Below are 47679 nucleotides of genomic sequence, written 5' to 3' on the forward strand. Positions count from 1 at the left end.
CAGAACATATCCAGAAGGTTCTACAAGAGTAAGGTCAACTTATAAAAGAATGGGAGCAGTGGAGTCAGGAAGTTCAACTAAGGCGTCTGGATGTCCAAATGTATTAGGTATAGGGAAACTTGTGGCCATGTTAGAAATGGGAGCTATAGGAGGTTATGATAACACTTGGATTGTTGGTACAATAGATTATGCAATTGAACATATAAACTCTTTAGGTTGTTTAAGTAATACTTACTTAAAAGGGCTTAGACCTCGTATTTTGAGTACCACAGATAACAAACAATTTTATAATGAAATACATAGTTATTCACTTTCTTTAGATAGCGAAGTAATGAAGTGTTTTTAAAGTAAATCTCTTTTATAAAGCCTAGAAAGGGAACATAATCATGATTTGAATATAAAAAAAGTAGTTTGGAACTTCTTAAAACCTTGAAAAATGGAAATTAGGAGAGCAAATAAGGAAGACATAAAGGCTATTATAGAAATGTGGGTTTCTGATAAAAACTCTATTGGATTAGAAAAACACACGCCTGAATTATCACCAAAATATCTGGAAGCATATAACATTATTTCTAAAGATGAAAATCAATATTTGATGGTTATGGCGAATAATGGAGAAGTGGTAGGCAGCTTGCATCTTACTATCATTCAATACCTTTTTAGGCATGCAAGAATAGTGGCATTGTTAGAAGCTGTAATTGTTAAAGAAGAAAGGAGAGGAGAAGGAATAGGAGCAAAACTTATTCAATGGGCAGTGGCTCAATCAAAGGAAAGAGGAGCTTATTTAATAGAACTAACCTCTAATAAAAACAGAGACCAAGCCCATTCATTTTATAAAAAATTGGGTTTTGCCCAATCACACGAAGGCTTTAAGCTAAAATTGACGTAGATTAGAAATATGCCAAATACAAAACCTGCTGTAAAATCTGAACTACACCCCAGAAACAAGCATAACGAAGGATATAATTTTACAGTTTTAATAGACGTTCTCCCAGAATTAAGGAAGCATGTTTTTGTAAATAAATACGGTACAGAAACCATAGACTTCTCTAATCCTGAGGCTGTAAAACTACTCAATAAGGCTTTACTTAATACGCATTATCATGTTGATTACTGGGACATACCAGAAGGCTACTTATGCCCTCCTGTGCCTGGAAGAGCAGATTACATACATTATATAGCAGATTTAATCGGAGCTAATGATGAGAAGCAAATCAAATGTCTTGATATAGGAACAGGAGCAAATTGCATCTACCCTATTATTGGCGTAGCCGAATATAAATGGCATTTTGTGGCAACAGATATTGACGAAAATGCTCTGGAGGTTGCCTTTAAAATTGTCAATAATAATGACATACTCCGAGGTCAAATAGAACTTAGACGTCAGATAAATCCAAGGTTTATATTTAGAGAGATACTGAGTGTTGATGAATACTTTGATGTAACTATCTGCAACCCTCCTTTTCATGCATCAGAAAAAGAAGCTAGACTGGGGAGTTTGAGAAAGACTAAAAATCTTGGGAATAAAAATCCTTTACTCAACTTTGGCGGACAAAGCAATGAACTTTGGTGTGAAGGTGGCGAAAAAGCTTTCTTGACCAACATGATTTATGAAAGCAGACATTTCACTAGACAATGTGGTTGGTTCACTTCTTTGGTTTCTAAAAAAGACAAAATCAGGCCATTAAAAAAGCTTTTAACAAAGTTAGAAGCTAAAGAAATTAAGGTCATAGAAATGGCAACTGGCAATAAAATAAGCAGAATTTTAGCTTGGCGATATTGACAACTTAGTCACCTTCATAAATTTAAATATGTACTTTAGTAGGTAATACCCTTAAAAAAAGAGAATTACCTATTGAATTATGATTTCAAGACTAGGAGAAAAGTTCACGGATATTTTCCGTAAGAACATGCCAGATGCTTTTGTCTTTGCATTGGTTTTAACACTAATAACTTCAATCACAGCCTTTTTCTGGGTGGGAGCCACACCTTTAAAAATCATTCAATCTTGGTATGAAGGTTTCTGGACGATGCTTGCCTTTGGAATGCAAATGGTTTTATTAATCATAACAGGTTACAGTATTGCCCTGTCACCTTTTTCTTCTAAAATAATAGATAAAATAGCCAAATACATCTCAACACCCAATCAGGTTTACTTTATCACAGTACTTTTTGGAATGTTGGCCGCCCTAATAAGTTGGGGCTGGGTGGTTCTAGCAGCTCTACTGGGAAGGGAATTGGCTTTGAGGGTGAAGGGCGTAAATTTTGCCTATTTAATAGCATGCGTCTACTTTTCCTCTATTTCGTGGGTATCGGGATTATCTAGCTCCATCCCACTACTTCTAAACACAGAAAAAAACTTTTTAATAGAAGCTGGAATATTGAACAACATACTGCCAACTTCATTAACACTAGGCTCCACTATTAATATGTGTATGTTAGGATTATTTATAATTCTAGGTCCATTTTTAATGCTTTGGCTCGCACCAAAACGAGATAAGGGTATAGACTTAATTGATGAATTAGGTAAAGAAAACCTAACAGCCAGCAAAACCATTACAGAAGAGGCAGAAGACCTAAAATTGCCAGAAAAGTCCTTATCGGACTTCATGAACAATACCTATATCTTTCAATATCTCATTGTTTTTATGGGACTCTCCTATGTTGGCTATCATTTTTATTCAAAAGGCTTAGACCTCAATCTGAACATCATGATATTCTTCTTCATAATGTTGGGCATGTTATTACATAAAACACCTATGCGATATACCATCTCCATGAAAAGGTCATCCACTAATATTTCAGGTATTTTGTATCAATACCCTTTTTATGCTGGTATAATGGGCATTATGACCTATTCTGGATTAGGAAATGCTTTGGGACAGGCCATTGCAGATGTCGCAACGATAGATAGCTACCCATTTTACGCATATGCATTGGGAGGCATTGTCAATTTTGCTATACCTTCTGGAGGTGGTGAATTTGCTGTGATAGGACCATCCATCATAGAGGCCGTTAATCAACTTGGGGTTGGATTACCAGATACTCAATTGTCAGAAATGACCGCAAGAGCTTCTTTATCTTTGGCCTATGGCGAAGCTTTAACTAATCTACTACAGCCATTTTTCTTATTGATAGTGCTACCTGTTATGGGTTCAGGATTAAAGATTCAGGCCAGAGATGTGATGGGATATTTAGTATTTCCTTTTTTGATATACTTTGTTCTTCAAATCCTAATGGTACTTTATCTTCCTATTTAAAGTGAGTTCGACATAAGAATCAACAGTTGTCAATGCTTCATAAAGTGCTTGTTGACCTCTTTAATTATTTGTCACAATTTTGGCTTTTATAGGCCAAAATTCCGCCAAATGCTTTACCGCGATTTTTAAATTAAGACGGGTTTCACCCGTCTCTACCAATGTTATACCCCTGGGGTATTTATGACAAACTCTCTATATTTTAGCTAGACAGTTTTAAGCTTGCTTCTTACGCTCGATATCGCTTAAGTTTTCCATTTTCTTATTTCTTAAGAAGCCATTAATGTCTTCAAAGTGTTCTTTGATGCGTTTGTTACCAAACTCAAACACCTTCGTGGCCAGTCCGACTAAGAAATCTCTATCGTGAGAAATAAGGATAACCGTACCCTCAAAAGCCAAAAGAGCATCTTTTAGAATGTCTTTAGTACGTAAATCTAGGTGGTTGGTAGGCTCATCGAGAATTAGAAGATTGACAGGTTCTAAAAGCAATTTTATCATGGCAAGCCTTGTTCGCTCTCCACCAGATAGAGCTTTAACTTTCTTGTTCAAATCATCTCCACTAAACAAAAATGCTCCTAAAAGGTCTTTGATTTTTGAGCGAATCTCCCCTACTGCTACATTATCTACGGTATCAAAAACAGACAAATCTCCATCTAGCATGGAAGCTTGATTTTGTGCAAAATATCCTATTTGGCAATTATGACCTACTTTCAATTCTCCATCATATTCTATTTCCCCCATAATGGCTTTCACCATGGTGGATTTACCTTCACCATTCTTACCAACAAAAGCCAATTTCTGACCTCTTTCAATAGTAATATTGGCATCCTTGAAAATCAAATTATCACCGTAAGACTTGCTCACTCGGTCCGTAATAACAGGATAGTTTCCTGATCGAGGTGCCGCTGGGAACTTGATACTTATGCCAGAAGTGTCAATCTCATCGACTTCAACAATATCCATTTTCTCCAACATCTTCACCCTAGACTGTACTTGAAGCGTTTTAGAGTATGTTCCCTTAAAACGATCAATAAAACCTTGTATATCCGCTATCTCCTTTTGCTGGTCACTAAACTGCTTTTGCTGCTGCTCTAGTCGTTCTTTTCTTAACTGTAAGTAATGGCTATAATTCACTTTATAATCGTAAATTTTACCCATGGTTACCTCTATAGTTCTGTTGGTAATGTTATCTACAAAAGCTCTATCGTGAGAAATAACGATAACCCCTTTAGCACTGTTAACCAAGAAATCTTCTAACCATTGGATAGATTCAATGTCCATGTGGTTAGTAGGCTCATCTAAAAGTATCAAGTCTGGTTTTTGAAGCAATATTTTGGCCAATTCTATTCGCATTCTCCAACCCCCACTAAACTCGCTTGTTGGTCTGGTAAAGTCTGATCGTAAAAAACCTAAGCCTTGAAGCGTCTTCTCTATTTCTGCATCGTAGTTAACTTCTTCAATAGAATAATACTTCTCACTTATATCAGAAACTTTTTCGATGATGGTCATGTATTCATCCGACTCATAATCTGTTCTAGTTTCTAGCTGATGATTCAGCTCATCCATTTCCGTTTTTAGCTTTAACACCGCCGAAAAAGCCTTAGCTGTTTCTTCAAAAACGGTGCTGGTATCATCTGTTAGAAGATGCTGCGGCAGGTACGCTATTACGGCATCATTTGGCGTAGAAATTTTACCACGAGTTGGTTTATCAACGCCTGCTATTATTTTGAGTAGCGTTGATTTTCCAGCTCCATTTTTACCCATAAGGGCTATTCTGTCTGTTTCATTGACATTAAATGTGACATCACTAAAAAGTGTTCTTCCACTGAATTCTACCGCTACGTTATCTACCGAAATCATATATTTTGCTTTTGAAGCCGCAAAGGTAGATAGACAAACGCCAAATAAATAGGGTCTAGGGATAAATATAAGATGTTCCGGGTAGTTGATTGGTGGCTTTTAGAGGCTTCTAATTACAATTTTACAAGATATCGAATTTAATTCCTCAATCTGGCTTCTGTCTTGCCACCTGCCTGTCGGCAGACAGAGACCGCACTACTTTTTGTTAAGGCAAAAAGTAGCCGCAGCGGCGGACCGCCAAAAAACAAATAAACTTGTACAATTGAAATTTATAATAATGAAAATATTATAACATAAGCCACCAATTTCCAATTGTCCCTCGAACAGTAATTGGTTGATATGGAATTAATATATTTTAGATTTCCTTTTTAGCTCCAGAGGATCTTTATGTTAATAGGAAAAAGCTATTATGGAATTTCGTTTGGCGGGATTTTGGCCTTTCGCCAAAATCATGACAAACATACCCTAAACGGCCACCTTGCCTTTAATTAATGGATAAGGGTCGTAATCCTCTATTTTGATATCGTCGGCTGTATAATCAAAAATAGATTTAACATCGGGATTAAGCACCAATTTAGGTAATGCTTTTGGTGTTCTTTCCAATTGCTCGTTTACTTGCTCAAAATGATTGGTGTAAATATGTGTGTCGCCACTGGTCCATACAAAATCACCGACCTGCAAATTACATTCTTGGGCTATCATATGAGTTAAAAGTGCGTATGACGCTATATTGAAAGGTACCCCCAAAAACACATCCGAGCTACGTTGATAAAGCTGGCAAGACAATTTACCATCCGCCACATAAAACTGAAATAAAGCATGGCATGGCATAAGTGCCATTTCAGAAAGCTCACCGACATTCCAAGCCGAAACAATGATTCTTCTGGAGTCTGGCGTAGTTTTAATTTGATCTATAACCGTCTTTAATTGATCTATAGATTCGCCTGTTGATTTAGGCCAAGAACGCCATTGTTTTCCATAAACTGGCCCCAAATCTCCGTTTTCATCTGCCCATTCATTCCAAATCCTGACTTTATTATCATTCAGGTATTTGATATTGGTGTCGCCATCTATAAACCAAAGTAATTCATGCACCACAGACGGAATATGAATCTTTTTAGTCGTTACCAAAGGAAACCCTTCCTGCAAATTGAAACGCATCTGATAACCAAAAACACTTTTAGTACCCGTACCTGTACGGTCGGTTTTCATGGTGCCTTCGGCCAAAATATGTTTTAGAAGGTTTTGGTATTGTATCATTTCTTATGCTAGAATTTAAAATTGATTTAAGGCTTAATTCAAATATAAGACGTTAGATTTTAGGCTTTGAAAATGTCTGACCGACCTCCAACACGCAACAACTAGGATCTAACACCAGACAACCGACATCAAACTACTAAGCTCTCAAAATCTCAAAACTATGTGTTATTTCCGCTGAACCTTGAAATTGAGCAGTAGCTGAGCAATACTTTTCCATAGACATGGTAATGGCTCTCTTCATTTTTTTCGCGTCAATTTGCCCTTTTACCTCAAAGTGTACATTGATACTTCTAAAAGGAGACATTTGAGTTCCTTCTATGGTTTCTCTTTCGCCAGAGATAATCACGTTAAAGTCTTCTATAACTTGTTTTTGCTTCTTTAAAATGATTACCACATCTATAGAGGCACAACCGCCTAAACCCATCAAAAGCAGCTCCATTGGTCTGCTACCGGCATTATGGCCACCTACTTTTTCAGAGGCATCTATATGAACTAAACTATCTGAAGAACCTTTTCCAGTTAAGTGGAAGGCGTCGTCTACTCTTGTTAATTGTACTTTCATTTTTCGTGCTATTTACTTCCAGCTATAGCCTGCTTAAAGTCAGCTATTAAATCGTCAATATCTTCTAAACCAACCGAAATTCTCATCAAACCTTCTGTTATGCCCAACTCATCCTTTATATCCTGTGCTACTTTAGAGTGCGTCGTGGTATTCGGATTGGTGATGGTTGTTCTTGTGTCACCCAAATTTGATGTCTTGCTCGGTATGGTTAACAACTTGGTAAAACGAATAATTCGTTCAAAACCGCCGTCCAAATCTATGGTTACCAAAGCACCTCCACTTTTCATTTGTTTCTTAGCCAATGCAGACTGGGGATGAGAACCTAAAAAAGGATAATTAACCTTGGTTACACCTTCCAAGCCTTGGAGTGCTTCTGCCAGTTTGGCTGCATTATCACAATGCTTTTCTACTCTTAAATGTAAGGTTTCTAAACTTTTTGAAAGTACCCAAGCATTAAATGGCGATAATGCTGGCCCAGTATGTCTACAGAAAAAGACTACTTTTTCCATGCGTTCTGGGGTTCCTACTATAATTCCGCCCATTACTCTTCCTTGCCCATCCATAAACTTGGTGGCCGAATGCACTATCAAATCTGCCCCAAAATCTGCTGGCTTTTGAATGACTGGCGTAGCAAAACAATTATCAACATAATAAATCAAATCGTGCTTTTTAGCCACATTGCCTAACATTTCTAAATCCACAAGGTCTAAACCCGGATTAGAAGGTGTTTCGCAGTAAAGCATTTTAGTGTTTTCTTGAACGGCATTATTCCAGTCTTCTTCTGTAGCACTCACTTCCAAATAAGTATGACTGATACCCCATTTCGGGAGTATTTGCGTGATAATCTGGTGAGCAGAACCAAAAAGTGCCTTACTAGAAACGATGTGATCACCAGATTCTAAATGAGCAGCAAATCCTGCAAAAACCGCTGCCATTCCTGATGCGGTAGCAAAACCTTCCTCTAATCCCTCCAGCATACAAACCTTATCAATAAACTCTTGAACCGAAGGGTTAGAGTATCTTGAATAAATGTTTCCTGCTACTTCGTTACTAAAAAGTGCTTTGCCATGCCCAGCATCTTCAAAAGTAAAACTTGAAGTCAAAAACATTGGCGTAGAGTGCTCTCCATGCTGTGTTCTTTCTGTTTGAATCCGGATTGATTTGGTTACGTCTTTCATTAAAGTAGAAAAAAGACTCAAGGAAATTTTACCTCAAGACTTCCTTAAAATTGTTCAATTATTAATTATTTGGCAAATATGCCATTTTCATAATTTGTAAGCCAGTCTTTTTTAACATTATGCATCGTTTTAAAGAATGGCACAAAATACATTTGCATATCCTTTTCAAAATCACCAGAAGGCATAAAAGGCTCACTTATTATCACCTCTTTCTTCTTAAAATCAAAACCTACAGGAAGAATTGGTATTTCGCCTCCTACGGCCATATAATAAAAGCCTGTCCTGAGTTTGCTTACATTTTTTCTAGTTCCTTCCGGTGCTATCGCAAAAAGCATGTCCTCGGCACTCTTGATGGTCATGGCATAACTTTCTACCATATTAAGCTTCTTAGTTCTTATTACGGGCGTTCCTCCAAGCCATTTAAACAGAAACCCAAACGGCGAATCAAACAATTCTGCTTTTCCTAAGTAACCTATTTTGCGTTTCATGGCTCCTCTGGCCATTATGCCCACAGGGAAGTCGAGCCATGTGTTATGAGGGCATACAGCTAAAACCCCCTTTTTAAGGTCTTTAGGAATTTCGCCTATTAGCTTCCAACCAAATAAATAGAACAAAAATCTAGCTATCAAATTATTTCAATAAAATGGGTAAGGACTAAAACATAGAATAAAGATAATAATACTTATCCAACCCAATAGCACTCTACCATTATTCAAGGGCTTATCATACATAACAGGCGGATGATAGACACCCAAAAACCTTCCTAAAAGTACTGCAAATGCCAAAAATCCTGAATAGCCTTCTACATCTGGTAATAGATAAGAAACAACAAACTGAAGTAAAATAACAGATAGAGCGATGATCCAATTGGTTTGATTATTCTTAGTTATTCTGCTAAAACAAAGAAAAATAGCAAACAAATAAAAAAGGAAATTTAGTAAAGCCCTAAAGCCTTCCTTAAAAAAGAGTTCTTGAAGTTCTTCTACTTTATAAAACCCTAAACCTGCATAAAACACAAACCCGGTAAAGAGCAATGGAGATACTTTATTGAAATTCTTTTCTCCAATGAGTGAAAACAAAATATGACCACCGTCTAGTTGCCCGATGGGCATTAAATTTAAAGCCGTAAAAAATAGACCAAGAAAACCCGCCAGTATAAACGGATAATGTGGTAATTCGTTTGGATGTGGCAGCAATTTCTTCTCTGCAAAGTTCTCTTTTATCCAATGGCTCAAAATACTATCACCTAACCTAAAAGCACTCACCACTTCTACCTGACTACTATCTATACTTCCAAATGCATTTTTACTATAGACAGGTTCATAGGCAAAATCACCATAGTTTTCACCGTATTGTTCGTATTCTGGATGAATCTCAAAAACGAAGTCTTGGCTAGGCAAATTGGAATACCCATAAGCCAAAAAGCCAAATGCTACCACAAATCCCGCTAAAGGTCCAGCTATACCAATATCGAAATAATTTACCCTCGTTTTTATTTCTTCCTTGATTCTTATGAAGGCACCCATGGTACCAAAAGAAATCCCAGGAATCCATAAAGGGATATAATAGGGTAAAGTCACATTGACTTTACGCCATTTAGCCACAAAATAATGGCCAAATTCATGGAAGGTAAGAAAAGCCAAAAATGGAAAAGCATACCAGATAAAACCCTTTTTTAGCAATTCTAAATCAACTCCTTCAAAGAGAATAGATTTACCCGTGACCCATTCCATTCCAGCAAAAGTGGTAACAAGAACAGTTACTAAAAATAAACTGATTTGAATAATAAGCGTTTTATGCTTCATTAAATTTTGAAGTGATTGATGACATCGTCGTTAATCGGATCCATTAATATAGTCTGGAATCCCATTTCCGCTGCTGACGCAATATTGGCAGCGTTGTCATCAATAAACAGTACATCCTCTGCTTTTTGTTCAATATCCTCCAAAACAGTTCGATAAATTTCCTTATCAGGTTTCCATAGACCCATTTCGTAAGAATAGAAAGCCTTCGTAAAAAGTGCTTTCACGTCTGGAATTCCAAACTGATCTCTAAAAATGCCATTACATTTTGTAATGTGAATATTGTTGGTATTGCTTAATAAATACACGGGGTATTTATCTTTCAATTCTAAAATCAGGCTAATTCTGTAAGGAGGTAAATCTAGCAAAAGAGCATTCCATGCCAAATCCACCTCTCTGTCGCTAAAAGGATAACCGATGGTTTGCCTTATTATTTCTCTAAATTCTTCATCAGAGAACATACCGCTTTCATATCTGCGATTCACCTGACTGGTTTCCATTTTCTCTTTAATCTGAGGAATGGACTTCCCAGAAAACTCAGCAAATGCTTTTATGGTCAATTCAGGGTTAATGTTGATAATAACATTGCCGAAGTCAAAAAGAACAGCCTTATAGTCGCCCATGTCTTACTCTACCACTACACCCATGGAACAAAACTTATCAATTCTTTTGGTTATTCTTTCTTCAGGTTTCATTTTACTTAAAGTCCTGATTTCTGAAAGAATAGCCTTTTTAAGATTTTTAGCCATAGCTTCAAAATCTAAATGAGCTCCACCTCTTGGCTCTTTGATGATATCGTCTACCAAACCAAACCCTTTCATATCTTCTGCGGTCAGCTTTAAAGCGTCTGCAGCTTGCTCCTTAAAGTCCCATGTTTTCCAAAGAATAGTAGAGCAGTTTTCTGGAGAAATTACAGAGTACCATGAGTTTTCCAACATCAGCACACGATCTCCAATTCCTATCCCTAAAGCCCCACCAGAAGCACCCTCACCTATTACAATACAGATTACGGGCACCTTCAAAGTCATCATTTCCTTCAAGTTTCTGGCAATAGCCTCACCTTGACCTCTCTCTTCTGCTTCTAAACCAGGGAAAGCACCAGGGGTATCTATAAGCGTAACTATCGGAATGTTAAACTTCTCTGCCATCTTCATCATTCTAAGAGCTTTTCTATAGCCCTCTGGATTCGGCATACCAAAATTCCTATGCTGTCTTTCTTTAGTTTTACGTCCCTTCTGCTGACCAATAATCATAACAGCCTTACCCTCAATATTACCTAATCCACTAACAATAGCCGGATCGTCTCTTACATTTCTATCTCCATGAAGCTCATGAAATTCTTCACATAAAAGTTCTATATAATCTAAGGAATATGGTCTGTCAGGATGGCGTGAAAGCTGTACTCGCTGCCATCTTGTCAAATTGCTAAAAGTATCTTTTCTTAGCTCTTCTATACTGTTAGAAAGGTTTCTAACAGCCGAGCTTACATCAACATTATTTTTGGAGGCCAAATTTTTCATGTCCTCTAGTTTAGACTCTAGCTCTGCAATAGGCTTTTCAAACTCTAACAATGTTCTCATTCTTAATATAAATTCACTTTAGTTTCTAAACGTAATTTCAATAACGAAAGGTTGCTTTACAGCTTTTCGAATTCAAAATTATATCAAATTTCAAATTCTTCACCTTTTTCTGGGATTTCAATATTTTTGAAGCCCTCTTCTTCCAAAACATTTTTAAAGTTAAGCATGGAATCCAATTCACCGTGAACTAGAAACACCTTTTTTAATTTTTCTGGGTCTTGTTGCTTTGCAAAAAGCTTTAAATCATCCAAATCACCATGACCACTAAACACATCGGTGCTCATAATTTTGGCATTTACCTCCTTCTTTGCCCCTTTTATGGTCAATTCAGAAATTTCTTTATTTCTCAACCGATGTCCCAAAGTTCCTTCAGTGGCGTAACCAATAAAAAGCACGGTCGCATAAGGATTTTCAATATTCTCAGCAATATGATGCTCTATCCTCCCCCCATTAATCATTCCTGAAGACGAAATAATAATACAAGCTTCATTATGATAGGCTACACTTTGAGACTCTTGTGCTGTTTTGAGATAATGTAAATTCTCAAAATCAAAGAGCATATCGTCCAGTTCCTTTATTCCTTTAGCTTCCGTATTTAAATACCTGCTATATTTTTCATGGATTTCAGTGCTCTTTCTTGCCAGTGGGCTATCGGTAAAAACCTTAATAGGCTCTATCTCATGCTTATCATAAAGCTTATTTAGCGTATAAAGTAAAGCTTGCGTTCTTCCAACGCTAAAAGTAGGAATTATTAACCTACCAGGCACATCAATACAGCATTCCTGAATAATACCCTTGAGCCTTTCTTCTGCTGCCATTTCGTCTTCATGCTGCCTATTTCCATAAGTGGTTTCACAGACTAAATAGTCCACCTCGGGTACTAGTTGTGGATCTGGTAGAAGTGGATAACCTACCCTACCGATGTCCCCAGAAAAACAAATGCTTTCTATTTTTCCATTATTTTCTACTTCTAAAAGTATATGAGCTGCACCTAATAAATGCCCCGCCGGGATAAAAGTCACCCAGCCGTTATCCTTAAACTTAAATCTCATATTATAAGTTAAGGGCACAAAGTTATCGACCGCATAATTTACTTGGCTCGATAAATAAAAAGGTCCAGATGCTATAGATTTTCTTTTCTTTGAAAATTTCTTATTCTTTTCAATGGCCTTCAATTTTCTTTGATATAAAGAAGCCGCATCATACAACAGTATCTCTGCCAACTCTAAAGTAGGCTCTGTGCAAAGCACTTGACCCTCATACCCTTCTCTATAAAGATTAGGTATCTGTCCACTATGATCTATATGAGCGTGCGTTAATAAAACCAGATTCACCATGCTAGCATCAAATGGAAATAATCCAAATGACTCTTCTGAATCATCATCAGAATAACTATTATTACTTAGGTCTGTTCCACAATCTATCAAAATGCGATAGTCGTCTTGCAGCTCCAATAAAAACATACTTCCGGTTACCTGTCTGGCCGCTCCAAAAAAGGAAAGTTTCATTAAATATATTGTCTCTATAAGAGAGATTATTCCAAATAAAAGCCGCAAAGTTATTCAATTAACCCATATCAAATGGGTAAAACCTGCAAGTATTATCAACATCATCCACTAAAACCTATTCTATTTGTTACGTTTATACATTATAAGTTTCCTGTTTTGTATCTTTAAAATTCCTTCAAAACATGCGTTTGCTTCACCTAAAATTCTAACTTTCTAATATGAATCTAATCGCTCTTATTATCCTTCAGTTCTCCGCTATTCAGAGTGAATTACTCAACGACCTTAATCGTTTTCAAAATTCGAATGGCATTAAGCATGGAACTGTGGCGGCGTCCATTCATCGTGTATCAGACCATAAAACCGTACTGGATTTTAATGGTAACAAAGCGGTTAATTCCGCTAGCACGTTAAAGTTAATTACCACTGCCACCGCTTTGAGTAAACTTGGTTCGGCCTTTAGATATAAAACAGATCTACTTTATTCTGGAGCAATCAAAAATGGCATTTTAGAAGGGAATCTAGTTATTGATGGAAACGGTGACCCTAGTTTTGGCTCGGAACGAGGTAGGAATCCTTTCAATGTAGTATTGGAAGACATTTATGAAACCCTTAGAACACTAGGAATAGGAAAAATAGATGGCAATGTTATCGTCAATGATCCATCCGTCTTTGAGTTTGACACGCCAGATTCTTGGATATGGGGTGATATGGGCAATTATTATGGTGCCATTCCTCATCAGTTTAACATCAATGAAAACCTATACACCATTTATTTTGAGCCAGGGAATTCTGTGGGCTCAGAAGCTGCTATAAACTATATAAAGCCCTTTGACGCCGACTGGCAAATTATAAACTTGGTAAAAACGGGTACCTCAACCAGTGGCGATCAAGTTTACATATATGGCGGAGCCAACTCCGACGTCTTGGTTTTAAAAGGAACCGTTCCTCTAGGAAAAAGTAATTTCTCTGTAAAAGGATCGATTCCTAACCCCGCGAAGGTCTTTAGAGCCGAATTAATTAAATTTTTAGCAACGAAAGGTATTTCAATTTCACAAAAAGAGTTGTTGCCATTGGCAAAAGACCTTCCGCCAACATTAGTAAACCATCATCTCATCAAAAGATTTCAATCACAAACCCTGGGAGAGTTAACTGAGGACTGCAATTTTTCAAGTATTAACATCTACGCGGATGCATTTCTGCACTCCTTATCATTAAATGATACTGGCTTTGAAAGCTTTAATCAAGGATTAGAAACGCTTAAAACTCATTGGAAAAACAGAACTATAGACCTGTCCGGTTTTAATCCAAAAGATGGCAGTGGTCTCTCTCCCTCTGGTTTCATCACTGCCCAGAACATGACCAATATCCTAGGGGCTATGAGTAAAGATGAGTACTATCCGTACTTTTTAAACAGCATTCCCGTTTTAGGCCAAGAAGGAAGTGTTAAATATAAAGATAGGCAGCATAAAACCGGAGGAAGAGTGAGAGCCAAAAGTGGCTCAATAGAAGGCACCAGAGCTTATGCTGGATACTTTACGGACAAAACTGGCGAAAACTTTTCTTTCATGGTGGTCGTAAATAAATATGAGCCAGATATGACCACGGAGGTTAAAAGTTTTTTAGACAGCTTTCTTGTCAAAATGGGTTCCAGGTAGAAAACAATTTAAGTCATAATTTTCTCCTAATAGCCTGTTTATAAATCTCGAAGATTTAATCTAGCTTTGCAATTTATTACACTATCATCAATTTACGTCTTTAAAAAGATGTAGTCTTTTACCTAAAATGCTGACTCACAAAGAAATGGAAGAAGTTATCAGCCTTGCTGAAGAGCTTCAAAATGGTTCTATCTCGCAAGGGAAAACTGACTTCGCGGACAGAATGGAACCTATTATTAAGACTCCGACTTCAAAACACTTTTTAATTAGACTCATGGATGTGGCCTTTAGGTCAAAGAACAACAGCCGTGTATCTCATTATGTCTTAAACCTTTTCAATTCTAGCAGTGAATACAAAGGCCTTTTCAACTCCTTCGAAAGCCTTTTAGTAAAACTTTACCGGAGTATAGGGCATTATTTCCCTTCTATAAGTATTCCGCTTATGCTGAGTCAAGTTCAAAAAGTAACGGATTCTATTGTGTTTTTTGTTGGTAGCCATAAATTTAAAGCCCAAGCGGCAAAACGTAAAAGTGAAGGAATAGCCCTCAATGTCAATCTTATTGGCGAAGCATTAATTGGTGAAGTGGAAGCGTCGGAAAGGATCCAACAGTATAAAGACTTGCTACGCCAGAGCGATGTGGATTACATCTCCATCAAAATCTCCACCATCTATTCTCAAATCACATCATTGGCATATGAGCATTCAATTCATGTTTTGGTAGAGAAATTGTCTGAAATTTATGATGAACTTATCTCCATACACCAAGAAACAGGTATTTGGAAGTTTGTAAACCTAGATATGGAGGAGTATAGAGACCTTCACATGACGTTAGACACTTTTACCCAAACACTTTCTTTAGAAAAATATAAAAACCTAAGAGCAGGTATAGTATTACAAGCCTACCTCCCCGACACCTTTGATGAACTCGTAAAGCTCCAAGAATGGGCTAAAGTAAGGGTAGAAAATGGAGGAGCACCCATTAAAGTAAGACTGGTAAAAGGGGCTAACATGGAAATGGAAAAAACCGAATCTTCGCTTGAAGATTGGGAAGTGGCTTCCTACACTCAGAAAGTACATACCGATGCTAACTTCAAAAAACTTATTCTCCAAGCCATTACGCCGGACAGGTCAAAATATCTGAATCTAGGAGTGGCTTCACATAATATTTTTGACATCGCATTTGCACTATATTTGGTTAAAAGGGACAATTTATACGACCAAATAGATTTTGAAATGCTAGAAGGCATGGCCAATGACACCGTAAGAAGCCTAGCCAAACAAAACGCCAATATTCTACTTTACACCCCTATTGTAGAAAGAGAAAACTATAACTCTGCCATGGCATATCTAGTAAGAAGACTGGATGAGGGCACCCAAGACGGCAATTTCCTAAAAGAAGGGTTTGAACTGACCACCGGTTCTGAAAAATGGAATGAAATCAAAAGACAATTCTTGAGTTCAGTAGAAATTATTGATACGGTTTCTATAACTCCGAAAAGACAACAAAACAGAAACACCGAGACTTTTATTCCCCAAACGAAGTTTTATAATGTGGCGAATACCGATTGGACTTTAGAGTCAAACAGAGCTTGGATTAACACTTATAAAGCAAAATGGGCATCCGCAGAAATGCCTCTACCCAATATCATCCCTATTCTACCAAAACTGGAAGATAGAGACAGCATTCAAATAGAAGGTTGGAATGGGGTGCCTACATGGTCTTATGAATTGGCCATACTTCCCGATTTTGAAAGCTTTTTAGGAAAGCAAACGAATTGGCACCAAGAAAGTGTAGAAAAAAGAGCTGAGCTATTGAGATTAGTAGCCGTAGAAATTGAAAAAAACAGAGGCGATTTAATCTCCGTGGCGGTGAGTGAACTAGGAAAAACCATAGCAGAAGTAGATGTAGAAGTATCGGAGGCTATAGACTTTGCCAATTACTACGCACATTCCATCTTGAAATTGAGAGATGAAGTTCAAATTGAAGAGAAGGAAGGTATAAATCTTATCCTGTCACCTTGGAACTTCCCTGTTGCCATACCTATTGGAGGCGTTTTAGCTTCCTTAGCTGCAGGAAAAAGAGCCATTTTAAAACCCTCTACTAATGCCGCTGCCACAGCCTACCTTACCAGCAAATGTTTATGGGATGCCGGTATTTCCTCAGATGTATTTGCCTTTTTTCCAACAGAAGAAAGCAATCTAGATGACTATCTTTCAGATGGAAATGTTTTTGATGCCGTTATTTTGACGGGTGGTACAGATACTGCTAAGTTCTTATTGAATAGAAATCCTAAGCTGAATTTATTTGCGGAGACTGGCGGTAAAAACTGTACCATAATAACCGCTTTGGCAGATAGAGAACAAGCCATTAAAAATGTGGTTCAAAGTGCCTTTGGCAACGCAGGTCAAAAATGCTCCGCTACTTCTATATTAATTCTGGAGGAAGAAATTTTTAACGACTCACATTTTAAGACCTTGCTAAAAGATGCCGTTAAAAGTAAAACTCAAGGCAACCCGTGGCAATTGGAAACCCAGATAGGTCCCTTAGCCGTACCCGTTTCCGATAAGATTCAGCATGTCTTGGACAACACTGCGGATAATGAATGGCTTTTAAAACCAACTTTAGACGGCCAATTCTTTTTAAGCCCTGGCATAAAATGGGGTGTGACGCAGGCAGATTACGAATACAATAATGAGTTATTCGGCCCGATTTTATCCGTTATGAAAGCTCAAGACCTAAACCACGCCATTGACCTTGTAAATGGTGTAGCTTATGGTTTGACCAGCGGTTTAGAATCTTTAGATGTTAATGAAGTGGCTTTATGGAAAAGTAAGATCAAAGCAGGTAATCTTTACGCCAATAGACCCACTACGGGTGCTATTGTAGAAAGACAGCCATTCGGAGGAATGAAAGCGTCAAACTTTGGTTTTGGGATGAAAGCAGGAGGTAGAAACTATGTTTTACAGTTTATGACCACCAAGGCTATTTTAGACCATACCCAAACCAGTTACATAAAATGGGCTAACGAGCTTTTTGAAAAGGAAATAGACTACTCCAAACTTCGTGGACAACATAACTTTAACAGATATCTTAAAGCATCTAAAGTCTTCGTCCTGATAGACCACCAAACGAAAATTACGGATATCGCTATGGTATTAGAAGCCTGTAAAGTTTTAAACATAAAAGCGGAAGTAGTTTCTAAAGACGGCAGTAAGAATGCTACTAGAAAGCTAAATAGCTGGATAGAACTAGAAAAAGAAATAAATTACTATGTGATTGTTCGTTCATTGGTTACTACTGATATTGAAGAATTAAGGAAAAGCTGCCATCAAAAAGCCATTCATATTTTTGACCGCAAACCAAGTCCAAATGGCCGCTTAGAACTGCTTAATTACCTCACCGAACAGAACTTCTCTTTTAATTTCCATAGATATGGGAATTTATTAGGCGAAGCATAAGAAGCCCGTTCAAAAATCTTAAATTGCGTAAGAAACTAAAGAAATAATAAAACAAATATGGAGTTATTCGGAATTGACGTTGGAGGATCAGGAATAAAAGGTGCACCTGTTGATATGGAAACTGGCGAACTGATAGGAGAACGTTTTAGAGTAGATACTCCTAGACCTGCGACTCCTGAGGCTATGGCAAAATGTGTCAAAGAAATCTTAGAACACTTTAATTGGAAAGAGCCTGTAGGCGTAGGTTTCCCAACGATAGTAGCAAACGGACAATGCAAGTCTCAAAGCAACCTTCATAAAGACTGGATAAACGTTCACATCGATAAGCTTTTCAAAGAAGTGTGTGGTAACGATTTCAAAGTAATTAATGACGCAGATGCCGCTGGTTTAGCCGAAATGAATTATGGAGCGGGTAAAGACAAGAAAGGTTTAGTGATAACCATAACCCTTGGCACAGGAATAGGTTCTGGGGTGTTTTATAATGGGCAGTTAATCCCAAATTTTGAATTAGGGCATTTACGTTATAAAAAGAATTCTCCAGTAGAGAAATACGCTGCCGATTCTGTCAGAAAAAACAAAAATCTCAGTAATGAAGCTTGGGGAGAAAGACTTAACTATTACTTCCAGTATTTAGATAGAGTGTGCTCTCCAGATTTGGTTATTGTGGGAGGTGGTGCTAGTAAAAGATGGGATGACCTTTATCCGCTTTTCTCTGATGAGCTAAATTTGGTAGTGGCAGAAACTAAGAATGAAGCGGGAATTATTGGTGCCGCTATGGCCTCAAAAGAACTTTATCAAGCTTTTTAAGCATTTTATTACCCCTGCTTCTTATAGCAGGGGACTCTTCGCCATATTTAAGAATGGCTTCTTCTAACACAATCTTCAGCTCTGGTGCCAGTTCCTTATAACGCTCCACCACACGGTAAGCCGCAAACATGGCATGAGCCTTTATGCCTATTGATGAGTTATTCTGAAGATATCGAAGCGATAAATCATAGACCTCCCCTTCTATAGCTTCAGGAAACCCGTAATCTCCCCAATGCCTTAAAATAGCTCTTAGCACTGCGTCATGATGATTACCATGCTTAATTTTCTCCAAAAAGCTATTTTGAAAACTGTCTACTAAAGTTGGATTAACATCCGTAATAAAATGCAGCACCCAAGCCGCCTTTTGATTCAGCTCAAAATCATCTACTAAAAGACAATCTGTCCATTCTTTACATTTTTGAGGGTCATCACCAATAAATTCCATTATTCTCTCGCAAGTGGCCTTAGATCTATCTTTCAGTAATGTCTCCTTTATGCTCACTCCTCCTCGTCGTTAGAAGGCATTTCAATATGATGCAAATCCATTAAATGAACCAACAGTTCTTCATTACTTCTCCATAAAATTTTGAAAACCTCCTCAAAAGCCTCGTTGTTCTCGTAATATGGATCTGGCACTTCCTGCACCCCTCTAACCTCAGGGTCAAAGTCTCTAATTAAAAATAACTTTTCTGGAGGTGGAGGCGTTCCTTTGGACTTATGATACATGTTATGAACAAATTCAAAATTGGCCTCGTCCATAACCGCAATATGATCAAAGTTGTCAAAATCTTCTACCGAGAGTTTCCTTCCAATGTGTTTAGTTGCCAAATCATGTGCTTCCAAAACCTCCAAAGTTCTCCTATCTGGGCTTTTACCAATATGATAACCAGCGGTTCCTGCAGAGTCAATTTCAAATTTATCAGACAGGCCATTTTTCCTAACAATTTCCCTAAATGAGGCTTCACCCAAAGGTGACCTACATATATTCCCCAAACACACAAAAAGTACTTTTACCATAATTTGAATTTAATATATTTAAAGATAAGCCTATCTACCCGCAAAAAATAAAACCTTGTCAAGTAAAATCTTAAAGACACTTGACAAGGTCAAAATATGGCATAATCAAAAAAACAAATATCTATTCTACTTCTTCCATCAGTTCACCCTCTCCATCCACTAAAACAAACACCGTCTCGCCCTCTTTCTTCATTAGATATTTCTCTCGGCCATATTTTTCTAAAGCATCTAAATTATTTAGAATGCCCTTCTCTTTGGCCTTAACTTTCACGAGTTCTTCATCATAATATTCAATCTGATTTTCGTACTCCTTAAGCTTTTGCCAGTATTTAAACTGAGTGATGAGATTGGCACCATCAAAAAAGGTTAGCCAAACCACAAAAAAAGCAAAGCTGTAAACGTAGAAACTGTTATTCTTTACGAATTCTTTGTAATTAAAATTCATTGCACGTAAGTTTTATTAGGAAATCAAATTTACATAAAGAATAACAAATGTGTAAAGCCACCTGATTTAATTTCAAGTCTATCTTCATCTTCAATGAAATCAAAGACATATTTCTCCTGAAAATCTATGTTAAAGCTCTTTAGGAACTGGAGGTACACTGCCTAAAAAAGTAGAAGGATAAAGAAAAACATACTACTATTAGTAGATTAAAATAAGTCTGAATGTGACCCAATTCTAATAAGCTTTATAACATTTGGTTTTTCAATTTGATACCAAATTATAAGCAAATCTGGTTTTATGTGGCATTCCCAATTCTTATGATATTGCCCAGATAGTTTATGAGGGACCATGCTTTCTGGAATTCCTGAGACTCCTTTATTTTGAAGTATTTTTAATACATGACGAGTCAATTCAAAATCCACAGGCTTTTCTTTAATCTTTTTAAGGTCCTTCTTGAACTTCGAGGTTATCTCTAAATTATACATCCTATAAGGAGTCCATAAAAGTATCCAAGTCCACTATTTCTTCTAATTGCCTTCCACTCATAGCTTCTTCAATGGCTTCACGCGTTTCTTTATTAGGAATATTGCCTACATCTTTAAGCATCAATAATTCTATATAATTATTAAGGCTTCTTCGTTGGGCTTTAGCTTTCTCTTTTACCAACTCTAATATTTCGGCATCGAATCTAAAGGCTGTTTGAATTTTTGAGCTTGCCATTTCTTTAATCATTTATTTAGACATTGTTCAAAGATAACCCATATCAAAGTGTTATACAAATGATGTCAATAGAATCCAGCTCTTAGGTTTTTTCCTTATAAACACTATGTTATAAAAAATGGAGCTATGCAAATGCAAGTACTTTGTTCTTTTTTTTATTTATAGTATTCTCTTGGGAGAGGGAATAAAACATTTGCTTTACTAACTAAATTTCAGAGAAATAAACATTGGTTAATTTACTAATTGTGAAAAAAGAAATAAATATACTCATCAATTATCTTAAAAGTACAAATTTGAACAATAGGCAAATAGCAGAGAAAGTTGGTATCTCCGCGGTTGCAATTGGAAAAATTTTTGAGGGTCAGTTCCCATCGAAAAACATTTCAAAGTTTTTTGCTGCATTTCCTGACCTATCCCCTATTGACATATTTGGCCATTATTCTAACAGGTCTTATAAAGTGGTATCTGTAAGTCAAACCGAAGCAGAAAAGCAAATTCAAGAACTAAAACGAATCGTAAAAGATTTAGAGGAGAAAAACGCTCTTATGAAAATCATATTACACAGTAGGTTATCAGAATCGGAAAAGGAGTTAGTAAAATTCTAAAGAAAAAGCCTGCTAGGCTTTAAGCATTTGGCAATCTCCCGATAATTATCGGGACTGCAGCTAAATTACTTCAATTCAGTAAACTTCGTTAAGCTCAGCACAGGCTACACCCATTTAAACTCAATCACGATTGCGGTGCTATGCTAATTTCCTTTAATTGTCTGAATTATTGCACTTTAAAACTCAAAACAATTCCCTATCGCATTATCCGGGTTTAAAAGGTTTTACCCTTACTGAAAGCTAGTAAACAAAAAAAGCCACCTGATTTCTCAGATGGCTTTTCTAATTATTTCGATATCCGTTAAGAATCCTCGAAAGCTTAATCCCTTAACAACTCAAAAGAGGTGCCTGAGGAACTCGAAGGCACGAATTATCCTCTAAACTTCAATCCTGGAAAAACAGCTGAATCGCCCAATTCTTCCTCAATTCTCAATAATTGGTTGTATTTCGCCATTCTATCAGAACGAGAAGCAGAACCAGTTTTGATTTGACCTGTATTAAGAGCTACGGCTAAATCAGCAATTGTAGCATCTTCAGTTTCACCAGAACGGTGAGACATTACTGATGTATATTGGTTCTTATGAGCCAAGTTTACGGCATTGATCGTCTCTGTTAAAGAACCAATTTGGTTTACTTTAATTAAGATAGAGTTTGCAATATTCTCCTCAATTCCTCTAGAAAGACGGTTAACGTTAGTCACGAACAAATCGTCACCCACTAGTTGGATTTTCTTTCCAGAAAGTCTTGTGTGCTCAGCCCATCCAGACCAATCATCTTCGTCCATACCATCTTCAATAGAAACAATTGGGTATTTATCAGCCCAGCTATCCCAGTATGCAGCCATCTCTTCAGATGTCAATTGCTTACCAGAAGATTTTTTGAAGGTATAAAGACCAGTTTTCTTATCGTAAAACTCAGAAGAAGCAGCATCCATTGCAATGAATACATCTTCACCTGGCTTGTAACCTGCTTTTTCAATAGCTGTTAAGATGGTCTCAATAGCCTCTTCGTTTGAACCAATATTTGGAGCAAATCCTCCTTCGTCACCTACATTAGTAGAGTAACCTTTAGAGCTCAATACTTTCTTAAGGTTATGGAAAACCTCAACACCCATTCTTAAAGACTCAGAGAAAGTGTCTGCCTTTGCTGGCATAACCATAAACTCCTGAAAATCGATAGAGTTATCTGCATGAGAACCACCGTTGATGATATTCATCATAGGTACAGGAAGTGTATTGGCATTAACACCGCCTAAATAACGGAATAATGGTAAACCTACTTCTTGAGCCGCTGCTTTAGCTACGGCCAAAGAAACACCTAAGATTGCGTTCGCTCCTAATTTCCCCTTATTTGCAGTACCGTCAAGGTCAATCATCAATTTATCAATAGCATTTTGCTCGAATACATTGAAGCCTAATAGTTCTTCAGCAATAGTATTATTAACATTAGCTACTGCTTTCAAAACACCTTTACCCATATAAACTTTAGCATCCTCATCTCTTAGTTCTACGGCCTCATGAACACCAGTAGAAGCACCAGATGGAACAGCTGCACGACCAAGAAAACCATGTTCGGTTAAAACATCAACCTCAACAGTTGGGTTACCTCTAGAATCCAGAATTTGTCTGGCATGTACTCTTACAATTTGACTCATTTTTATTAATTTACTTTAACAAATACAATTTTATATAAGAAACCTTCTACTGCGAGAAGCTTTCGTCCTAAATCGGTACAAAGTAAATAAATATTTTACAATGCTCGTTAGATAATAAGAATTCCAGAGCTTTGTTATTAATTATTTAATAGAACAAAATGAAAAATTTATCTGTTTTCGCCCTTTTACTTATCTCTACGCTTTCGTTTTCTCAAGAAATCAAAGCATTGGACGCTTCTACCTTCCAAAAGGCCCTAAGAGAAAATAATAATGCTCAGCTTGTAGATTTACGTTCTACGGATGATTTTAATGAAGGACATATAAAAAGAGCCATTTCATTAGACTATCTCTCAGATGATTTCACGGAATCAGCACAAGCTAACTTGGATAAAAACGGAGCTTTGTTTTTATATTGCTTTACTGGGAAAGAAGCTCAAAATGCCAGCGTCTTTCTTAAAGACTTAGGGTTTAAAGAGGTCTATTTTCTAGAAGGCGGTTTTGCAAGATGGACTGCCAATAGCAAGCCTTATGTTTCCAGCAGAACCACGACCAGGCCTATTGCCCCTTTTACCGTGGGAAATTTAGAGCGAATTGTTAAGTCTAACCAAAACGTTTTTGTTTTCTTAAATTCACCTACCTGCAAAGAATGTAAAGATTTGGAAGTGGTCATTAGAAATAATACGGGTATGCAGCATGATATCAAATTATTGAAATTAGATTTAACGCAGGAACTGACAATAGCGGAGCATTTCAATGCTACCGAAGCCCCTACATTAATATATTTTCAGAATGGAAAACAAACATGGAAATATAAAGGCGTTATATCGGAAAAAGATCTTCAAGCTATTCTCTTCAAAACAACCCGATAATTTGCCCCCACAATTTACTTATATTTGTATTTTACTCAATAACTGCCATTAATGATTGCTTTCCTAAACGGTAAACTAGCCCATAAACAACCCACCCATGTTTTAATTGACGTTGGAGGCGTTGGTTATTTCGTTAAAATTTCATTACAAACGTATGGAGCACTAAAAGAAACGGACGAGCTAGTCAAACTGCATACATTACTCATTGTTAGAGAAGACTCTCATACGCTCTTCGGCTTTTATAAGCATGAGGAAAAAGAGCTGTTTGAGCATTTAATCTCCGTATCTGGAATTGGACCAAGCATAGCTATTGTAATGCTTTCTTCACTTTCTTCTGAGGAAATTACTCAAGCCATCGTTTCTGAAAACGTGGCTGTTATTCAGGGGGTAAAAGGCATAGGTGTTAAAACGGCACAAAGGGCTATTATAGAGCTAAAAGATAAACTGAAGAAAGAACTTGTGGCCACAGGTGTAAATCCTTCTGTTTTTGGTTCTCAAAACCTAACGATGAGAAGCGAGGCTCTTTCAGCATTGGTTACTTTAGGTATTCCTAAAGCAGCTGCTGAGAAAAATATTGATATCATCCTAAGAAGAACTGGTGGAGATGTTACCTTGGAAGAATTGATAAAATTAGCCCTTAGATAAAAAACGGTGTTGAAAGTCGTGTTTTGAAAGAATAATGGCAAGATTTTCGACGTTAAAACACAATACCCAGCAGGCTGACCATTTCTGTATGCTAAATAACTTTACTTTATACTTTAGAATTTTAATTACTTCCTTTGCATTTATAGCTTTAGCTAATTCTGCTTTTTCGCAGCAGATTAACAGGAGCCCTGCCGTGGCGGACACAAGCATTCATAAAACGAGCACTAAACCGGGCTTTAGGTGGAAAGATAGTTACTTAAACAGATTTAACTTTGACCTTCCTAAGTCTCCTTTATTTAACCTTTATCCCTCGTCTTTGCACACTAACGTCCTATACCTACCTGAAGACGACAATATCAACATAGATGAAAAAATAGGCGAAGACATCACCGCCAAAATACCAACTTCTATGAGTTTCAATGAATACTCGAGTATTCAGAATGCTATGGTACGAAAGAGTATTTTAAGGGATTATGAAAGACTTCAAGATGGAAACAGTAATACGAGTGGTAGAGGACTTTCTCCCCTGCTTCAAAAATCTCCATTAATAGATAAAATTTTTGGAGGAAAAGTACCTGAATTCAAACCTAACGGTTTCATTTCTATAGACTTAAGGGCTGGAAGTCAATTTTTAAATAATCCAGAAACACCAATCTACCTTCGGAAAAGACCCATTTTTGATTTTGACCAACAGATTTCCATCAACTTTAATAATAATGCCAACAGCGGTGAAGGAGAACTTCAAGGTGGGCAAGGTGGATTTGGCAATAACAGTAAACAAGGCGGTGGACTAAGTGAGCTCAAAAAAATAGCTCAAGGCAGCGGTGCTTTGGGTGGACAAGACAGAAATCCTTATAAAGAGAAAATGGGGATTCTGGGAAACTTTGATACGAAGTCTGCTTTTAACTTTGAAAACCAGTTTAAACTTAATTTCAAATCTGACCCAGAAGATATTCTACAATCATTGGAAGCCGGAAATGTTAGTTTCCCTGTAAACAGCCAATTGATACCAGGGGTTGAAAACCTTTTTGGTGTTAAAGCCGGATTAAGATTCGGTAAGTTAAATGTATCTACCGTGGTGGCTCAACAGCGTTCAAGAACGGAGTCCATTTTAATAAGTGGTGGAGCCAGAAGCAGACCTTTTGAAATAAGATCTGATGAATACGATGAAAATAGACACTTCTTCTTATCTCAGTTTTTTAGAGACCAATACGAGGGTAGTTTAAAAAGCCTTCCGATGATAACTTCTGGGGTTATCATTACCAGAGTAGAGGTTTATGTGACTAACAGAACCAATAATGTGAGCAGCATGCGAAACTTGGTGGGCGTAACAGACCTTGGAGAGGTAAATCCTTATAATGCTGTTGCTGCTGTTCCAAATCCAGCTATAAAAGTTGCAGCAAATGAAGCGAACTCTCTAGGTGCTCTTCTTAAAACAGAGGGTAACGATTTCCGTCAAATAGACAACACAAATAATGCACTTGAAGCTAAAAGCTTAAACAAAGGCATTGACTTTGAAATTTTAATGGGAGCAAAAAGGTTGACCGACCGAGAGTTTGATATTAATACCCAGCTGGGTTATATCTCCTTATTGACCCCATTGAGAAACGACGAAATACTTGCGGTTTCTTATGAATATACTTATAGGGGTAAAAGCTATAAAGTAGGAGAAATGACAGAAGACTACTCCATCAGAAATGAAGACGAAGTTATTATGATGAAGCTTCTAAAATCTTCTACCATCAGGAATAAGCTGAGCCATCCTATGTGGGACTTGATGATGAAAAACGTTTATTCGCTTTCTCAAGGTCAGATTAATCGTGAAGGATTTCAGTTAAGGATAGTTTATAAGGATGACGCCACCGGTATGGATACACCAAACCTTCAGGAGGGCAATAATCTAAAAAACAAACCACTTATCGCTGTATTCGGTCTAGATAAATTAAATTACAATAACGACCAACAGTTCGACGGAAACTTCGATTATGTAGAAGGCGTCACTATAAACGAGAATAGAGGTACCATCGTCTTCCCTGTATTAGAGCCATTCGGTGCTTATTTGGAAACCAAATTTGACCAAGAAGAAGAAAGATTAAAACTAAAATATGTCTTTAGTGAGCTATACAACAAAACCATTACCGATGCTCAGCAGGTTAATACCAAGAACAAATTCTTCATCAATGGTTCTGTACAAAGTAACAGCACAGAAATACCTCTACCACTGGGTGCTTCTGGTGCCTCTGTAAGGGTATACTCTGGTGGAACAGAACTTCAGCAAGGAACAGACTATATGGTGGATGCCCAAATTGGTATTATTAGGATAACCAACCCCAGCATTCTGGCATCCGGAAGGTCTATAAGAATAGATTATGAACGCCCTGACCTTTTCCAAGCTCAGATAAGAAGACTTTTCGGTATTAGAATGGACTACACGGTGAGTAAATCACTAAGACTGGGAGCCACTTTAATGGATCTGAAAGAAAATACGCCAGGTTTCTTAACCCGAACGGCTATTGGAAACGAACCTGTGAACAACACCCTTTGGGGCTTTGACATTAATTATAAAAAAGAAGGAAATGGTTTAACGAGACTTTTAGATAAGCTACCACTTATTCAAACCAAAGAACCTTCTGCTATACTTTTAAGTGCTGAGTTTGCACAGCTAATCCCGGGTGTCAACAACAAGAAAATCAATGGTAACGCCATGATTGACGACTTTGAGGCGGCCAGAAACATCAACGATTTAACCCGTCAACCCAGAAAATGGAGATTAGGCTCTACACCTGATAAATTCAAAGACAACACCGTTCCTATTTATGGCTATAATTATAATAGGGCCAAAATGTCGGTATATACCATTGAAACGTCCACTTACGTTACTTCTAATTTTGGTGCTGGTAACGGAATTGTTCCTGAAGAGGTCACCGCAGCAGCTCAAAATAACCTTTACGAACGCTCTTTTCAAATTCAGGATATTTTCCCTGGAAGATCTAGGGCTGTTTTAGGACAAAACCTTCCTTCTGCTATCCTTGACGTTTCCTACTTCCCTGAAGAAAGAGGGATGTATAACTATAACCCAAACCTTACATCTAACGGATATTTACAAAACCCTGAAAATAATTTTGGGGCGGTGATGCGTGGTATCACCTTCGATGCCGATTTTGACAATTCAAATGTGGAATATTTGGAATTTTGGCTACTCAATCCATTCCAAGATGCGGTGAGAGATGGAAGGCAAAAGGATGGTACCACAAATACCACAGGAGGTGTTTTAAGTATTCAACTAGGCGATGTCTCAGAAGATGTGATTCCAGATAGCCGTTTTAATTTTGAAAATGGAATTCCAACTTTTGAAAACACAGCCTCACCACCAGACATTACAAACTGGGGAAAAGCCCCAAAAGTTCAGTTTGTAACAGATGCATTTGATAACTCTTCAGATACGACTAGAAAGCAAGATACTGGTCTAGATGGACTTAGTAATAAAGAAGAACAAGAATTTCAACACATAAAGGCATATTTAGAAAAAGTAAAAGGTACGGTTTCAAATCAAGATGCGTTAGATAGGATCTTAAAGGACCCCTCTGGTGATGACTTTAAGTTCTTTTTGGATGCTGATTTTACTACCAACCAATTTATAGTAGAGCGTTTCAAAGATTATTTGGGAATGGAAAACAACTCTCCTCCCATTAATGATACAGACGTTTTAACACCTGCCTCATCTGCAACGGCAGATAAAGAAGACATTAACCAAGATAACACCATTAACGATGTAGAGAGTTATTATAATTATGACATTCCGTTAACCAATGATGCTTTAGAAGTTGGTAATGGCTATATCATAGATAAGATATCATCTGGAAATGCCGACTGGTACCTATTTAGAGTTCCTTTGAGAGCCGACACCACCAAAGCAACTCCAGTAGGTGGTATTACCGGCTTTAAGTCTATCCGATTTATGCGTATGGTGATGTCTCAATGGAAGCAGCCCGTGGTTCTTCGTTTTGCAACCATGCAGTTGGTCGCCAATCAATATCGTACATACTCAGAAGATTTGAATAATAACAGTTTTGTGAATGTACCAGAGCCTAATAGTAATACTACAGGATTCAAGGTAAGTACTGTTTCTATAGAAGAAAATGGCTGTACAGAAGATGGAGACTGTAATATAAAAGACGGTCAAACGCCATACGTAGTACCTCCAGGTTTTACGAGAGACAGAGACTTCTCGCAGCAAATCTTCCGTCAATTTAATGAGCAATCTGTTAGTTTAGCCGTAGAGTCTTTAAAAGATGGCGATAAGAGAGCCATTTTCAAAAACACCGATTTAGATCTTAACATGTACAAAAGGCTTCAGATGTTTGTACATACCGAAAATGATTTGAATGAGGATAACTACTCTGGTGCCTTCATGAGGTTAGGGACCGATAGCAAAACAAACTATTACGAAGTTGAGATTGAAAATCTAAAAAACACGCCTAAAGGAAGCTTAATTGATACCGAAATTTGGCCTGCAGAAAATGAATTTGACATTCCACTCGATGAATTAAGAGCTTTAAAAGTCGAAAGAAACAGTAGATTAGGTCAGGATTCTGTTGCCGTAGATAAACCTTATTCTAAAATTATTACCGTGACTGGATTGCCAGAAAACGGAGAAATGATAGACCGAACCTATAAAATAACAGTCATTGGAAATCCCGACCTTAGTAATGTATTGGTAACCATGCTTGGGATTAGTAATCCTAAAGGTGGAAACACCATGCCAGCTAAATTCACCGTTTGGATGGACGAATTAAGAGCCAATGGATTTGACGACACTAAGGGTGAGGCCGCAGTATTAGCCGCAGACATAAAACTGGCAGATATAGGAACCATCTCTTTAAGTGCAAACCTAAATACCTATGGTTTCGGTGGTGTTCAAGATAGAATTTCTAGTCGTTCTAGAGAAACCTCTCAAGGATTCGGAATAGCTTCTACTTTAGAACTAGACAGATTTTTTCCTCAAAACTGGGGTTTAAGCATACCGCTTTTTTTAAATTATGATATCCAAGAAGTGGTACCTCACTTTAATCCTCTAGACCCTGATATCGTCCTTGAAAATGCCTTGGCTAGATTTGATACTAAAGCAGAACAGGATGCTTATAGAAACTTGGTAATCGACCGTAATGTTAATAAAGGCTTTAACCTGGCCAATGTTAGAAAAATCAAAACTGACCCAAACGCCAAAAATCATATTTACGACATTGAGAATTTCACTTTCTCTTATGCTCAGAACAGTATCAATAGAAGTAACATCCTGATACAAGATTATACTGCTGAACAGACCAGAGGTGGTTTATCATATCAGTTTCAGCCAAGAACTACTTTGTGGGAGCCTTTTAAAGACAAAGAAAATCTGAGTAAGCCGAGATACTCTTGGATTAAAGCCCTGAACTTCTCCCCTATTCCTAGTTTTGTGGCATTCCGTACAGATTTCAATAGAAGCTTTACAAGGACACAGTACAGAACTGCAGAACAAACCACTAACCCGAATGAGGTTCTACCAGGTTCTGACCCCAACTATATCAAATATTTCTTAACCAACAGATATTACGATGTGCAGTGGGATTTGACCAAATCCATATCTCTGACCTATAATGCTCAAATGAATTCCATCATAGACGAGCCATATGGCGAGGAAGAAGAAAGCATTTGGAAAGGAATCACCTCGTTTGGCCGAGCCAAGAATTATACGCAGGGTCTACAGCTTACTTATAAACTACCTCTTGATAAATTCTTCTTTTTAGATTGGATTAATGCGGACAGTAGATTTAGCACAGATTATAATTACAGAGCAAACTCTTACGATTATGCGACAGGACAAAGTTTTACGGACGAAAACGGTGTTGAGTTCGGTAACTTCTTAGAAAATGGAAGAGAGCTAGCTATTCAAGGACGAATAGATTTAGTAAAGCTTTATAATAAACTCAAGTATCTGAAGTTTGCCAACTCGCCTAATCAGGCTAAGGAACGATTTACGAGAGCTCCTGGAGATGATGAAGAAGTGATATTACCAACCTCTGATTTCCTGAAGACTTTTACCCGCTTATTAATGACTGTTAGAGGAATTAACTTTAATTACTCCATTCAGGAAACCACTATTTTACCTGGCTTCTTACTGACACCAAATTTGATGGGCTTAGCCAAAGGCTCAAATGCACCGGGTCTACCATTCGCCTTATTAGGAAGTCAAGCTAGGGATATTCATATGACTGCGGCAACTAATGAATGGCTCTCGAAAAGTCTTATCAGAAATGACCCTTTTACGCAGACGCGTCAGAAGAAATTTGACTTCAGTACCAACCTAGAGCCGTTTAAAGGTTTTAGAATGCAGATTAGAGGAAACTATAGCAAAGGAGATTCTTACCAAGAGTTGTACAAACCATCAGAAACTGGCGGAGCTTTCGAAAGTCAAAATCCGTTTAGAAACGGAACGTTTAGTATGTCTTTCTGGTCTTTCAAAACCAGTTTCAAAAAGATGAGCAAAAAACCAGAAGAGAATTACAGGTACGAAATCTTTGAAAAAATGAAAGAATACCGTTTTGACGTTGTGGATAGATTGAATGCCATAAACGGTTCAGGTGAGAATCAAACTTTTGCTCTTAATAGTCAAGATGTATTAATCCCTGCCTTTTTCGCAGCGTACAGTGGTAAAGACTTGGATAATCTTTTTAACAAAGTGAGTAAAAAAGGTCAAAAAACATTCAATCCATTTTTACAGTTTCCATTACCAAACTGGCGTGTAGATTATGGTGGATTGGAAAAACTACCAATATTTAATAAGTTATTCACCAATGTGACCTTGAGCCATAGCTATTCTTCCACTTATAGTGTCGGTAACTTCACCAGCTCTCTTTTATATACAAATCCTTACGACGTAAATTTAAGTCAGAATGATTACAGGTTAGGATATCAACTTGGACCGCAGCTTTCTTTGGATGGCATAGCATATAGTATCTTCTCCCCTATTTTCATAATGAGTAGCGTCACAATGGAAGAGCGTTTCTCGCCATTAATTGGTATACAGTTTACCACCAAAGCGAAAATTAGTGGAAGAATAGATTTCAATAAAGAAAGAAGAGCTGCTCTAAACCTTTCAAACGCTCAGGTGGCAGAATATAATTCTAATGACGTGGTGCTTGGTTTTGGGTTCAAAAAGAACAACGTTAAATTACCATTTAGAGGGCGTGATGGAAATAATATCATTTTAACCAATGACCTCAATTTCCGTTTTGACGTCACCATAAGAGATATTACTTCTCTTCAAAGAAGACTAGACGGAGATGCCGTGCCAATACAAGGAAACTATAATCTTCAAATAAAACCTCAAGTGCAATATCAGTTTAATAAGAAACTGAGCATGGGCTTCTATTTTGAAAGATTTGTCAATAAGCCTTTCACCTCTCTTTCTTTCGAAACCAGAAGAAGTGTCGGTGGACTGAATATGAAATTTAACCTAGCAGATTAAGAACGAAATGATGGGGATGCTAAACTCTCAATGAGATAGGTTTATCATTCCACAGACTTAATGGCTAAGGCACAAAAGGCTTCCTTTGGTTGGACTTTAAAAAGCCATAAGATAGCCTTTAAAGAAAGGTGGAAAACATAAGTACTTAAACTGCTTTGCTCAAAACAGGAATTGGCGTAAATTGCGGCACGAAAATTCATCCAAAACAAAATTATATGGAGTTCCCTTCAGAATTAAAGTACACGAAAGACCACGAATGGATTAAAATAGAAGATGGCAACGTCGCTATTATTGGAATTACGGAGTTTGCACAAGGAGAACTTGGCGACATCGTTTTTGTGGAAGTAGAAACGGTAGACGAAGAACTGGCTGCTGAAGAAGTTTTCGGAACCATTGAAGCTGTAAAAACGGTGTCAGACCTTTTCCTTCCTGCAGACGGAAAAATTTTAGCGTTCAACGATATATTAAACGATGAACCAGAAAAAGTAAATGAAGACCCATACGGTGACGGCTGGATAATAAAGATGGAACTTAAAAACGTCTCTGACTTAGATGGCTTACTGGATAGTGAGGCATATAAAGAATTAATTGGTCAATAAATAGGAAGCCCTCAAGGGCTTTTTTTTTGAAATAGTATGAAGGTTTTAATCAAGAAAGCCAAAGTAATAGCTCCAAATTCCGTCTACCATCAAAAAGTAGTCGATATTCTGATTGATAAAGGTGTCATCAAAGAAATAGGTGATATAAGTACCAAAGTTACGAACACAATAGACGCCAAAGGCCTCTATGTTTCAGCAGGATTTATGGACATGAGGGCCTTTAGTAAGGAACCGGGTCATGAGTCCATGGAAAGTCTCGAGAGTCTTTCTGACGCTGCTGCCAGAGGTGGCTTTACAGAGGTTACGGTTATGCCAAATACCTCCCCCATTATTCAAAGTAAGGAGTCTATCCGTTTTTTTCAGCACTTTTCTGCCAATTCTCTAACTGATTTAATTCCTGCACCTGCGGTAACTAAAGATATTAAAGGAGAAGATTTTACAGAAATGTGGGATTTGTTAGCAGCCGGTGCCACCGCTTTTACTGATGGCTCTAAATCGCTCTGGAATTCGGATATCCTATACAAAACCTTGCAGTATCTGTATCCTAAGAAAGCCCTATTGATGAATAGAGCAGAGGAGCATACGCTGGCAGCCTTTGGTCAAATGCATGAAGGCATTACCAGTACCATGATGGGCACAAAGGGTATCCCATCTGAAGCAGAAGAGCTGATGGTTATGCGTGATTTAAAATTGCTGGAATATGCAGATTTAAAACATGACAACTCCCTTCTACACTTTTCATGTATTTCCACATCCGCCGCGGTAAGGCTCATCAGAAAAGCCAAACAAAATGGACTTCCTGTGAGTTGCGACATTGCGGCACACCAACTGGCTTTTACAGATGAAGATTTGGTTAGTTTTGATACCAACTTAAAGGTAAGCCCACCGTTCAGGTCTAAAAAAGACATAAAAGCCTTGCAAAAAGGATTGGCAGATGGCACCATAGACGCCATCGTTTCGGACCATAATCCATTAGACGAGGAACATAAAAATATGGAGTTTGATCTAGCAGACTTTGGTGTTATTGGCCTTCAAACGGCTTTTGCAGCAGCTATAACGCACTCTGAACAAACACTGGAAACGATAATTGCCTGCTTAACAGACAAGCCTAGAACCCTCTTAAAAAGACCTTTACCAGAACTAAAAGAAGGAGAGCTGGCCAACATAACGGTATTTAATCCCACCGAAACCTTTACATTCGGTGTCGCAGACATTGTATCAAATTCTAAAAACTCTCCATTTATCGGAAAGGAATTGTCAGGTAAAATATATGCCACTTTCCATAAGGGTTTCTCCAAATTATATTAATAATCAACAAATTGAATAAAAAAGTTTATCTCTTTAGTTTAATTTTTGGCTCCATAGCTGGTGTGCTTTGTTTTCTATTTTTCCTGATGCTTTACTCCGGGGATAGCAATCCATTATCAAACAGAAGGCCTGATATTGTCATTAATATCCTTATCATATTCTTAGCCATCTATATCTATAAGAGTCGGAACGGTGGTTATTTACACTTTTACGAAGGCTTCTCTATTGGCTTTTTAACCAACCTCATTGCTGCCTTCGTTTCTGGATTTACTATTTACATTTTTGTGAAATTTGTAGATCCTGTCCCTTTTCAAAATTGGATCATAGAGGGAAAGTCATTTCTAATTGATCAGAAAGAATCTGTAAGTAAATTTTTAAATGAAGAAAGTTTTAAATTGCAATTAGAATCTTTGGATAATGCCAAGCCATATCAAATAATTCTAGATGATTTGATGTTTAAACAGTTTTCAATTGTAGCCATTATGCTTATTTCTATGGCTTTAAGAAAACAAGGAGACGCCATTTCTTAAACACTAAACCCGTAACACATATGGAACAAAAACCTTCTTCAGCTCCTATTGCCCTAAAATGGGGCGTTATTTGTGCTTTAGCTACTATCATTCTAAGCACAATCATTAATATTACAGGAATGTGGAAAAGCACCGGAGCATCTATGCTTTCCATTATCCCTTTAGCCCTTTTCTTATATCTTGCCATGAAAGAGTATCGTGATGCCAACACTGGCTTTATGACTTTTGGCGAAGGCTTAAGTCTTGGACTACTTACAGGAGCTATTTCTGCTCTTTTAAGCTCTCTTTGGGGTATGATTTATACCACTATCATTGATCCTACGTTCATGGGACAAATCAGAGATTATCAAATAGAAAAAATGGAAGAATCTGGCATGGCCGAAGCTCAAATAGACCAAGCTATGCAAATTACGGAAAAGTTTTCTGGTGGAGGGATGATGTTCCTTATGGGTCTTCTGGGAAGCATATTTGTAGCCTTCATCATCTCACTTATTGTGGCTGGTATCCTAAAGAAAAACAAACCCGCTTTTTAATTTATGCTATCAATTTTCAGCAAGGAGCTCAATGGTTATCTTAATTCGCTAATTGCGTACATAGTCATTGTGCTTTTTTTGGTCTTTACGGGTCTTATTTTATGGGTTTTCCCAGAATCCAACATTTTGGATTATGGCTATGCCGAAATGGGTTCTTTTTTTAACCTCACTCCGTTAATTTTAATTATTCTGGTTCCTGCCATAACCATGCGTTCTTTCTCAGAAGAATTCAAAACAGGTACTATCGAATTTTTAATGACCAAGCCCCTGAGTAAACTTGATATTGTTTTAGGTAAGTTTTTGGCCGCTTGGTTTCTTATTTCATTGGCTATTTTGCCTACATTTGTTTATTACTTTTCCATTTCCAGTTTAGGCAGCCCACAGGGCAATATAGACACAGGAGCAGTGATGGGTTCTTACTTTGGACTCCTTCTTCTTTCTGGGGTTTTTACAGCCATTGGCATTGCTATTTCTTCTTTCACAGACAATCAGGTTATTGCCTTTATTATTGGGGCCTTTGTGTGTTATTTTCTTTATGATGGCATACACCAGCTTTCTCAATTATTTAGAGGAACTACCCAGTATTTCATAGACTTTATAAGCATGCAGTTTCATTACGCTTCTTTAGGAAGAGGGGTAATAGATTCCAGGAATGTTATTTATTTAGCATCTCTAGCTATTTTAATGATTTATTTGACCTCCATTAATCTAAGGAAAAAATGACCTTGGATATCTATCAAGTAGATGCTTTTACTTCTAAATTATTTGGTGGGAATCCTGCGGCCATCATACCGCTAGATAAATGGCTTTCCGACGAATTAATGCAAACCATAGCCGCAGAAAACAACCTTTCTGAAACGGCTTTCTTTGTAAGAGAGGGAGAACATTTTCATATCCGATGGTTTACGCCAGTCACCGAAGTGGATCTTTGCGGACATGCGACTTTAGCGTCCGCACATGTTATTTTCAATAACTTGGACTTTAGTCAAAATGCAATAAAATTCCTATCGAAAAGCGGGCTTCTAGAAGTTACCCAAAAAGGCCGTTTTCTGTGTATGGATTTCCCTGCCACTGATATTGTTTTATCAGAAATGCCTATGGGTTTGGTGGAGGGTTTTAACATAAAACCTACAGAAACCTATAAAGCCAATGAAGATTACTTGTTTGTTTACCAATCCGAGGAAGACATTAAGGCATTATCCCCAAACTTCTCTGCCATAAAAAGGATTAAAAGCCGAGGAATTATCTGTACCTCTCCGGGTACAAAGGTCGATTTTGTGAGTCGTTTTTTTGCTCCCGCCGCTGGTATTGACGAAGACCCCGTAACTGGTTCTGCACACACAAAACTTATCCCTTACTGGGCTAAAAAACTCAATAAGAACACTTTAATAGCCGAACAGCTATCCAGTAGAAAAGGCGAATTATCCTGCGAATACCAGCATCCAAGGGTTATAATTAGCGGTGAAGCCGTCTCCTACCTCAAAGGGGAAATTTATATTTAAAAAACTTTTTTATTTAATTTATTTAAATATCTTGTTTTGCTTGACAACCGCTATTCCGATATCGTACCTTTGCACGCTGTTTACTAAGACAGTATCGGTTTTGGAATCCCAAAATTGGATTATTTATAAAGATGACAATCTCAAAAATCTAATATGAAACTTTCTCAATTTAAATTTGATCTTCCCCAAAACTTAATTGCAATGCACCCAGGAGAAGATCGAGATGGTGCCAGAATGATGGTTGTTCATAGAGATAGTGGCAAAATAGAACATAAGAAATTCAAAGACATCGTAGACTATTTTGTTGATGGCGATGTAATGGTGACCAATAACACCAAAGTTTTCCCTGCCAGACTTTATGGTTCTAAAGAAAAAACCGGAGCAAAAATTGAAGTTTTTCTTCTTCGTGAGTTAAACAGGGAAATGAGACTATGGGATGTTTTGGTTGATCCTGCTAGAAAAATCCGTGTTGGAAATAAATTATATTTTGGTGAAAGTGATCTTGTCGCGGAAGTTATTGATAACACTACTTCTAGAGGTCGTACTATCCGATTCTTATTTGATGGAGACCACGAAGAAATGATGCAAACCATTCACGAATTAGGCGAAACTCCAATACCTAAGGAAGTGATTAACAGAGACGTTACGGAATTAGACAGAGAGCGTTTCCAAACCATCTTTGCTGAAGAAGAAGGTGCTATCTCAGCCCCTACCGCTGGTATGCACTTTACCAAAAACGTTATGAGAAGAATGGAGATTGAAGGTGTTACCTTCTGCCCTATTACTTTACATATTGGTATAGGTACTTTTAGAGGTGTAGATGTAGAGGATTTAACCAAACATAAAACAGACTCTGAAAATTTTGCTATTTCCGCTGCCACCTGTGATATCGTAAACAATGCACTGAATACGAATAAGCGAGTTTGTGCTATTGGTAGCACGTCATTAAAAAGCTTAGAGTCGTCTGTGTCTTCGAAAGACAGACTTAATCCAATTGATAATGCATGGACGGATAAATTCATTTTTCCTCCTTATGAATTTAAAATTGGTAATGCCTTATTAACTAACTTCCATTTACCACAATCTATCGTATTGATGTCGGCTTGTGCTTTTGGTGGTTATGACTTAATTACATCGGCTTATCAAGAAGCCATAAAAGAAGAATATAAATTCTTTACTTATGGAGACGTGATGTTAATTCTTTAAGAAGATTTTCTTTTTATATTTGATAGCCTACCTTTAAAGTAGGCTATTTTTTTATGCCTAACATGAACACATCCAAGTATTCAATAATAGTAGCAGGAGGCTCTGGAAGCCGAATGAATAGCGTTATCGCCAAACAATTCCTTCCATTGTTTAACAAGCCAATTCTTTCGCATACCATTGAGAAGTTTCTTAAAATTCCAGAAAATACCATCATCGTAGTACTTCCAGAAAAAGATATATGTTTTTGGGAAGATATTATTGATAGCAATAAACTGCTAAAACAAGCTGTGAATATCGGTCGGATCAAAAGTGTGATTGGCGGTGAAACAAGATTTCAGTCTGTAAACAATGGATTAAAAGCCATTGAAGAAACGGAAGGTTTAGTAGCGATTCATGATGGTGTAAGGCCGCTCATTAGAGTGGAAAACATTATGACTTCTTTTGAGCAGGCCGCCAAATTTAAATCCGCAATCCTTGTCGTCCCCGTTAAGGACTCTGTAAGGTCAGTAGGAAACAATACTTCGTCAGAAATAGTAGATAGAAATAATTTACGACTCATACAAACTCCGCAAACATTTGATTTAAAACTCATTAAAGAAGCTTACGCTGATGGAGAAAAAGCATATTTCACAGACGACGCCTCCGTTTTTGAAAATGCAGGACATGTGGTAAATCTTATAGAGGGCGACTATAGAAATATTAAAATCACAACTCAAGAAGACCTTTCAGTAGCAGAGGTATTAATGAAAAAATGAAAGTCATCGTTGCCTCCAAAAATCCCGTTAAAATATCTGCCACTCAAAAAGGTTTTCAACTCGCATTTCCTGAAAAAGACTTTTCTTTTGAAGACTTTGCTATACCCTCTGGTGTCCCAGACCAGCCTATGGGTACTGACGAAACCTATCAAGGAGCCTATAATAGAGCCAATGCCGCAAGAAAAGAAAGACCAGACGCCGATTACTGGGTAGGCTTAGAAGGTGGAAATATTAGACATAACGAAGAAATGGAGGTAATGGCATGGATTGTTGTTTTATCTAAGGAAACCCTTGGTAAAGCCAGAACCGCAGGTTTCTTTCTGCCTAAAAGAATCATAAAACTGATAAATGAGGGGCATGAGTTGGGCAAGGCCGATGAGCTAGTACATGGTATCCAGAATAGTAAGCAGAAAATGGGCAGCTCTGGTCTATTAACAGATAATCTTATTGACAGAGAAAACTTCTATATTCCCGCGGTAATCTTCGCCTTAATTCCTTTCAAAAAGCCTGAACTATATTGAGCGAACAGCCCGTTAGGTGATTTTTGGGCATTTTTCCTTACTTTTGCGTCCGCATTTAAAAACCTAATCACTAAGCCTTTTTATGCCGTCAAAAAAGAAATTTCAATTTCTTCAAAACTTCTGGGAGAAAGTTGCAGACATCATACTCAATAACCGGATCACATGGATAGTTATCATAAGCATTCTAACTGCTTTCATGGCATACATGACCACTCAGCTGCAACTTTCCTACGAATTACCCAAGATTTTACCACAATCAGACCAGCATTACCAACGTTACGAAGCTTTCAAAGATAGATACGGAGAAGATGGAAACGTGATGGTGATTGCGGTTAAATCTGACAACATATATGACCTAGAAACATTCAATGCCTGGTATGATTTAGGTGAAAGCTTGAAAACAATAGATGGCATTAAAAATGTGGCTTCTATCTGTAATCTGTTTGAAATTAGACCAGATGATGTAGAGAAAAAATTCAATTTCATTAAAATTTCACCCGAAAGACCAAGCACACAAGCCGAGGTTGACAGTATTAAAACAAGGATTGCTAAAATTCCTTTTTTCAAAGGCTTCTTGTTTAATGATGATGGTACAGCCCATTTAATGGCCGTAACATTTGACCAGGAAAAAATGAATTCCAAGGGCCGCATGTCTATCACCCAGGGAGTGGAAGAATTCGCAGAAGCTTTTGGAGCAAAAACAGGTATAAAACCACATTTTTCTGGGATGCCATTTGTAAGAACCAACTTCATGGCTAAAGTAAGCCTAGAAGTCGCCAAGTTTATGATATTGGCGTTCTTGGTAACCGCTATTATTCTTTTTCTTTTCTTCAGGTCTTTCAGAGTAGTTTTCTTTGCTCTTTTGGTTATTGCTATATCTGTTTTGTGGTCCGTAGGTTTGATTCAAATTTTTGGTTATAAAATCACTTTACTGACAGGTCTAATTCCTTCTATCATTGTGGTCATTGGAATTCCTAATTCCATCTTTTTGATCAATAAATATCAAGAGGAATTCTTAAAGTGTAAAGATCAGATAAAAGCCCTTAAAGTATCCATTGAGAAAATAGGTAAAACTACTTTCATAGCTAATCTGACCACTTTTATAGGATTTTTTGTTTTCTATTTCACAGGAAGTCCTCTATTGTTAGAGTTTGGCTTAGTCGCTTCAATTGCGGTTATGGCTACATGGGCCATTTCTTTAATTCTAATTCCTATTATCTTTAGCTATAACCCAAAACCCAAAGCCAAACATGTGAGGCATTTGGAAAACAAGAACATTAGTAAATTTTTAGAATCTGTAGATTTTATTGTTCACAATAGAAGAACAAAACTTTACTGGATTATTGGCGTTTTGGTAGTACTCTCTGTTTTTGGAATGATTCAGATAAAAAGCGTAGGCCATCTAGTGGACGATTTGCCTGCTAACGACCCCGTTTTCACAGACCTTAAGTTTATTGAAGAAAACTTCAAAGGTATAGTACCCATAGAAGTAAGCATTGACACCAAAGCAGAAAATGGAGCTTTGGATCCTGTAATACTTGCCAAAATCAGTTCAGTCCAAAAGGAATTTGCCAAATACCCAGAACTTACCAATCCTATTTCCGTGGTTGAAGCCATTAAATTTGTCTATCAAGGATTTCGAGGCGGCGACCCAAAATATTTCAGACTGCCGGGGGCACTGGAATTAAATAAGCTTGCAGCCTATTCTGGAATGGCAAATGGAAAAGCGGAGCTCATGAGTTCTTTTATGGATAGTACGCACAGATATACGCGTATTAGTTATCAAAGTGGCGATGTAGGCACTGTAAGAATGGCAGAAATGGTGGAAGACTTACAAGCCAGAACAGACACTATTTTTAATTATGACAGCGAGTTTGAAGAATGGCTTCCGAAAGAAGACCAAATAGACGCCAAGCTTACTGGAAATGGCGTGGTGTTCACAAAAGGAAATGACTATCTCTTAAGGAACCTTAGAGACAGCACTATACTAGCCATCATTTTGGTGAGTTTAGTCATGGCTACGCAGTTTCTAAATGCTAGAACAGTACTCATCTCCACCATTCCGAGTATCATTCCATTAATAATCACTGCTGGTGTAATGGGTTTTGCTGGAATTCCGCTTAAGCCTACTACTATCCTTATCTTTAGCATAGCATTTGGTATAGCCTCAGATGGTACAATCTACTTCCTCACTAAATACAAAGAGGAAATAGAAAGTGGAAAGAGCATACCAGAGGCCGTTAGTGAAACGATAAAATTATCTGGAATCAGTATGTTCTATACTGCTATCATTCTTTTCTTTGGTTTTGGAATATATGTAGTTTCAGGATTTAAAGGCACCGTATTCTTGGGTCTTTTAGTTTCAATGACGCTTCTAATTGGAATGATCTCAAATCTTATTCTACTACCATCTTTTCTGATGACTTTAGATAGACGTCAAAATAAAGCTGCAGATAAAAACTGATTTTACTCTTCTATAAGAGCATAGCCTACGAGTAAATCCGACTTTGATGAAGGAGCCTTATGATACACAAAGATTTCATAAGCGTTTTTTGTATTTGAGAAGTTACCTTCAAAAAGCTCAAAGTTGGTTTTACCGTCTCTATTGACCACACCAAACTGGAAATCATACATTCCTTGTTTTAATAAAAATGTGGTGGTGTACCCTTGAAAAGTATTATCATAATGCATTTCACCTGTCTCTGAACAGTTGTACCGATTAAATCCTCCCAAGATACACAGCTTTTCATTTGGGCTAAGCATGAGGCTTTTAAATCCAGCATGAACATGCATGTAATCTGCACTGGTGGCAGGCTCGTCTCCATCTAAAGTTTGTACCACAAACCTACCATTCAAATCAACAGATTCTAGATAAGTTCTCTGTGATCTTGTACTCTGAGGCACGAGCCAAACCTGATCTTCCCTACCCTGTTTTATCTTGGCAATGTTATCCCCTTTGTTGAAATTACTTCTTAAATCTAAATATCTATATTCATTTCCAGCTGGAAACGAATTCTCGTTATTAAAAAACCTATAGGTCAAAGTCCTCAGAGAACCATTAAGCGATGAGGCCTTAAATCCCGTTTTAGTTGTTTCATCTCTATAGTTTTGTCTGATTAAAATCTCAAAATCATTTCTAGGATCTCTTATTGAGTAGTTATTATAGTTCAATTCGAAATTTACCTGTTCATGAGTCTGCCATAAAGCAGGATCTTGCGATTGCTGTACATTGGCTGAAATACCCACTTGTGCGTTCACTACCGAGAATCTCAAGCTTGCCAACGGAGAGTCAGAAATGTAATCTTCATACAAAAACAACACATAATTACCAGAGGCTTTTAATTCTGGTAGAATATAGCCATAGTGAAAGTACGGTATTTTGGTGTTTTGAGAAATTTGATAATCGTTGATTATAAAATCATTATAATCAGATAAATATTCCAAATCTGTTAATCTGGAAGGCGTCCAATCCCTATTGCAATGCTGAATTTTAACGTGAAATTGACGGTATGAGGCTTTTAAGTCATCAAACTCCAGCACCATTCTGTCGTTAGCATTCATATTTAAAACCCTTGAACTTAACCCAGGAAGTTTAGCGGCATTCCCGAAAGCGTAAAGTTGAACGGTCTTCAAATCGACATCAAAGACCATATCATCTATGATATCATTCATTTTGCCATCTGAAACAAATGTTGTAAATTTAAACAACAGAAATAATAATAATATCCTCATGCTTTTAAAAACCTCATTATCCTATAAAAAGTGCTTAACATTCTTTTTAATTTTTCTTTCATTGTCCTCCTCGGCAAATCTAATCATTTATCAAGTATACGGCAGTGGTGGAAATTCAGGAGCAGCCTATCAAGATGATTATGTGGTTTTGTATAATAACGGAGGCACGCCTTTAAATACAGGAACAAATTGGTCTTTACAATATGAAAGTGATACCGGTTCGGGCCCTTGGGATGTTTTTCAGCTACCAGATGTAACCATAAATTCTGGAGCTTACTATTTTATTAAGGTAGAGACTTCCAATAGTATTGGTAAACCACTAACTTCCTTTGATACGAGTACAGGCTCCTTGGGTGGAGCCTTTGGTCTTGCACTAAGTGGTGGAAAGCTTGCCGTTTTTGAACACCCTGGAGGGATAGTCACTCCTTATCCGGGTTCCGACCCAACTTTAGTTACTGTCACTGGACTTTTACTTACCGATATGTTAGGCTATGGATCTGCAAACGCCTTTGAAACTGCAGCGGCTCCAGACATGAACTCAAATAGTACGGTGCTGTATAGAACTGGTGGAGATACAGGTAACAATTCCACAGACTTTGCCAGAAACTCCAACCTCTCCATTGGAGCATTTGATGTTAACTATATTTCATTTGAGGGAAAAGCTAAGACGGATGCAATCAGCTTACACTGGCAAACCTCCACAGAAACTAATAACCAAGGTTTTGAAGTTCAGAAAAGCAGAAATGCCGTGAACTTTGAGACTATAGCCCGTATTGATGGAGCGGGAGACTCGAACGACATTAATAGTTACGCTTTCATAGATGAAAGGCCATTTCCAGGCCCAAACTATTATAGACTTGAGCAGAAAGACTTTGACGGCACCAATGACTTCTCAATAATCATTCAAGTCTTTTACGACGTGGATGCCAGTTATGTAAGCGTTTATCCGAACCCCTTATCGGCTGGGCAGGATTTAAACATTCAAAAGAGTGCGTCGCTTGAATTGAAAAGTATTAGAAATATTATGGGACAAAACTTCCAAGCCTTTTCGGATTTGAAGGAAGGTCTCTATTTCTTGCACTTCAAAAATTCAAACGGAGAGAAAATAACAAAGAAGTTGATGGTTAATTAATCCTCTAACTCTAACATCTTGGCCTCCCACTTTTCTGTGGTTTGAAGAAGGTTAAATTTGACTTTCTCATATTTCTTATTTTCCTGAGCTAGCTTATCTGGATTGCCAAAAACATCTTTAGAAGCAAGATTAACTTCAATTTTTGTCCTCTGGATTTCCAACTCTTCAATTTTCTCTTCAAGTGTTTCTACTTCCTTTTCTATCCGCTTCAACTCGTCTTTTGACTTATCTCTATGCGAGCTCTTTTTTTTAGATAGTTCAGATTCTATCTCTGGAGCTGTAGGCTCAGATGTAATTCCGTTAGCCTCTCTTTCTGCAATCCATCTGTTATACTCTGCCAGTGTACCTGGGTATACTTTGATTTCCTGATTGTCAATATACCAGATCTTATTAGCTACTTGAGACACAAAGTGCCTATCGTGAGAAACTACCACATAAGTTCCTTCGTATTGCCCCAAAGCCTGCACCAAAATATTCACGGACTGCATGTCAAGGTGATTGGTAGGCTCATCTAATAAAAGGAAATTGGCTTCAGATATTAATACTTTTGCCAAGGCTACTCTAGATTTCTCCCCACCAGAAAGTACTTTAATCTTTTTAAATACGTCTTCTCCACCAAATAAGAAACAACCTAAAACCGACCTTAGCTCTGTTTCCGACTTAGAGGGGTCAGCATATTTAAGCTCTTCCAGCATGCTTTCATTAATATGAAGCGACTCTAGTTGATGCTGTGCATAAAAAGAGAAATTGACGTTATGACCTAAAGCTCTTTGACCTTCATGCTCTTCTGTACCAGCTATTATTCTAAGTAAAGTAGACTTCCCTTTTCCATTGGCTCCTATAAGTGCAATCTTATCCCCTCTTTCAATGTGAGCCGTGGTGTTTTTCAGAATAACCTTATTGCCATAGGCTTTAGAAATATTATCTAAACGCATGACGTGCCTGCCAGGCTGAGTACCAAATTTGAACCTAAAATGTACTTTGGCGTCATCACTTAACACCTCGTCAATCACATCCATTCTTGCCAGAGCTTTTACTCTTGACTGTACTTGCCTTGACTTGGTAGCTTTGGCTTTAAACCTTTCAATAAAACGCTCCGTTTGTCTTATCTCAGCTTGTTGGTTTTCATAAGCTCCTTGTTGAATCTCATTTCTGAGCTCTTTCTCCTCTAAAAAGAAGGAATAATTGCCTGGATAATGAATCAATTTTGCTTGAGAAACTTCTACCGTAGTAGTAGTAACATTATCTAAAAATGCTCTATCATGAGAAACCACAACAACAGCATTCTCATAATTAAGAATATATTTTTCAATCCACTCTATAGTCGGTAAATCCAAGTGGTTGGTAGGCTCATCTAAAAGAAGTACCGAAGGCTTTTGTAATAGAAGCTTTGCTAGCATTACACGCATTCTCCACCCTCCAGAAAACTCTTTAAGTGGTTTATTTAAATCGGCTGTTTTAAAACCTAAACCCTCTAATATGGCCTCTGCCCTAGCGTGAATGGTATAACCTCCAAGGATATCAAACTCTTCTTGTAAATCACCCAACTTCTCTACCAGCTTGTCAGAATAATTGACCTCCATTTCATGAAGTGTTTCATCAATCTGGCTTTGAAGTTCCAACTCTCGTCCAAAACCCTGCATGGCCACCAGTAAGATAGATTCTTCTGATTCGTAGGACAACAAATCCTGATTCAAAAAGCCAAAAGTGACATCGCCCGCTTTTGATATGCTTCCGGCATCTGGTTCATACTCCCCTACTATGAGTTTTAGTAATGTGGACTTGCCTTTTCCGTTAAGACCAATCAAACCTATTTTGTCTTTAGGTTTGACCTGTAAACTTGCGTCTTCAAAGATGGCACGACCACCGAAATAAAAGGAGAGATTGTGAATGGTTAACATTCGCTAATTTTGATTTTGAAATGAGCCTGCAAAGGTAGCTAGACATAACTGTAATAAAAAGCCCGCTTTAATCTTAGCCCAAAATACCAGCTTTAAACTATTATTGATTAACGGTGGTAGGTGTATATAAGCTTATAATCCCCGGAAAACTTTTATTGGTATTGATTTCCACAGCTGGATAAAGAAAACGCTGAGGTATATTAGTAGCCGTACTACTTTTAACGGGAATACCTAAAAGATTTTTGGTTCTTCTTAAGTCATTATAAACTTGAGGAGAACCCACCATCGTAATATACTTTTCTTCAAGAATAACCTTCAAAAGTGTATTTCCACCTATTGCCACTTCTGGGAATGATGCATTATATTTCTTCGCCAGACCAGCTCTAGCGGCATTGAAAGCTTTTCTAGCTTCTACCTCATTTCCTAACCTTAACTCTGATTCCGCCAAAATGAAAAGGTTTTCGTACCAATCCACAATCGGGAAAGACGCATCTTGAGCAAAATACCCACCTGTAGTATAATTTAATTCATTTCCCGAAAAATAATGGCTGTACCTAACCTCATCACCAGGAGTATATAAAACGCGGTCTACAGAGGTATCTGATAAGTTGAGTATTTTTCTAAGATAAGACCTTGTGGCCGTCAAATAACCTCCACGCTGCTCTATTCCAAACTGATAATAAAGGTTTCTTTGACCTGATAGACTTGAATGAAAAGCCTTTAAGCTATGCTCATTACTAGAAACCCCTAATTTGGCCTCGTCTCTAGCGGCCTGATAGTTTTTAGTTATCAAATAATATCTAGCTTTCAAAGTATGGGCTACTTGTGCCCAAGTGGCACTATTTGCAACAAAAACAGGGCTGCCATAAAAATCACTTACTTTGGCATTGCCGACATTGGCTATACCCTGAGTCAATAAACTCTGTACTGCCGCAAAAACCTGAGTCTGCGGATCATATTTTGGATTTGGAAAAGCTACGGGCTGAGCACTTTCCGAAAAAGGTATATCTCCAAAAAGAGCAGAAAGCTCGCCCGCCATTACAGCTTCCACTATCTGAGAAACACCTAGCAAAGTAGTATTTCCTGCAGCAATAGCCTTTTCTTGGACTATCCTCGTTTGAGCTATGCCGCCAGAATAATTACCTGACCATATGCCATCAAAATCTACCGATTTCACATCATAAACATTGTAATTAACAAACTGATTACTAAAACCTGTAAACTGATCTGAAAATATTCCAGCCATTCTTGAGGTTTCTCCTTCAGTGATAAGTAACCAAGTTAAATTAGCCTGTCCAATGATAGATTCTCCTGGTGCATCGGTAAAGTTATTGGGGTCCACATTTAAACCCGCCGAATACTTTTCACAAGAAAAAGCAAATAAACTAAGTAGTACGATTATGACTTTCTTCATTTCTTCTTAAATTCCTAATTTCAATGATACAATGTACGAACCCGTTCCTGGGTTTGTAAAATACTCTAATCCTCTTCCTTTTGAACTTCCTGTAAGGTTTACCTCTGGATCCACATATTTAAGTGGTGACCAAATAAATAAGTTTCTACCCGAAA

General features: G+C 37.6%; 40 protein-coding genes. 22 read left to right on the plus strand and 18 right to left on the minus strand.

The window, feature by feature from the left end; genetic code table 11:
• The 4 genes from ACTBZY_RS12335 to ACTBZY_RS12350 form a co-directional block, all read left to right on the plus strand.
• Positions 1-346: hypothetical protein (locus ACTBZY_RS12335; RefSeq protein ID WP_463046634.1), on the plus strand; the 346-nt coding region annotated here is incomplete at its 5' end.
• 90 nt (positions 347-436) lie between these two features.
• A complete protein-coding gene (locus ACTBZY_RS12340; protein WP_463046635.1) occupies positions 437-889 on the plus strand; it encodes a GNAT family N-acetyltransferase in 453 nt (150 codons plus the stop codon).
• A 9-nt stretch (positions 890-898) separates the two neighbouring features.
• A complete protein-coding gene (gene rlmF, locus ACTBZY_RS12345; RefSeq protein WP_463046636.1) occupies positions 899-1783 on the plus strand; it encodes a 23S rRNA (adenine(1618)-N(6))-methyltransferase RlmF in 885 nt (294 codons plus the stop codon).
• A gap of 79 nt (positions 1784-1862) precedes the next feature.
• Positions 1863-3260 (plus strand): short-chain fatty acid transporter, encoded by a 1398-nt coding sequence (locus tag ACTBZY_RS12350; protein WP_463046637.1) that lies wholly within the window; start codon positions 1863-1865, stop codon positions 3258-3260.
• Positions 3261-3473: 213 nt separating this feature from the next.
• Here the strand turns inward: ACTBZY_RS12350 and ACTBZY_RS12355 are convergent, their stop codons facing one another.
• The 9 genes from ACTBZY_RS12355 to ACTBZY_RS12395 form a co-directional block, all read right to left on the minus strand.
• Entirely contained in the window at positions 3474-5117 is a 1644-nt protein-coding gene (locus ACTBZY_RS12355; protein ID WP_463046638.1) for an ABC-F family ATP-binding cassette domain-containing protein, read from the minus strand.
• A 465-nt stretch (positions 5118-5582) separates the two neighbouring features.
• Entirely contained in the window at positions 5583-6377 is a 795-nt protein-coding gene (locus ACTBZY_RS12360; RefSeq protein ID WP_463046639.1) for a thymidylate synthase, read from the minus strand.
• Positions 6378-6513: 136 nt separating this feature from the next.
• Positions 6514-6939, minus strand: a complete 426-nt coding sequence (locus ACTBZY_RS12365; RefSeq protein ID WP_463046640.1) for an OsmC family protein — start codon at positions 6937-6939, stop codon at positions 6514-6516.
• An 8-nt stretch (positions 6940-6947) separates the two neighbouring features.
• Positions 6948-8117, minus strand: coding sequence for a trans-sulfuration enzyme family protein (locus ACTBZY_RS12370; protein WP_463046641.1), 1170 nt, complete (start codon positions 8115-8117; stop codon positions 6948-6950).
• A gap of 65 nt (positions 8118-8182) precedes the next feature.
• Positions 8183-8746, minus strand: a complete 564-nt coding sequence (locus ACTBZY_RS12375) for a 1-acyl-sn-glycerol-3-phosphate acyltransferase (RefSeq protein WP_463046642.1) — start codon at positions 8744-8746, stop codon at positions 8183-8185.
• 6 nt (positions 8747-8752) lie between these two features.
• Positions 8753-9922: a site-2 protease family protein gene (locus tag ACTBZY_RS12380; RefSeq protein ID WP_463046643.1), complete on the minus strand. Its 1170-nt coding sequence runs from the start codon at positions 9920-9922 to the stop codon at positions 8753-8755.
• Positions 9922-10542: an HAD family hydrolase gene (locus tag ACTBZY_RS12385; protein ID WP_463046644.1), complete on the minus strand. Its 621-nt coding sequence runs from the start codon at positions 10540-10542 to the stop codon at positions 9922-9924. The genes ACTBZY_RS12380 and ACTBZY_RS12385 overlap by 1 nt, the downstream gene beginning before the upstream one ends.
• A 3-nt stretch (positions 10543-10545) precedes the next feature.
• Positions 10546-11499: an acetyl-CoA carboxylase carboxyltransferase subunit alpha gene (locus tag ACTBZY_RS12390; protein ID WP_463046645.1), complete on the minus strand. Its 954-nt coding sequence runs from the start codon at positions 11497-11499 to the stop codon at positions 10546-10548.
• Positions 11500-11582: 83 nt separating this feature from the next.
• The gene (locus ACTBZY_RS12395; protein WP_463046646.1) at positions 11583-13007 is read right to left on the minus strand and encodes an MBL fold metallo-hydrolase; all 1425 of its coding nucleotides are present in this window, start codon (positions 13005-13007) and stop codon (positions 11583-11585) included.
• 218 nt (positions 13008-13225) lie between these two features.
• Here ACTBZY_RS12395 and dacB point away from each other — a divergent pair, with 218 nt between their 5' ends.
• The 3 genes from dacB to ppgK all read left to right on the plus strand — a co-directional run bounded on the left by dacB (position 13226) and on the right by ppgK (position 18929).
• The gene (dacB, locus tag ACTBZY_RS12400; protein WP_463046647.1) at positions 13226-14662 is read left to right on the plus strand and encodes a D-alanyl-D-alanine carboxypeptidase/D-alanyl-D-alanine endopeptidase; all 1437 of its coding nucleotides are present in this window, start codon (positions 13226-13228) and stop codon (positions 14660-14662) included.
• Between the two features lie 145 nt (positions 14663-14807).
• Positions 14808-18122, plus strand: coding sequence for a proline dehydrogenase family protein (locus ACTBZY_RS12405; RefSeq protein WP_463046648.1), 3315 nt, complete (start codon positions 14808-14810; stop codon positions 18120-18122).
• A gap of 57 nt (positions 18123-18179) precedes the next feature.
• On the plus strand, positions 18180-18929 hold the full coding sequence (ppgK, locus tag ACTBZY_RS12410; RefSeq protein ID WP_463046649.1) for a polyphosphate--glucose phosphotransferase: 750 nt from the start codon (positions 18180-18182) through the stop codon (positions 18927-18929).
• On the opposite strand, the gene ACTBZY_RS12415 is transcribed toward ppgK, so the two are convergent.
• The 5 genes from ACTBZY_RS12415 to ACTBZY_RS12435 all read right to left on the minus strand — a co-directional run bounded on the left by ACTBZY_RS12415 (position 18895) and on the right by ACTBZY_RS12435 (position 21111).
• Positions 18895-19431 carry a hypothetical protein gene (locus tag ACTBZY_RS12415; RefSeq protein WP_463046650.1) on the minus strand — a complete coding sequence of 179 codons (537 nt, stop codon included), beginning with the start codon at positions 19429-19431 and terminating at the stop codon, positions 18895-18897. The genes ppgK and ACTBZY_RS12415 overlap by 35 nt on opposite strands.
• Positions 19428-19946, minus strand: coding sequence for a low molecular weight protein-tyrosine-phosphatase (locus tag ACTBZY_RS12420; protein ID WP_463046651.1), 519 nt, complete (start codon positions 19944-19946; stop codon positions 19428-19430). Before ACTBZY_RS12420 ends, ACTBZY_RS12415 begins: the two co-directional genes overlap by 4 nt.
• A gap of 121 nt (positions 19947-20067) precedes the next feature.
• A complete protein-coding gene (locus tag ACTBZY_RS12425; RefSeq protein ID WP_463046652.1) occupies positions 20068-20391 on the minus strand; it encodes an FtsB family cell division protein in 324 nt (107 codons plus the stop codon).
• 206 nt (positions 20392-20597) lie between these two features.
• Positions 20598-20876: a type II toxin-antitoxin system YafQ family toxin gene (locus tag ACTBZY_RS12430; protein ID WP_463046653.1), complete on the minus strand. Its 279-nt coding sequence runs from the start codon at positions 20874-20876 to the stop codon at positions 20598-20600.
• Position 20877: 1 nt separating this feature from the next.
• Entirely contained in the window at positions 20878-21111 is a 234-nt protein-coding gene (locus tag ACTBZY_RS12435; protein WP_463046654.1) for a hypothetical protein, read from the minus strand.
• A 245-nt stretch (positions 21112-21356) separates the two neighbouring features.
• Here ACTBZY_RS12435 and ACTBZY_RS12440 point away from each other — a divergent pair, with 245 nt between their 5' ends.
• Positions 21357-21716 (plus strand): hypothetical protein, encoded by a 360-nt coding sequence (locus tag ACTBZY_RS12440; protein ID WP_463046655.1) that lies wholly within the window; start codon positions 21357-21359, stop codon positions 21714-21716.
• Between the two features lie 370 nt (positions 21717-22086).
• Here the strand turns inward: ACTBZY_RS12440 and eno are convergent, their stop codons facing one another.
• Positions 22087-23370 (minus strand): phosphopyruvate hydratase, encoded by a 1284-nt coding sequence (eno, locus tag ACTBZY_RS12445; protein ID WP_463046656.1) that lies wholly within the window; start codon positions 23368-23370, stop codon positions 22087-22089.
• 158 nt (positions 23371-23528) lie between these two features.
• Here eno and ACTBZY_RS12450 point away from each other — a divergent pair, with 158 nt between their 5' ends.
• The 13 genes from ACTBZY_RS12450 to ACTBZY_RS12510 all read left to right on the plus strand — a co-directional run bounded on the left by ACTBZY_RS12450 (position 23529) and on the right by ACTBZY_RS12510 (position 41809).
• On the plus strand, positions 23529-24239 hold the full coding sequence (locus ACTBZY_RS12450; RefSeq protein ID WP_463046657.1) for a rhodanese-like domain-containing protein: 711 nt from the start codon (positions 23529-23531) through the stop codon (positions 24237-24239).
• Between the two features lie 51 nt (positions 24240-24290).
• Complete coding sequence (gene ruvA / locus ACTBZY_RS12455) at positions 24291-24884, plus strand: Holliday junction branch migration protein RuvA (RefSeq protein WP_463046658.1); 594 nt, start codon at positions 24291-24293, stop codon at positions 24882-24884.
• Between the two features lie 34 nt (positions 24885-24918).
• The gene (gene sov / locus ACTBZY_RS12460; protein WP_463046659.1) at positions 24919-32391 is read left to right on the plus strand and encodes a T9SS outer membrane translocon Sov/SprA; all 7473 of its coding nucleotides are present in this window, start codon (positions 24919-24921) and stop codon (positions 32389-32391) included.
• A gap of 215 nt (positions 32392-32606) precedes the next feature.
• Positions 32607-32990 (plus strand): glycine cleavage system protein GcvH, encoded by a 384-nt coding sequence (gene gcvH / locus ACTBZY_RS12465; protein ID WP_463046660.1) that lies wholly within the window; start codon positions 32607-32609, stop codon positions 32988-32990.
• 36 nt (positions 32991-33026) lie between these two features.
• Positions 33027-34298, plus strand: a complete 1272-nt coding sequence (locus ACTBZY_RS12470) for a dihydroorotase (protein WP_463046661.1) — start codon at positions 33027-33029, stop codon at positions 34296-34298.
• An 11-nt stretch (positions 34299-34309) separates the two neighbouring features.
• Entirely contained in the window at positions 34310-34828 is a 519-nt protein-coding gene (locus ACTBZY_RS12475; RefSeq protein ID WP_463046662.1) for a DUF4199 domain-containing protein, read from the plus strand.
• A gap of 20 nt (positions 34829-34848) precedes the next feature.
• Positions 34849-35361, plus strand: a complete 513-nt coding sequence (locus tag ACTBZY_RS12480) for a DUF4199 domain-containing protein (protein WP_463046663.1) — start codon at positions 34849-34851, stop codon at positions 35359-35361.
• Positions 35362-35364: 3 nt separating this feature from the next.
• The gene (gene gldF, locus ACTBZY_RS12485; RefSeq protein ID WP_463046664.1) at positions 35365-36084 is read left to right on the plus strand and encodes a gliding motility-associated ABC transporter permease subunit GldF; all 720 of its coding nucleotides are present in this window, start codon (positions 35365-35367) and stop codon (positions 36082-36084) included.
• Positions 36081-36863, plus strand: a complete 783-nt coding sequence (locus ACTBZY_RS12490) for a PhzF family phenazine biosynthesis protein (RefSeq protein ID WP_463046665.1) — start codon at positions 36081-36083, stop codon at positions 36861-36863. Before gldF ends, ACTBZY_RS12490 begins: the two co-directional genes overlap by 4 nt.
• A gap of 153 nt (positions 36864-37016) precedes the next feature.
• Positions 37017-38069 (plus strand): tRNA preQ1(34) S-adenosylmethionine ribosyltransferase-isomerase QueA, encoded by a 1053-nt coding sequence (gene queA / locus ACTBZY_RS12495; RefSeq protein WP_463046666.1) that lies wholly within the window; start codon positions 37017-37019, stop codon positions 38067-38069.
• 62 nt (positions 38070-38131) lie between these two features.
• The gene (locus ACTBZY_RS12500; RefSeq protein ID WP_463046667.1) at positions 38132-38824 is read left to right on the plus strand and encodes a 2-C-methyl-D-erythritol 4-phosphate cytidylyltransferase; all 693 of its coding nucleotides are present in this window, start codon (positions 38132-38134) and stop codon (positions 38822-38824) included.
• Entirely contained in the window at positions 38821-39345 is a 525-nt protein-coding gene (yjjX, locus tag ACTBZY_RS12505) for an inosine/xanthosine triphosphatase (protein WP_463046668.1), read from the plus strand. Before ACTBZY_RS12500 ends, yjjX begins: the two co-directional genes overlap by 4 nt.
• A gap of 82 nt (positions 39346-39427) precedes the next feature.
• Positions 39428-41809, plus strand: coding sequence for an efflux RND transporter permease subunit (locus ACTBZY_RS12510; RefSeq protein WP_463046669.1), 2382 nt, complete (start codon positions 39428-39430; stop codon positions 41807-41809).
• A gap of 2 nt (positions 41810-41811) precedes the next feature.
• Here ACTBZY_RS12510 and ACTBZY_RS12515 read toward each other — a convergent pair whose 3' ends face one another.
• Positions 41812-43077, minus strand: a complete 1266-nt coding sequence (locus ACTBZY_RS12515) for a type IX secretion system plug protein (protein ID WP_463046670.1) — start codon at positions 43075-43077, stop codon at positions 41812-41814.
• Here ACTBZY_RS12515 and ACTBZY_RS12520 point away from each other — a divergent pair.
• Complete coding sequence (locus ACTBZY_RS12520; RefSeq protein ID WP_463046671.1) at positions 43076-44209, plus strand: hypothetical protein; 1134 nt, start codon at positions 43076-43078, stop codon at positions 44207-44209. The genes ACTBZY_RS12515 and ACTBZY_RS12520 overlap by 2 nt on opposite strands.
• On the opposite strand, the gene ACTBZY_RS12525 is transcribed toward ACTBZY_RS12520, so the two are convergent.
• Both ACTBZY_RS12525 and ACTBZY_RS12530 read right to left on the minus strand, forming a co-directional pair.
• Positions 44206-46110, minus strand: coding sequence for an ABC-F family ATP-binding cassette domain-containing protein (locus ACTBZY_RS12525; RefSeq protein ID WP_463046672.1), 1905 nt, complete (start codon positions 46108-46110; stop codon positions 44206-44208). The two genes, ACTBZY_RS12520 and ACTBZY_RS12525, sit on opposite strands and share 4 nt — an antisense overlap.
• 100 nt (positions 46111-46210) lie before the next feature.
• Positions 46211-47524 carry a SusD/RagB family nutrient-binding outer membrane lipoprotein gene (locus tag ACTBZY_RS12530; RefSeq protein ID WP_463046673.1) on the minus strand — a complete coding sequence of 438 codons (1314 nt, stop codon included), beginning with the start codon at positions 47522-47524 and terminating at the stop codon, positions 46211-46213.
• Positions 47525-47679 lie beyond the last annotated feature (155 nt).

This window comes from Arcticibacterium sp. (assembly GCF_055134445.1).

Bases quoted from the DNA above. Each gene is read 5' to 3' on its own strand.
- ACTBZY_RS12340 (WP_463046635.1), top strand. From the start codon at position 437: ATGGAAATTAGGAGAGCAAATAAGGAAGACATAAAGGCTATTATAGAA.
- rlmF (WP_463046636.1), top strand. From the start codon at position 899: ATGCCAAATACAAAACCTGCTGTAAAATCTGAACTACACCCCAGAAAC.
- ACTBZY_RS12350 (WP_463046637.1), top strand. From the start codon at position 1,863: ATGATTTCAAGACTAGGAGAAAAGTTCACGGATATTTTCCGTAAGAAC.
- ACTBZY_RS12355 (WP_463046638.1), bottom strand. From the start codon at position 5,117: ATGATTTCGGTAGATAACGTAGCGGTAGAATTCAGTGGAAGAACACTT.
- ACTBZY_RS12360 (WP_463046639.1), bottom strand. From the start codon at position 6,377: ATGATACAATACCAAAACCTTCTAAAACATATTTTGGCCGAAGGCACC.
- ACTBZY_RS12365 (WP_463046640.1), bottom strand. From the start codon at position 6,939: ATGAAAGTACAATTAACAAGAGTAGACGACGCCTTCCACTTAACTGGA.
- ACTBZY_RS12370 (WP_463046641.1), bottom strand. From the start codon at position 8,117: ATGAAAGACGTAACCAAATCAATCCGGATTCAAACAGAAAGAACACAG.
- ACTBZY_RS12380 (WP_463046643.1), bottom strand. From the start codon at position 9,922: ATGAAGCATAAAACGCTTATTATTCAAATCAGTTTATTTTTAGTAACT.
- ACTBZY_RS12385 (WP_463046644.1), bottom strand. From the start codon at position 10,542: ATGGGCGACTATAAGGCTGTTCTTTTTGACTTCGGCAATGTTATTATC.
- ACTBZY_RS12390 (WP_463046645.1), bottom strand. From the start codon at position 11,499: ATGAGAACATTGTTAGAGTTTGAAAAGCCTATTGCAGAGCTAGAGTCT.
- ACTBZY_RS12395 (WP_463046646.1), bottom strand. From the start codon at position 13,007: ATGAAACTTTCCTTTTTTGGAGCGGCCAGACAGGTAACCGGAAGTATG.
- dacB (WP_463046647.1), top strand. From the start codon at position 13,226: ATGAATCTAATCGCTCTTATTATCCTTCAGTTCTCCGCTATTCAGAGT.
- ACTBZY_RS12405 (WP_463046648.1), top strand. From the start codon at position 14,808: ATGGAAGAAGTTATCAGCCTTGCTGAAGAGCTTCAAAATGGTTCTATC.
- ppgK (WP_463046649.1), top strand. From the start codon at position 18,180: ATGGAGTTATTCGGAATTGACGTTGGAGGATCAGGAATAAAAGGTGCA.
- ACTBZY_RS12420 (WP_463046651.1), bottom strand. From the start codon at position 19,946: ATGGTAAAAGTACTTTTTGTGTGTTTGGGGAATATATGTAGGTCACCT.
- ACTBZY_RS12425 (WP_463046652.1), bottom strand. From the start codon at position 20,391: ATGAATTTTAATTACAAAGAATTCGTAAAGAATAACAGTTTCTACGTT.
- ACTBZY_RS12430 (WP_463046653.1), bottom strand. From the start codon at position 20,876: ATGTATAATTTAGAGATAACCTCGAAGTTCAAGAAGGACCTTAAAAAG.
- ACTBZY_RS12435 (WP_463046654.1), bottom strand. From the start codon at position 21,111: ATGGCAAGCTCAAAAATTCAAACAGCCTTTAGATTCGATGCCGAAATA.
- eno (WP_463046656.1), bottom strand. From the start codon at position 23,370: ATGAGTCAAATTGTAAGAGTACATGCCAGACAAATTCTGGATTCTAGA.
- ACTBZY_RS12450 (WP_463046657.1), top strand. From the start codon at position 23,529: ATGAAAAATTTATCTGTTTTCGCCCTTTTACTTATCTCTACGCTTTCG.
- ruvA (WP_463046658.1), top strand. From the start codon at position 24,291: ATGATTGCTTTCCTAAACGGTAAACTAGCCCATAAACAACCCACCCAT.
- sov (WP_463046659.1), top strand. From the start codon at position 24,919: ATGGCAAGATTTTCGACGTTAAAACACAATACCCAGCAGGCTGACCAT.
- gcvH (WP_463046660.1), top strand. From the start codon at position 32,607: ATGGAGTTCCCTTCAGAATTAAAGTACACGAAAGACCACGAATGGATT.
- ACTBZY_RS12470 (WP_463046661.1), top strand. From the start codon at position 33,027: ATGAAGGTTTTAATCAAGAAAGCCAAAGTAATAGCTCCAAATTCCGTC.
- ACTBZY_RS12480 (WP_463046663.1), top strand. From the start codon at position 34,849: ATGGAACAAAAACCTTCTTCAGCTCCTATTGCCCTAAAATGGGGCGTT.
- gldF (WP_463046664.1), top strand. From the start codon at position 35,365: ATGCTATCAATTTTCAGCAAGGAGCTCAATGGTTATCTTAATTCGCTA.
- ACTBZY_RS12490 (WP_463046665.1), top strand. From the start codon at position 36,081: ATGACCTTGGATATCTATCAAGTAGATGCTTTTACTTCTAAATTATTT.
- queA (WP_463046666.1), top strand. From the start codon at position 37,017: ATGAAACTTTCTCAATTTAAATTTGATCTTCCCCAAAACTTAATTGCA.
- ACTBZY_RS12500 (WP_463046667.1), top strand. From the start codon at position 38,132: ATGAACACATCCAAGTATTCAATAATAGTAGCAGGAGGCTCTGGAAGC.
- yjjX (WP_463046668.1), top strand. From the start codon at position 38,821: ATGAAAGTCATCGTTGCCTCCAAAAATCCCGTTAAAATATCTGCCACT.
- ACTBZY_RS12510 (WP_463046669.1), top strand. From the start codon at position 39,428: ATGCCGTCAAAAAAGAAATTTCAATTTCTTCAAAACTTCTGGGAGAAA.
- ACTBZY_RS12520 (WP_463046671.1), top strand. From the start codon at position 43,076: ATGCTTTTAAAAACCTCATTATCCTATAAAAAGTGCTTAACATTCTTT.
- ACTBZY_RS12515 (WP_463046670.1), bottom strand. From the start codon at position 43,077: ATGAGGATATTATTATTATTTCTGTTGTTTAAATTTACAACATTTGTT.
- ACTBZY_RS12525 (WP_463046672.1), bottom strand. From the start codon at position 46,110: ATGTTAACCATTCACAATCTCTCCTTTTATTTCGGTGGTCGTGCCATC.
- ACTBZY_RS12530 (WP_463046673.1), bottom strand. From the start codon at position 47,524: ATGAAGAAAGTCATAATCGTACTACTTAGTTTATTTGCTTTTTCTTGT.